The following is a 57,671-nucleotide window of genomic DNA, read 5'->3' as shown; positions in this document are numbered from 1 at the left end:
GAAGCCCCGGGGCGGGTCGCTACTGCGCTACATGCGGCCGTTCTTCTGCACGATGCGCCGCGCGGTGGGTAGGCGTCAGAAGCGGGACCATTTCTGGCTGCTCACGCCGAGGCAGTCCCACAGGTGCAGTTTGCCGCCGTTGTTGGGGTTCTGGTCGCGGACGTCGACGCACCGGTTGGCGCTGAGGTTGACCAGGTCCCCGGCGCCGTTGAGGGTGAACCGTTGGGCCGGGTTGCCGTTGCAGGTGACCAGGTTGACCTCGGTGCCGTTGGCGGTGCCGGCCCAGGCGGGGTCCATGCACTTGCCCATCGCGCGTACGGTGCCGTCGGTGGCGAAGGTCCAGGCCTGCGCGGCGGTGGTGTTGCAGTCCCAGATCTGGAGTTTCGCGCCGTCGACCGGGTTGGCGCTCGGGATGTCGACGCACCGGCCGCTCTGCGCGCCCCGCAGCCGGGTGGTGCCGGGCTGCGGGTTGCCGCCGCCGGGGACGTAGCTGGAGACCCGCACGTAGTCCACGAGCATCTGCTGGGGGAACTGGGTGGAGCCGTCGGGGTAGCCGGGCCAGTTGCCGCCCACCGCCACGTTGAGGATCATGAAGAACGGGTGGTCGTAGACCCAGCGGTTGCCGCCGAGCCGGGACGGGTCGACGCGGTGGTACTCGACGCCGTCGAGGTACCAGACGATGAGGTTCGGCTCCCAGTCCACCCGGTAGGTGTGGAAGGTGTCGGCGAGGGGCTGGCCGATGGTACGGCTGCCGGTGATGCCACCTCCGCCGGAGTAGCCAGGGCCGTGCACGGTGCCGTAGACGGTGTTCGGCTCCCGGCCGATGTTCTCCATGATGTCGATCTCACCGGCGGCGGGCCAGCCGGCGCTGCCCATGTCGTTGCCGAGCATCCAGAACGCCGGCCAGATGCCCTGCCCGCGCGGGATCTTGATGCGGGCCTCGAACCGGCCGTACGCCTGGTTGAAGGTGGCGGCGGTGAGCAGCCGGGCCGAGGTGTACTCACACCGGCCATAGTGGCACTGGTAGTTGGCCGGGTTCTCCTTGCGGGCGGTGATCACCAGGTTGCCCTGTCCGTCGTGGACGGCGTTGCTGGTGCTGTTGGTGTAGTACTGCCGCTCGTTGTTGCCCCAGCCACCGCCGCCGATGTCGAAACGCCATCTGTTCTGGTCGACGGGGGTGCCGGCGGCGGCGTTGAACTCGTCCTGCCAGCTGATGCCGCCGATGGCGGCCGAGGCGGGCTCGGCCTGGGCCGGCAGGACGAGGGCGGCGGCAAGGGTGACCAGGGCGACCGCCGCGCGGGTGAGGGGTCGGGTTGCGAGCACGGGAGGCTCCTCGGGGACGACATCGGGGGCGGGTGGTTTGCGCGCACCGGGGGAGAGCGCTCTCCACGAAGGATGTCGATATGCCGCGCTTCTGTCAAGAATGTTGCCAATTAACTCGGGTGACCACGGGCAGCTCAGGGCACCTTCGTAACGAGAATTTCACTCTCAGTAATCAGCGTTTCCGCGCGGTGGGAACGTCGGGGGCCGACCCGAAGGGGCCCTCAGCCGGGCGCGGATGACTTTCGATCGGGCCCGGGAAACTCCACCGGGGGCCGGATGCGGGCGGGACGCGGTGCGGACCGCCCGCCGACCGGCCCGGCCGATCAGTGATGCAGCCCGCGCCAGGAGGGGTTGCTGCCGCGCCAGGCGTCGGCGAGGATTACCGCCGCCGCCCGGCTCGGGCACTGCTGCACGCGGGAGCGACCCGACGCCCCGCCGATCTGCGCCTGGACCTCCCAGGCCTCCCCGTCGGTACGGATGTACACGTCCCGCCGCCCGCGCGGGCTCGGGTCACCGTTCCACCAGTGCTCCTCGACCATCATTTGCCGACCGTATAGCAAATTGGCCTCAGGACGTGAGTCACGAATTCGTCGAGGTCCCTCACGGAGCCGGCCCGGTCACCCCTGCCGGGGGGTGAGCAGGTAGTCGTCGGCCTCCGCGCTCCAGGCCAGGGCGACCTCGTTCGCGGTGGCGGCGGCCTTGCAGAACTGGAGGAAACTGCGGTAGCCGAGCTTCTTCTCACTGAACTCGGGGCGGGCCCGGCGGAGCTGGTTCTTGAGTCCGGACAACGCCACCGGGCCGCCGGACCCGGCCAGCTCCGCCACCACGCCGCGCAGCAGCGCGAAGGCCAACTCCTGGTCGCCGTGCTCGGGCAGGGACACCTCGGGATCCCCCTTGGCCGGCCCTTCCGCCAACTCGACGACGTTGTGCCCGGCGAGGTGACGCAGCAGCTCGCCGAAGGTGCGGAACCCGTAGTCGGACTCGCTGAAGGTCGGGTCCTTGCGCAGCAGGGTGCGCTTGAGCCGGGAGGCGGTCACCTCGCCGTCGGAGCTGCCCTGGAGGCCGGCCACGGTCTGCGCGACCAGCACGGCGAGCGCGTCCGCGTCGCGTACCGGCTCCTCGGCGGCCGGTGGACGATCCGCCTCGGCCTGCTCCTGCTCCACCGCCTCGACCTGCTGCGGCTCCGCCGCGCGGGCCGGCCGGGCCCGCCGGGCCCGGACGGGCAGGACGTCGACGCCCTCCAGCCGGTCGTAGTAGAGGAACTCGTCGCAGGCCGGCGGGAGCAGCGCCGAGGTGGACTTCTCCACCCCGACCCCGATGACCCGCTTGTTGAGTTCGCGCAGTTTGTGCACCAGCGGGGTGAAGTCACTGTCCCCCGTGCAGATCACGAAGGTGGAGATGTAGCCGCGCTCGAAGGCCAGCTCCACCGCGTCGACCGCCATCTTGATGTCGGCGGCGTTCTTGCGGGACGCACCCATCCGCTGGGGGATCTCGATCAGCTCGACGTGCGAGCGGGTGAGCATCCGGCGGTCCTCGTCGAAGTACGACCAGTCGGCGTACGCCCGCCGCACCACCACCCGACCCCGCTCCGCCAGGGCGTCGGCGATCGGGCGGAAGTCGAAGGCCCGCCCGCCATGGTGGTCCCGCGCGCCCAGCGCGAGGTTCTCGTAGTCGAGAAACAGCGCGATCCGATCCTCTTGATCCACGCCACCACCCTAATCCCGCCCTCTCCCCCACCACGCCCGCCACGTCGCAGCACCCCGCCAACTCCCGGTGATCAAGAGGAAAACGTCACCCGACGAGCGGTTCCTGACGCATTCCTCTTGATCACCGGGACGCTCCGGGCGGGGCGGGAGGTTAGGGGGAGGGAGGGGGGTTAGGGGGTTCGGTTTTCGGCCAGGGCCTTGATGCCGTCGAGGACGGACTCGATGTGGGAGCGGAGTTGGCCGAGGCGGGACTCGACGATCTGCTCCTCGTGCTCGGGGGCCTGGTCGATCACCAGGCTGAGGCCGGACCGGCCCGGACCGACCTGGGCGGTCTGCCGCAGCCGGGTGCCGGCGCCCTCCGGTTCCAGCTCGAAACGCCAGGTGGCCGCCGGGGACGACACGTCGGCCCGGCCGGCGCCGTCCGGGCCGGCGAACGCGCCGTCCACGTCCGTGACGACCCACCCGAAGACCCGCTCCTGGTCCAGCTCGGTGACGTACGACGCGGTCCGCCACTCACCGATGCGTGGATGGCTGTTGTAACCGAGGAAGCTGGCCCCCTTGGCCAGGCCGTTGGTGTCGTCGAGCCACTCCACCCGCTGCAACTCCGGGCTCAGCCGGGCCGGCAGGTGGATGTCGGTCACCAGTTCCCAGACCCGGGACGGAATCGCCTCGACGTAGACCTCGTAGGTCACGCCCGGTCCATCGGCATAACGCAAAACGGCCACCTTCACAATCGAAGATCCGGCACGCCGGATCACCCCACAGTCCGATCGACGATAATGCATGTGAGCAAGGGGTGGCAGGGGTGGCCGACGCTCAGGCGGTCACCGGTGGCAGCGGGCGGCCCCGCTCCGGTCGAGCGGGGCCGCCCCGGCGTCACCGGTCGACACCGGCTGCCGGCGGGGTGGCCATCTTGTGGTTCTGCCCCGGGACGCGGAAGTGGTGGAAGCTGACGGTGGCGCTGACCTCCAGCGCCTGCACCCAGTGCCACCAGCCCACCGGCACGAACAACAGCTGCCCCGGTTCCAGCACCACGTCGAGCACCGTCGCCTCGGCGAACCGCGGATGCCGGGTGAGGTCCGGGTCCGCCGCGTCGACCGCGCTGAACGTGCCGCCGCGCGGATAGACCAGGTGCCGCTCGTACGACGGGACCAGCCGGAGGTACTTGCGGCCGAGCACCTGGCCGAGCAGCACCGAACTGTTGTCCACGTGCAGCGGGGTCACCGTGCCGGCCGGCCCGAGCAGCAGGTGCCCGAGCCCGGACGGGTCCACGATCCCCGCCGGCGCCCGGATGTCGGCGGCGAGCGGGCGCAACGCCCCGGACCAGTTCTCGTTGCGCGGCACCATGTAGTAGTCGTTGGTGCGCCGGCCCGAGCCGAGCAGCGCCAGGTAGTCGCGGAACGGCATGCTGGTGCGGTGCCGGTCGTACTGCCAGGCGTGGTCGGGGTTGGCCTCCCGCCCGGTCATCACCTCGACCTCGGCGTCGCCGCAGGCCGCCGCCAGGCCGGAAAGCGTCCAGCCGAGGGCGGGCCAGTCGGCCATCAGGCCGTCCAGCACGACCGGGCGGTTGCCGAAGTAGTAGCGGGAGAAGAACTCGGCGGGGTCGAGGTCCGCGCGCCGCTCCAGGGTCCGCCCGCCGTCGCTGTCGCGCAGCGTCCGGTACGTGTCGAGCACCGACTCCAGCCAGTCGTAGCGCAGCGCGAGCCGGCGGCACACCGCGAGGTACGGGTGGTCGGCCAGGTCCCGCAGCTCGGCGTCGACGGCGTCGGGGTCGGCGGACCCGGCGACGGCGGCGGCCCGCACCTGCGGCACCGACGCGCCCATGGCGAGGTTCTCGACGAGCCACTCCCGCCAGGCGGGGTCGAGCCGGGGCGGGACGACGGTGGTCATGCCCCGGCCGCCGGGACGAGGGTGAGCCGGGGCGGGCGGACCGCCTCCTGACAGGTCGGGTACGAGTTCTTCACGTGGGCCGGGATGTGGTCCGGCGGCGGGGTGAGCCGCGCTTCGCGGGCGTACTCCTGGCAGTTGACGTACGAGTTCTTCACGTGGGCGGGGATGTGGTCCGGTGGTGGGGTGAGGCGCGCCTCGCGGGCGTACTCCTCGCAGTTGACGTAGGAACCCTTGACGTGGGCGGGGAAGTGGTCCGGAACGTTGGCCATGGGCCCAGTCAACGGGCCGCCACGTCCCGGCCACCAGGGACCGCCGTCCCGGTCGCCCGGGACGTTCCCGCAGGTCATGGGTAGACTCCGGCCGGAAACGATCATCGGAAGGGCCCATGACGAAAAGCTACGAGCTGCCGCTGCTGGTGTTGACCGCGGCGACCGGGGCGGTCGACGGCGTGAGCTACCTCGCGCTGGACCGGGTCTTCACCGGCAACATGACGGGCAACGTGCTCTTCATCGGTTTCGGGCTGGCCGGGGTGTCCGGCCTGCCGGTGCTCAACAACCTGGTGGCGCTGCTGGCGTTCATGCTCGGCGCGGTGCTCGCCGCCCGGTTGACCCGGCGCTCGTCGGGGCCGGCGGCGCTGCCCGCCGCCGGGCTGGCCATCCTGGTCGGCGGCAGTGTGCTGACCCTCGCCCTGGCCGGGCTCTGGCTCGCCACCGGCCCACCGACGCACGGGGTGATGCTGGCCGTCACCGGGCTGCTCGCCCTGGTGCTCGGCGCGCAGGCCGCAGCGGTCAAGCACATCGGTATCCGGGACCTCTCCACGGTCGTGGTGACCATGACCATGGTGAACCTCTCCACCGACAGCCGGGCCGCCGGCGGTCCGGGCACGGCCTGGCTGCGCCGGTTCGGGGCGATCACCACGATGGGGCTGGGCGCGTTCGTCTCCGCGGTGCTGACGTTGCGGGTGAACGGGGCGGTGGCGCTGGTCGTGGCCGGGGCGTTGTTGACCGTCGGCACGGCGCTGATCGCGGTGATCCGCCGCCGCGAGGTGGCCGCGACGGCGACTGCCGACGCCTGACCCCCGCGACCTGCGGCGGGTGCCGCGCCACCACCGGCGCGGGCGGGGAGGACCAAAAACTTTTGTGGGGTTCCTACAACGGTCACCGCTCAGGGTTCGGTGATTACGACATGGCGCTACCGGCCGGCAGCCGGAAGGGTGATCGCTGTCGGGGGTCGATGCCTTGCGGCGCGTACTCGTGGATCTACCGGAGGAGTCGGTCGGGTGTTCAGCCGTGTCGCCATCGTCAACCGGGGTGAGGCCGCGATGCGCCTCATTCACGCGGTCCGAGAGCTGGCCGCGCAGACCGACACGCGGATCGAAACCGTGGCCCTCTATACCGACGTCGACCGCACCGCGACATTCGTCCGCGAGGCCGACGTCGCCTACGACCTCGGTCCCGCCTCCGCCCGGCCGTACCTCGACCTCAAGAAGCTGGAGCACGCCCTGGTCGAGACCGGGGCCGACGCCGCCTGGGTCGGGTGGGGTTTCGTCGCCGAGGACCCGGCCTTCGCGGAGCTGTGCGAGAAGATCGGGGTGACCTTCGTCGGGCCGAGCCCGGACGCGATGCGCAAGCTCGGCGACAAGATCGGCGCGAAGCTGATCGCCGAGGAGGTCGGCGTGCCGGTCGCGCCGTGGAGCCGGGGCGCGGTGGAGACCCTGGAGGCGGCGATCACCGCCGCCGCCGAGATCGGCTATCCGCTGATGCTCAAGGCGACCGCCGGTGGTGGCGGGCGGGGCATCCGCGTCGTCACCAGCGACGCCGAGCTGGCCGACGCCTACCAGCGCACCAGCCAGGAGGCGGCCCGCGCCTTCGGCAGCGGCATCGTCTTCCTGGAGCGCCTGGTCACCGGTGCCCGGCACGTCGAGGTCCAGGTGATCGCGGACGGTCAGGGCACCGCCTGGGCGCTCGGCGTACGCGACTGCTCGGTGCAGCGGCGCAACCAGAAGGTCATCGAGGAGTCCGCCTCCCCGGTGCTCAGCCCGGAGCAGGCCGTCGAGCTCAAGACGTCAGCCGAACGGCTGGCCGTCGCGGTCGGCTACCGGGGAGCGGCGACCGTCGAGTTCCTCTACCACCCGGGTGACCGGTTGTTCGCCTTCCTGGAGGTCAACACCCGGCTCCAGGTGGAGCACCCGATCACCGAACTGACCACCGGTTTCGACCTGGTCAAGGCGCAGCTGCACGTCGCGGCGGGCGGCCGGCTCGACGGGGTGCCGCCGCTGGAGCGCGGGCACGCCATCGAGGCCCGGCTCAACGCCGAGGACCCGGACCGCGACTTCGCGCCCGCCCCCGGCCGGATCGCCCGGCTGGACCTGCCCGCCGGGCCCGGCATCCGGGTGGACACCGGGGTCAGCGAGGGCGACACCATCCCGGCCGACTTCGACTCCATGATCGCGAAGATCATCGCCTACGGGCGGGACCGCGACGAGGCGCTCGGCCGGCTGCGCCGGGCGATGGCCAACACCACCGTGATCATCGAGGGCGGCGCGACCAACAAGAGCTTCGTGCTCGACCTGCTCGACCAGCCCGAGGTGATCGACGCCAGCGCCGACACCGGCTGGATCGACCGGGTACGCGCCGAGGGCCGGCTCGTCTCGCACCGGCACTCCGCCGTCGCGCTCGCCGCCGCCGCGATCGAGGCGTACGAGGAGCAGGAACGCGCCGAGCAGCAGCGGCTGCTGTCGACGGCGTTCGGCGGGCGGCCCCAGGTGCAGCACGCCAGCGGCCGGCCGTTGGACCTCAAACTGCGCGGCGTGGGCTACCGGATGCGGGTGGCCCGGGTCGGCGCGCACCGGTTCCGGGTCGGCATCGAGGCCGGTGGCGACGTGCACACCGCCGACGTCGAGCTGGACCGGTTCGACCGGCACACCGGGCAGATCGCCGTCAACGGTGCCCGGTACCGGCTGCTCACCGGCACCCACGGCGCGATCCACCTGGTCGAGGTGGACGGCGTGACCCACCGGGTCGGCCGCGACGAGGGCGGCGTGGTCCGCTCCCCGATGCCGGCGCTGGTCGTCGCGACGCCGGTGGAGGTGGGTGCCGAGGTCGAGGCGGGCGCACCGGTGCTGGTGCTGGAGGCGATGAAGATGGAGACGGTGCTGCGGGCACCGTTCCGGGCCCGGCTCAGGGAGTGCGGTGTCTCCGTCGGCAGCCAGGTGGAGGCCGGAGCGGCGCTGCTGCGGCTGGAGCCCCTCGCCGACGACTCCGACGACACCCCGGACGCCCCCACCGCCGTTCCGGTCGCCCTGGACCTGCCCGTCGCGCCCGACCAGGCCCCGGCGGTCGAGCGGTCCCGGCGCGGCCAGGAGGACCTCCGTGGTCTGCTGCTGGGCTTCGACGTGGACCCGCACGACGACGGCCGGGTGCTCGACGAGTACCTCGCCGCGCGGCGGGCCGCCATCGAGGACGGCCACCGTCCGCTGGCCGAGGAGATCGACCTCGTCGACGTCTTCGCCGACCTTGCCGAGCTGACCCGTAACCGGCTGACCGGTGAGGACGTCAGCGGGGACAATCACGTCCCCAGCGCCCGCGAGTATTTCCACACCTACCTGCAGAGCCTCGACGTCGAGCGGGCCGGGCTGCCGGCGCCCTTCCAGGCCAAGCTGGCCAAGGCCCTCGGCCACTACGGCGTCACCGAGCTGGACCGTTCCCCCGCCCTCGAAGCCGCCGTGTTCCGCATCTTCCTGGCCCAGCAGCGGGCCTCCGCCGACGCCACGGTCGTCGCGACGCTGCTGCGCTCCTGGCTGCGCGAGCCCCCGCCGGACGCGGTGCTGCGTGAGCCCGCCGGTCTCGCGTTGGAGCGGCTGGTGGCGGCGACGCAGGTGCGTTTCCCGGTCGTCGCCGACCTGGCGCGCGGTGTGGTGTTCGCCTGGTTCGCCCAGCCGCTGCTGCTGCGCAACCGCGCCCGGCTGTACGCCTCGGTCCGCCGCCACCTGCGTCACCTGGACGCGCACCCGGACGCGGCGGACCGCGCCGAGCGGGTCGCGGAGATGGTCCGCAGCACCGAACCCCTGGTCCGGGTGCTCGGCCAGCGGCTCGTCCGGGACCACCTCGACAACGCGGTGATGCTGGAGGTGCTGACCCGGCGGTACTACGGCAACAAGGGTCTCGCCGACGTCCGCACCCGCCAGGTCGCCGACTGCACGTTCGTGGTGGCCGAACGGGCCGACTCCAGCCTGCTCTCCGCCGCCGTACGCTTCGACGCGTTGGGCGACGCGCTGCGTGGGCTCGCCGAGCTGGCCGGGGACGGCTCCGCCGTCGACGCCGACATCTACCTCGGCTGGGAGAACCAGCCGGAGGACTTCGACGCGATGGCCGCCGCGCTGCTGGAGGTCGTCAACGCGCACCCGCTGCCGGCCCAGGTCCGTCGGCTCACCACCACCGTCGCCGGGCGTGGCGGCGCGGTGATGCACCACCACTTCACGTTCCGCCCGTCGAGCACGGGGATGAGCGAGGAGCGGCTGATCCGGGGCCTGCACCCGTACATCGCGCAGCGGATGCAGTTGGAGCGGCTGCGCAAGTTCGACCTGACCCGGCTGCCGTCGTCGGACGAGGAGGTCTACCTCTTCCAGGCCGTCGCCCGGGAGAACCCGTCCGACGAGCGGCTCGTCGCGTTCGCCCAGGTGCGTGACCTGACGGCGCTGCGCGAGCACGACGGTCGGCTGGTCGCCCTGCCCACGGCCGAGGACATCGTCGCCACCTGCCTGGACTCGATCCGTCGGGCGCAGACCCGCCGCCCGTCCAAGACCCGCTTCAACACCAACCGGATCGTCATCTACGTCTGGCCGCCGAGCGACCTGACCCGTGAGGAGATGGAGATGATCGCCGGGCGGGTCCGCCCGACGACTGTCGGCGCGGGGCTGGAGGAGATCCTGTTCATCGCGCGCCAGCGCGACCGCCGCACCGGTGAGCTGACCAAGATCGCGGTACGGATCTCGTTCGACGCCACCGGTGGGGCCGAGCTGAGCATGGGTGAGCCGCCGACCGACCCGGTCGAGCCGCTCGACGACTACCGGCTGAAGGTCCTGCGGGCCAGCAGCCGCAACACGGTCTACCCGTACGAGCTGACCGGGATGCTCGGCCAGTTCGTCGAGCACGACCTCGACGACGACCACGCGCTGATGCCGGTGGACCGGCCCCGGGGGCGCAACACGGCGGCGATCGTCGCGGGGGTGGTCACCACGCCGACCCCGAGGCACCCGCAGGGCGTCACCCGGGTGGTGCTGCTGGGCGACCCGACCAAGTCGCTCGGCGCGCTCTCCGAGGCCGAGTGCCGGCGGGTGATCGCCGCCCTGGATCTGGCGGAGCGGCTCCAGGTGCCGCTGGAGTGGTACGCCCTGTCGGCCGGCGCCCGGATCTCGATGACGTCGGGCACCGAGAACATGGACTGGGTGGCGGCGGCGCTCAAGCGGATCGTCGAGTTCACCCAGGACGGCGGCGAGATCAACATCGTGGTCGCGGGGATCAACGTGGGCGCCCAGCCGTACTGGAACGCCGAGGCGACGATGCTCATGCACACCCGGGGCATCCTGGTGATGACGCCGGAGGCCGCGATGGTGCTCACCGGCAAGCAGTCGCTGGACTTCTCCGGTGGGGTCTCCGCCGAGGACAACTTCGGCATCGGCGGCTACGACCGGGTGATGGGCCCCAACGGGCAGGCGCAGTACTGGGCACCCAACCTGACGGCCGCCCGGGACGTGCTGATGTCGTACTACGACCACACGTACGTCGCGCCCGGGGAGGACGCCCCGCGTCGGGCGACCACCGCCGACCCGGCCGACCGGGACGTCTCCGCCTTCCCGCACACCGTGGCGGGCAGCGACTTCACCACCGTCGGCGAGATCTTCTCCGCCACGGCGAACCCGGACCGCAAGAAGCCGTTCGACATCCGTACGGTGATGCGGGCGCTGTCCGACCAGGACCACCCGGTGCTGGAGCGGTGGGCGGGCATGGCCGACGCGGAGACCGCGGTGGTGCAGGACGTCCACCTCGGTGGCATCCCGGTCTGCCTGCTCGGCATCGAGTCGCGGTCGGTGCCCCGCCGGGGCTTCCCGCCCACCGACGGCCCGGACACCTACACCGCGGGCACCCTGTTCCCGCGCTCGTCCAAGAAGGCCGCGCGGGCGATCAACGCGGCCAGCGGCAACCGGCCGCTGGTGGTGCTGGCGAACCTGTCGGGCTTCGACGGCTCACCCGAGTCGATGCGCAAACTGCAACTGGAGTACGGGGCCGAGATCGGCCGGGCGATCGTCAACTTCCGCGGGCCGATCGTGTTCTGCGTGATCTCCCGCTATCACGGCGGGGCGTTCGTGGTCTTCTCCAAGGCGCTGAACCCGAACATGACGGTGCTGGCACTGGAGGGCTCGTTCGCCTCGGTGCTCGGCGGCGCCCCGGCGGCGGCGGTGGTGTTCTCCGGCGACGTCAATGCCCGTACCGCCGCCGACCTGCGGGTGCGCGACCTGGAGGCGCGGGTCGCGGCGGCCACCGGCACCGAGCGGGCGGCCCTGACCGCGGAACTCGACGAGACCCGCGCGGCGGTCCGCGCGGAGAAGCTCGGCGAGGTGGCGGCGGAGTTCGACCGGGTGCACAACATCCAGCGGGCGGTGGAGGTCGGCTCGGTCGACGCGGTGATCCGGGCCGCCGAACTGCGCCCCCGCATCATCGAGGCGATCGAGTCCCGACTGCGGTGACGTCGGTGGGCGGGGCCCCGTAGGCCCCGCCCACCGAACGACCCGACGGGACGACCACCGGGTCCACCCTTCCGCGCCCCCGTCGCGCCCGGCCGGGAGTGCGGGCCCGGCACCGGTCGTCCAGCCCGCCGGGATGGCGATCGCTGGCCGACCCGCCCACATGGCAATCGATGACCAGGCGGGGAGGCGGGCGCTGGCCGACCTGCCCAGGCGGGCGCTGACCAGGCGGGGAGGCGGGCGCTGGCCGACCTGCCCAGGCGGGCGCTGACCAGGCGGGGAGGCGGGCGCTGGCCGGCCTGCCCAGGCGGCGGGCGCTGGCCGGGCAGGGAGGCGGGCGCTGGCCGGCCTGTCCACGTGGCGATCGCTGACCAGACGGGGAGTCGATCGCCGGTCCGGCGGGTCTACCGACGGTCGACGGCTGCGGCCCGAGCTGCCGGAGCCGCCGGCCTGGCAGTGGTTGTCGTGGACAGCGTTATGCCGCAGCGTCATGAATATGACGCTGCGGCATAACGCTGTCAGCGCATCCTGACGTCAGGAAGGGCCAGCCGCCGGGGTGGGAAGCCGGCAGGCAGCAGAGCAGGCAGGGTGGGAAGCCGGCAGGCAGCAGAGCAGCCGGCCATCGGGGACACCTGGCGGCGGAGGTGGCGGAGGCGGAGGCGACCGGGCTGGCCGCCGAGCGCCGGCCGACACAGCCCGGCGGACCGTCCGAGCGCACCCCGGCTGACCGGCCGAGCGCACCCCGGCGGAGCCAGCCGGAGCACAGCCCGGCGGAGCCAGCCGGAGCACAGCCCGGCGGGCCGACCCGAGCACAGCCGGCCGACGAGCGACCGGTGCGCAGGCGTCAACGCGTGGCGGATGCTCAGGCGTCGGCCAGCAGCCGCTGGCGCATCAGGAACTTGCGGACCTTGCCCGTCGGGCCCATCACCACACCGTCGTCGGGCACGGTGACCACCCGCCGCAGCGTCCCGCCGACCACCGGGCCGAGCGCGGTGCGGACCTGGTCGGCGCGGTCGAGCGCCGGATCGGCGTCGTCGGCGAGCAGCAGCAGCACCTCGGTGACGATGCGGTCGTCGTCCTCCCGGACCGCGATGACCGTGCAGTCGCGCACGTCCGGGCAGTGCTTGAGGATGCGCTCCTCGGACAGCGCCGTGTAGAGCCAGTTGCCGTCGCCCAGGTCGACCGCGTCGCTGGCCCGGTCGACGTGGTGGTAGTTGCCCTCCGGGTCGCGGTACATCAGGTCACCGGTCAGGTAGTAGCCGTTGAGCCGGGTGCGGAAGGTGTTGACCGAGTCGTTCCAGTACCCGATCGCCAGCGTCGGCGACTTGAGCCCGACGTGGCCCACCTCCCCCTCGGCGACCTCCTCGCCCGTCACCACGTCGAGCAGGGCGATCTGTGCGAACGGGTACGGCTTGCCGACGCAACGGTCGTAGCGGTCACTGCCGAGGCGGTGGCTGATCCGGAACGCGCCATGGCCCATCTCGGTGGAGCCGAGCATGTCGACGAACTTCGAACCGGGCACGTCGACCATGCCCTGCCGGGTGTACGCCGGGTGGCTGCCGACGGCGACCAGCCGCCGGATGTGCGACTCGTGGGCGCAGTCGCCGGTGTTGAACCAGTTGCGCACCGAACTCAGGTCACGGGCGGTCAGGTCGTGACGGGCCAGTTCCGACCAGGTCACCGCGAAACCGAAGACGCCGGTCGGCCGCCAGCGTTCGATGGCGTCGAGGATCGTCTCGGCGCTGCGCGCGAACGGGCCACCCTGTGCCGACAGGTAGAGCAGCTGGTAGCCGTTGCAGAGCGCCTGGTTGACGGTGATGATGCCGGCGGTGTGCGCGGCCGGCAGGACGGACAGCTCCCGTACCTCACCGTAGGGGCGGGACTCGGTGAGCCGGACCGCCCGGATGGCGGCGAACAGCCCGTGGTGCGAGTGGACGATCGCGGCCGGCACCCGGGTGGTCCCCGACGAGTGGGTGATGGCGACCGGGTCCTCGGGGTGGTGTCGGTAGTGCGGTGGGGCCTGGTCGGGGTCGCCGGTGCCGGTCTCCGCGGCGTCGCCGAGGATCGGCACCCCGAGGTCGTGCTCACGCAGCGCGGCATGGTCGGCGTCGATGACGACCCCGACGCCGCGTAGCCGCCTGATGAACTCGGCCGCCAGCTCGATCGGCATGTTGCCGTTCATCAGGGCCGGGATCGCACCGAGCCGGTTGAGGGCCAGGTAGTTGAGGAACACGTCGGGCGCGGACGTCACGTAGACCGCGACCGGGTCACGCCGGCCGATGCCGCGCCGTCGGAACCAGTCGGCGCGGGCGGCGACCCGCTCGGTCAGGGTGGCCAGCGACAGCGGCGTCCAGGCGGGGATCCCGTCCACGTCGACGTCGAAGGTCACCCGGGGCAGGTCCGGGTCGGCACCGTGTTCGGCCAGCCGGAGCAGGACGTTTCCGGCCCCCAGCTCCATGTCGGCCGCCAGGGTCGCCCGGAAGTTGTCGGCACCCAACGAGTTGTCTCCTCACCTGACACGCTCACGGTCACCGCACCTCGGCGCGACGGCCGATCTGGGACACGCTCAGGCTAGAGCGCGGACCACCGGCAGACAATGGCCAACATCAATCCTGGTCACACCGGCCCGCGCGCCGCCCGTCGCAGGCCGCAGTCCGCCCGTCGCAGGCCGCGATCCGTCCTGGCAGGCGGCGATCCGCAGGCGTCAGGAGACCTCGCGGTTGAACAGGTGCGACGACCAGACCAGGCTGACCGCCGCCAACCCGATCATGATGAGCGCACCCTGCCAGACCACGGGTTGGCCGATCTGACCGTTGAACAGCGCCCGCATGCCGTTGGTGGCCCACGCGAACGGGTTCCAGACCGCGACCTGCTGGATCCACAGTGGGGCCAGCACCAGCGGGATGAGCACCCCGGCGAGCAGCGAGATCGGCTGGCCGACGGTGTTCACCAGCACACCGAGGCTGTTCTCGTTGCGCACCAGCAGCGCGATGTCGTACGAGATCGAGGTGCTCAGCAGCACCATCACCGACAGCAACGCGTAGGAGATGAGCAGGTTGCCCAGGTGCACCCGCAGCCCGAACGGCAGCGCCACCAGCGTGATGATCACCGCCTGCACCACGTTCAGGCAGACGTGCATCAGGGCCCGGCCCAGCAGCAGCGCCGTGCGGCTGACCGGGGTCACCCGGCACCGGTCGATGATGCCGGCACGCAGGGCACTGAGCAGCCCGTAGCCGGCGAACAGCCCACCGAACAGGCCCATCGCCACGAACAGTCCGGGCACGTAGATGCGGTACGCGTCCGCATACGAGGAGGCGCCCCGGTCGACCATCACCACCTTGAGGAACGGGGCGAACAGCACCAGATAGGTGATCGGCTGGGCCAGGCTGAACGCCACCATCACCGGGTTGCGCACCATCAGGCCGACCTCCTGCTGGAAGATCAGCCAGGTGTCGCGGACCAGTTTCACTGCGGCTCCTCTCGCACCGGTGGTCACTCCTCGAGCGAGCGGCCGGTCTTGGCCAGGAAGACGTCGTCGAGGCTGGGTCGGCGGGCCTCGATCGCCCCGGGCTCGATCCCCCGGCCCAGCAGGGTGCGCATGATCTGCGGAATGGCGGTGGCGGCGCTGTCCACATAGAGCCGCAGGGTGCCGTCGACCACCTCGGACGAGTGCACGTAGGGCTGCTCGGTCAGCAGCTTCGTGGCGACCGGCAGGTCATTGTCGGTGACGTCGTCGACCACACCGGCCCGGTTGAGGTCGACCGCGACCACGTCCCCGGAGATCTCCCGCTTGAGATCCGACGGGGTGCCCTCGGCGACGATCAGGCCGCCGTCGATGATGGACACCCGGTCGCACAGGGTGTCGGCCTCGTCGAGGTAGTGCGTGGTGAGGAAGACGGTCATCCCCTCCGCCCGCAGCCGCCGGACCTCCTGCCACATCCGCACCCGGCTGGGCGGGTCCAGCCCGGCGGTCGGCTCGTCGAGGAAGATGACCTGCGGCGAGTGGATCACCCCGAGCGCCACGTCGAGCCGCCGCCGCTGCCCACCCGAGTAGGTCCTGATCCGGCGGTCGGCGAAGTCGCCGAGCTGGAACGCCCCGATCGCCGCCTCGGCCCGGCGCTGCGCCTCGGCCTTGCCGAAGCCGTACAGCCGGGCCTGGAGCACCAGGTCGCGGCGGGCGGTCGAGTCGTCGTAGGTGCCACTGGCCTGGGCCACGAAGCCGATCTGCCGGCGGACCTGGGCGGGTGCCCGCAGCAGGTCGACCCCCGCGATCGTCGCCCTACCCCCGTCGGGGCGGATCAGGGTGGCCAGCATCCGCATGGTGGTGGACTTGCCCGCACCGTTGGGGCCGAGAAAGCCGACGATCTCGCCGCGGGCCACCGCGAAGTCGACCCCGCGCACCGCCTCGACCGTGCCGGCGCTGCGGCCACGCCCGACCCGGTAGGACTTGCGCAGGCCGGTGGCCTCGATCATCGAGCCTCCTCGGGCGGGACGACGCCGGGCCACGGGAGTGTCGACCATGGACGGCGACACCCGTGCGGGTGCGTCAGGTCAGGCTAGTGTGGGCGTACCCGTAGGACAATGGTCGACGGGTCGACCGGCCAGGGCGGCGAGGTGCCGGGCGGCGGCCGTCGCGCCCCCGGCCGCGGCGAACGACTCACCGACCCGGCGGGCCTGCGCCCGGTAGCCCGGCCCGTCGAGGACGGCGGTGAGCGCGGCGGTGAGCTCCGCCGGGGTGGCCGACCCGAACGACACCTCGATGCCGGCGCCCGCGTCGGTCACCTGCCGGGCCACCATCGGATGGTCGTGCCGGATCGGCGCGACGACCACCGGGACGCCGTGCGCCAGCGCCTCGGTCACCGTGCCCAGCCCACCGTGGGAGACCAGCGCGTCGAGGTGGGGCATCAGCTCCAGCACCGGCACCCGGGGGGCCACCAGCACGTGCGCGGGCGGGTCGGGCAGCAGGTCGGTCGAGGCCGTGAGCACCACCTGCACCCGGTCGGCGAGCGGTGCCGTGGCCGCCAGCATCCGCTGGAAGAAGTCCCGGGCCAGGTGCTCGGCCATCGTCCCGACGGTGACCAGCACGTGCCGGCGGGACCGGTCCCAGGCGTCCCAGTCGAAGGCCGGCGCGTCGGGCCGGTGGCCCAGCGCCGGGCCGGTCAGCACGCACCGCGCCGGCAGCGGCGTCGCGCCCGTCAACGCCGTGCTGGTCAACCCGAGCACCAGGTACGGCGAGAAGCGCAGGTCGATCGTCTCGTCGACCGGCAGGTCGGTCATCGCCCAGACCCGGGTGAGCTGGCCGCGTACCCACTCGTCGAACTCGGGCAGGTCCGGCGGGGTGAGTTCCAGGGTGCCGACGCAGAAGGTGGCCCACGGCACCCCGTGCCGGTAAGCAGCCAGCGCGCCGGCCAGCGCGTACTGGTCGACGACGACGACGTCCGGCCGGTGGTGCGCGACGGCCTGGTCGGCGGCGTCGCGGATGAACCGGTTGACCGGCAACACGTGCCCCTCCCAGAGGCTGCGCACCGAGGCCATGCCGGTCTCGCCGTCGAGGCGGAAGTACCGCTTGCCGGTCGGGTAGAGGGTCGCGTCGGGGCCGATCAGCGGTCGCAGGTCGCTGCGGGGCCCGCACCAGGCCACCTCGTGCCCCGCCGCCTGGAGCGCCTGGCCGATGGCGAGCGGCGCGTTGAGATGGGACGCCACCGGCAGGACGACGAACAGGAAGCGGGCCACGTCGATATTGTGGCACGCGTTGACAGCGGCGGACGCCGCTGATGGGATTCGACGCGTGGCGGTCGACGAGCAACGACACCGGGCGACGTCGTCCACTGTGTTCGGTGACGGGCCGACAATGGTGGCCGGCCGACGCCGGGCACCGGCCGTCGAGCGGCCACGGTCGGCACCGTCGGCATGACGGCCCTCGACGCGGTCGCGGTCCACCTCCCCCAGCGCCGGGTCCCGATCGAGAGCCTGGCCGGCCCGCTGGAGCTGACCGACATGCAGGTCCGGTTGTTCCGCCGGTTCCACGGCCTGGACCAGGTGCGCCGCGACCCCGACCTGTCGCTGCACGACCTGCTACTGCACGCCGCGACCGGGCTCACCGCCCTGCGTGGGCAGGAACACCGGGTCCGGTTCGTCCTGTACGGGCGGGCGTTTCCCGTCGTCACGCCGTACCCGGTCAACCCGCTGCACGACGTCTGCCGCGCGCTGGGGCTCGGCCACGCGGTCGCCTTCACCCTGACCCAGCAGTCGTGTGCCAGCGCGTTGCTCGCGATCGAGATGGCCGGCCGGCTGCTGGCCGCCGAACCACCCGGCCGGCACGGGCCGGGCGACGGCCCGTTGGCGCTGGTCCTCACCGGGGAGAAGGCGTTCACCCGGGACGCCCAGTTCATCCCGGAGACCTCGGTCTTCAGTGAGGGGGCGTCCGCGTGCCTGGTCAGCGCCGACGGGCCCCGGGACCGGCTGCTCGGCTACGCGTGCGCGCAGCGGGGCGAGTTCGACGTCGCCGGTGGCGCGTCCGCGGCCCAGTTCCAGCGCGAGTACCGGCCGGCGTTGGCGGAGGTGATCGGGCGGGCCCTGGCGGTGGCCGGGGTCACCCTGGACGACATCCGGCTGGTGCTGCCGCACAACGTCAACGTCGTGACGTGGCACCGGCTGTGCCGGCTGATCGGGCTCCCCCGCGACCGGGTGCTGCTGGACAACGTCCGGGACACCGGTCACGTCTTCTGCGCGGACGCGTTCGCCAACTACCTGACGGCGCGCGAGCGGGGGCTGCTGGACCCCGGTGACCGCTACCTGGTCGCCGCCGTCGGGGCCGGGGACGGCGCCACCTTCGCCGCCATGGTCTTCGCCCACTGACCGCGCCACAGGGACCGGTCGGGGCGTGCCGACGGGTGCGAAGCCGGTCGGCGCGTGCCGACCGGTGTGAGGAAGGAGAACCGTGCCGGCAGCCCCGCCGACCGACCTGCACCTGATCCGGGCCGCCCGGCGGGCCTTCCCCGGGCCGGCCGCGCTGCTGCACGACCCGGCCCACCGGGAGCAGTCCCGGCGCTACCTGACGGACCTGGCCCGCCAGGACGGGCGGGAGGTGCCGGCCGGCCTGTTCGACACGGCGTCCGGGTCGCTGGGGCAGTCCTACGCGGAGATGGCCGAGGCGTTGATCCGGGCGCTCGTCACGCCGGGCGAACCGGTGGACCTGCTCGTCCTGGCGTTCTCCCGGCACGACATGCTGCCCGGCCGGGCCACCGCCACCTACCTGAGCCACGTCTGCCCGGGGACCCCGCTGTCGTTCGCCGTCTGCGACCAGGGCTCGGCGGCGGCCTTCAGCGCGCTGCGGCTCGCCCGGGCGTACGCGTCGTCGGGCGGGTGCCGACGGGTCCTGCTGATCGTCGTCGAACAGACCGTCGTGCCCTACGACACGTCCGCCCCCGCTCCGGCCCGGCACCAGGGGGTCGCCCTGCTCTACCGCACCAGCGGGCCGGTGCCCGCACCGGGCCCGGTGCCGTCCGCGGCTCCCGCCGCAGCGGAGGAGCCGGTGGCCGCCGGGGTACGAGGTGGACCCGGCACCACCGGCCCGGCGGGCTCCACCGGTGACGTCCTGGACATCACGGCCCGGGTGGACGTCGTACGCCAGCACCCGGACGTGGCCGCCGACGAGGTCGCCGCGCTGGCCGGGTCCGAACTGGCCGCGCTGTCGGCCGGCCGCCCCGACGGCCGGGTGGTGCTGAGCGCCGACCTCGCCACTGCCTGGCCGGCGCACCCCGTCGAGGGGGTGCACGTCACGCCGCCGGGGCAGCCGGTCACCGGCCTGTGGTGGACCCTGCTGGACCGGCTCGCCGACCCGGACCGGTCCCGGCCGGTGGTGGCCGCCGACTACGACCCCGACCTGCGCTACCTCTGCCTGGTCAGCTGGGACGACGCCGACCCGACCGGCGAGGGACGGCCCGACCGGTGACGACTCCGGCCCGACGGGCCGGCGGCGGCCCGGACGGTGGACACGCCGCACCGGCCGGTCAGAGCCCGGCGGCCGGTCAGAGCCCGGCGGCCAGGGCGGTCCGGGCGAACGCGCACAGCCGGTCGTTCGCCTCGTCCGTGCCGACGGTGATCCGCACCCCCGCGCCGGGCAGGGCCATCACCAGGATGCCGGCCTCGCGGGCCCGTTCGGCGAACGGCACCGCCCGCTCCCCCAGCGGCAGCCAGACGAAGTTCGCCTCGCTGGGGGCCACGGTGAGGCCGAGGCCACGCAGACCGTCGATCAGCCGGGTACGCGACGCCGCCAGTTCGGCGCAGCGTCGGGTCAGTTCGGGGGTGACCGCCTCGTCGAGGCTCGCCACCGCCGCGGCCTGGGCCAGGCTGTTCGGGAAGAACACCGCGCCCACCATGCCGGCCAGCGGCGTCACCCGGGGTGGCACCACGGCGTAGCCGATGCGCAGCGCGGCCAGACCGTACGCCTTGGAGAAGGTGCGCAGGACGCAGACGTTGTCGTGGGCGCGGTAGAGGTCCATCCCGTCGGGCACCTGCGGGTCGGTGACGAACTCCCGGTACGCCTCGTCGATGACCACCGGTACGTCGGCCGGGATCCGGGCCAGGAAGTCGTCGATCTCGTCGCGGTGCAGCACCGCCCCGGTCGGGTTGTTGGGGTTGCACAGCAGCACGCACCGGGTCTGGTCGGTCACGGCGGCGGCCATGGCGGGCAGGTCGTGGCGGTAGCCGTCCATCGGCACCGGCACGCCCCGGGCCCCGACGTTGCGGATGATCAGCGGGTAGCCCTCGAAGGACAGTGCCGGGTGGACCACCTCGGGGCGCGGCCCGAGCGCCTGGACGAGGTGTTGGCACAGTCCGGCCGAGCCGGGCCCGACGAGGATCGCCTCCGGTCCCACGCCCAACCGTGCGGCCAGGGTGCCCCGCAGTGCGGCGGCGGTGCGGTCCGGGTACCGCTGGAGGGCGGCGGCCCCGTCCTCGACGATCCGTCGGATGCTCGGCAGTGGCGGGTACGGCGTCTCGTTCATCGACAGGTCGGCCGGCGGCTGGGTGCCGACGGTGGTGGCAGTGGTCATCGTCGCTCACTTCGTTGCGGGGCCGGCGGGACGGGCGGGTGGGCGTGCCGGTCGGTGAGCAGCCCGAGCTGGTAGATCCGGTCGACCAGGGACAGCGGTCGGACGTTCGTGCCGGACAGGTTGCCGGCGGTGAGCCCGAGCAGCCGGGGGTTGGCCGCGGTGCGCCGCATCATCCGCGCCCCGAGCAGCCGGGGCAGCCCCGACACGCTGGTGATCATGCGGGCGGCGTTGTGGCTGACCGTGGCGATGTGGTCGAGCTGGGGTCGGCGGGCCGTGTCGTAGTTCCGCAGTGCCCGGTCCACCCCGGTGGCGTCCGGACGGTCCCCGTCGGCGGTGAGGGTGGCGGCGAGGGTCTCGGCGTCGGCGAGTGAGCTGTTGACGCCCTGCGCCGCCATCGGGTGCACCGCGTGGGCTGCCTCGCCGACGAGGGCGAGGCCGGGCACGGTCAGCTGCGCCGCGCGCAGCCGGTAGACGGCGAGGAGCTGCCGTCGGTGCAGGCTGGCCCGCAGCGCCGACCCCAGCGGCCGGATGGCGGGCACCCCGGCGAGCAGCCGGTCGCACCAGGCGGCCAGGTCGGCGGCGCTGTGGCCGCGGAACTCGCCCGGCGTCACCTGGACGTAGACCCGGCAGCGCCCGCCGGGCAGCGGGTAGACCAGGCACAGCCCCCGGTCGGTGCGGTAGGCCGACACCTCGTCGGCCACCTCCACCCCGGGCACGTCGAAGGCGACCAGGCCGTGCGGGTACTCCCGCCGCTCGACGTCGATGCCGACGGCTTTACGCAGCGGTGAGGACATCCCGTCGGCGGCGACCACCAGCGCCGCCGGGATGTCCTGTTCGCCGTCGCCGCCGGTGACCCGGACCCCGGTGACCCGGCCGTCGGCGGCGCGCAGTGGGCCGGTGACCCGCTGCCCCCAGCGGAGCTCGACGGTGCCGGGCAGCCCGTCGGCTAGTACGCCGCGCAGGTCGCCGTAGTCGGCGCAGAGGATCTGCCGGTGGCTGCCCGGCAGGGTGCCGTAGTCGAGGGCGAGCAGTGCCCGGCCCTGCGGGTCGCGGATGGCCAGCTGGTCGACCGGACGCGCGCCGGTGGCCCGCAGGGCGTCGAGCACGCCCCAGCCGTCGAGGATGCGTACCGTCTCGGGTTGGAGGATCTCGCCCTTGGCGATCGACGCGGGGGTGCGTTGCCGGTCGAGCACGACCACCCGCAGCCCGCGGGCGCCGAGCGCGCGGGCTGCGGCCAGGCCGCCGGCCCCGGCGCCGACCACGACGACGTCGGCGCTCATCGGGCCACCGCGCCGGGGGTGACGCCCGCCCGCCCGGCGACGGTACGCCGGTATTCGCCGAGCGCCCGCAGCGCGACCGCCTGGGTGATCACGGCGTTGGGGTAGCGCAGGTGGTGGCGGATGTAGTTGCAGACCCGGGTGGCCGGCCAGCCGCCGTCGGACCCGGCGGCGGCGAGCAGCCAGCCGACGCCCCGGTCGACCGCGTCGGCGTGCCCGGGGTCGCCGGTGGCCAGCAGCCCCTGGACGGCCCAGCCGGTCTCCTCGACCGACCCGGCGGTGCCGTCGCCCGGCCCCCACGACCCGTCCGGCAGCTGGGTGTCGCGCAGCCAGCCGGCCGCCCGGCGGACCACGTCGTGCCGGGCGTGGCCGACCCGGGACAGCGCCGCCACCACCACCGCCGTGCCGGAGGTGTGGTCGCGGTACCAGAGGTTCTCGTAGCTGCCGTCGGGGCGTCCGGCGGTCAGCAGCCAGGCCGCCCCGGCGGCGACCGCCGGGTGGTCGTCGGGGTGGCCGGCGTCGTGCAGGGCGAGCACGGCCTGGCTGGTGATGGCGGGGCAGGGCCCGTCGTTGGCGAGCTTGGTGTCGCGCACCCACAGGCTCCACGAGCCCCGGGTGTCCTGCCGGCCGATGAGCCAGGTCAGGCCGCTGCGCAGCACCGGGTCGGTGTCGGCGTCGGGGTAGCCGGCGAGCGCCGAGAGGATCTCGGCGGACTCCAGGGTCACCGGCCAGCCGCCCACGTTGGAGTAGCTCCATCCGCCCGGCGGCACGTCGAGCACCGTGAACGCGGTCGGTTTCTGGGTGGCGTGGAAGAAGTCCCGGGTCGGGGCCAACCGGGGGTCGGCGGCGTAGCCGGCGGCGGCCAGCCCGGTCACCGCGTAGCCGGAGCGGGTCAGGTCGAGGTTGGTCACCGCGTCCCAGGCGCCGTCGGGGCGGACCGCGCGACGCAGCCAGCCGACGACGGCCGTGGCGATGTCCGGGGCCTCGCCGGAGCGGGCCAGGCCGAGCAGCACCAGGGCGGCGGGCCACGGGTCCTCGCTCAGCGCGCCGGTCCGGCCCTCGTGGTCGTAGATCGCCCGCAGCAGCCGCAGGGCCGCCGGGCGGGCCCGGCGCAGGGTGGCCCGGCGCAGTCGGCCGGTGGGCAGCAGGTCGGCCTGCATCAGGGCCAGCCCGATGAACGGCGAGGTACGGAACGACAGCCGTTGCCGGCGGACCCGGTCGAACAGCACGATCTCCAACGGCAGCCGGCGCAGCGGGCCCGCCTCGACGGTCATCCCGGCCAGGGTGAGCAGTTGCCGGCAGAGCAGCGAGATGGCCGGGTCGGTGACCGTGTCGACACCGCCCATCGCGGCCAGCCGGGCGCGGCCGGCCGTGATCGCCTCGGCGCTGGCCTGCGGTGCGGTCAGGGCCAGGGCGGCGACCGCGACGGCGGTGGCGACGACCTCGCTGTCGGCCCCCACGACGCCGCCCCAGCCGCCGTCGTCGTGCTGTTGCCGGCGCAGCCACGAGGTGCCGGCGTCGACCAGGTCGGCGCTGCCCACCGGGTCGGCGGCGTGCAGGGCGGCGACCGTACCCGCGGTGCCCAGCACCGAGGCCGGTGGGTCGTCGCCGAAGACCCCGTCGGGGCGCTGCCGGCGCAGCAGCGCCTCCGCGCCGTCGCTGATGGCCCGGTCGAGGGCCTCGGTGGGCACAGCGGTCATGACACGTCCTCCATGGCGGCTCGGCGGGGGGTGGCCAGGGCCAGTGCCGGTCGGCCGGTGCCGAGTTCGTGCCGGGCACGCATCAGGTGCTGGGCCCACCAGGTCAACCCGACCATCGGCAGCACCAGCAGCAGTTGCAGGCCGATACCCAGCCGCAGCCCGACCAGGGCCGAGGCCAGCACCACCCGCTCGACGACCAGCACGGAGTGCGCCCGCAGCGCCACCACGACGGGCATGTCGGCGCGGTGTGCGACCAGCGGGGCGAGGGCGACGACCCCCAGTACCAGGACGACGATCAGCGTGGCCAGGTAGCCGGTCCGACCGTCCGGCCCGGCCAGCAGCCCGGCGGTGAGCGCGGCGATGACGGTCACCGCGTAGAGGGCCAGCACCGTGCGCACCGCGAACGGCGAACCCCGGCGTACCGGCAGCGTGTGGTAGCCGCCGGCCCGGTCACCGTCGATGTCGCGCAACGCACCGACCAGGTTGGACATCGTGTCGTGCGACCAGAACGCGACCATCGCGGCGAGCAGCACCGGAACCGCCGACGGGGGGTCCGGGGAGAGTCCGACGGCCAGCGCCCCGTAGAGCAGCGCGATCGCGCCGAGCGCGCCCCGGACCAGGTTCCCGGCGACGCCGCGCGCCTTGCACCAGCGGCTGTAGGCGACGATGCCGAACGCGGCGAGCACGGCGGCCGAGGTGGTGCCCCAGCCGCCGAGCACCGCCAGCAGCGCGAGGACCGCGAAGCAGACCCCGCCGCACCACAGCGCCGTGCGGGCGGCCAGCCGGCCGGACGGGATCGGCCGGTGCGGCTTGCTGCCAGCGTCGAGGTCCCGGTCGAAGTAGTCGCCGAGGTAGTGGCCGCCCAGCCAGCCGGCGGTCGGGGCGGCCCACGCCGACACCAGCAGCCACGGGTGGTGCGGGCCGTCGGCCAGGGCCGCGCCGGCGAGGCCGACCAGCCCGACATACCACAGGGTGTACGGCCGCCAGGTTTCGATGTGGGCGCGCAGCGCGCGTACGGCACCGGCTGTGCTCACGCCGTCTCGCTCGTCATCCAGTGCGCGATGCCGGTGAGCACGTCGGCGCTGGCGGAGGGGGTGAGCGCGGTCAGCTCCGCCAGGGCCTGCTCGGCGTGCTCCGCCATCTGCCGCCGGGCCGCCTGCACCGCGTCGACCTCGTCGAGCAGGGCGGCGACCCACTCGACGTCCCCCGGGCCGGCGCCCCGCCGGTGCAGCACCGCCATCAGCTCGACCCGGGCGGTGTCGGTGGCCGCGTCGTAGGCGAGCAGCAGCGGCAGGGTCGGTCGGCCGTTGTTGAGGTCGCTGGTGGCCGGTTTGCCGGTCTGTTCGGGAGTGGCCACGTAGGACAGCAGGTCGTCGCGGATCTGGAAGGCGATGCCGAGGTGCTCGCCGTAGCGGGCCAGCCCGGCGGCGAGTTGCGGGTCGGCGCCGCCGAGCAGTGCGCCGACGTGGCAGACCGCGCGGAACAGCGCGCCGGTCTTGAGCCGGATCATCTCCGGGTACCACCGGGCGCCCGCGTCCAGGTCACCGACGAGCTGCGTCTCGAGCATCTGGCCCCGGCACAGGTCCCGGCCCGCCTCGGCCAGGGCCGCGACGGCGGCGGCGACGTGCCCCGGGGGTGCGGTCACCCCTGATTCCACAATGGACTGAAAGGCCGTGAAGATGAGGTGGTCACCCACCACGATGGCGCTGGGAATCCCGAAGGCCACCGGCACCGCCGGGCGACCCCGCCGCAGCGTGTCGGCGTCGATGATGTCGTCGTGCACGAGCGTCGCGACGTGCAGGTACTCCATCCCCAGCGCGGCCGGCAGCACCCGCGACGGCGACCCGCCCACCGCCTCGGCGGCGTGCAACGTCATCATCGGACGCAGCAGCTTGCCCGCCGGCAACAGGGCGTACCGGGCGATCCCCACCAACTGGTCGGTCGTCTCGGGCCACCGACGCTCGAACTCCGCGTGCAGCAGCCGCCCGGATTCACTGCGGGCAAGGTCGTCGATGAAGGGCGGAAAACGCGTAAAGCCAGTAACCGTCATAGCGTGTCGACCCTTTCGCAAAGGCTCGGCCCAGCCGCCACGCGAGACGTTACCTGCCGGTCCCGCCCTGAACAACCATCGGAAAACCGCCCCGGCGATGGAGAAACACGAATGTCACGAACCAATTCACCATCAAATCGGTTGATGCCCAGAGAAATCCGCTGACCTGCTCACCGTGTGTCACACCGATAGACGCAATCAGGTACGACATCGGCTCGCCCGCCGCCGGATCAGGCGTCCGCCGCGAACTCCAACAGGGTCAGTCCGTCGGTGCCACGATAGGTCCCGACCGGTGCCAGACCGGCCGCCGAGGCCAACGCCGTGTGGTCGGCCACGCCCCGCTCCCGGCCACCCACCAACACCAGCATCTGCAGGTCGTACGGGGACCGGTGCGGCACGTACGGGTCGGTCGGCAGCACCTCCACCACCAGTACCCGTCCGGTCTTCCCGGCCGCCTCGGCGCACCGGCGCAGGATCGCCGTGGCGTGCGTGTCGCTCCAGTCGGTCAACGCCCGGGACACCACGTAGACGTCGGCGCCGGCCGGCAACTCGGCGAAGAAGTCCCCGACCACGGTGTCGACCCGCCCGGTCAGCCCGTGCTCGGCGAACGTGCCCGCCGCCGTGGCCACCGGCTCGGCCCGGTCGACCAGGGTGCCCCGCAGGTGCGGGTGGGTCGTCAGCAGCTCCCGCAGCAGCCCGCCGGCACCCCCGGCGACGTCGACGACGTGACCCACCCGCGCCCACGGGTAGAGCGCCGCCACCTGGGGTGCGGTGAACCGCTGCTGACTGAGCATCAACGCGTCGAAGTAGGCCCGGTAGGACGGGTGGGCGTCCAGGTCGGCCCAGAAGTCCCGCCCGTGCACCGCCTGGTAGCCGGGCCCGCCGGTGCGGATCGCCGTCGGCAGCCCGGTGTAGGCGAGGTCCATCCGGGCCCCGAGACCGTCGAGATCCAGGTAGCCGCCGTGTCCGCCGCCGTCACGGTCGCAGAGCAGCTCACCGACGTCGGTCAGCGCGAACTCGTCAGGAGCCGGCTCGACGAAGACGCCCCGGTGGACCAGGTAGCGCAGCAACCGGCCCAGGGCGTCCGGGTCGGCGTCGCACCCGTCAGCCAGCTCGGTGAGGCGGGTGGTGCCGGCCGCGATCCGCTCCGGCACCCGCAGCGTCACCGCCGTACGGACCGCGAACGGGGTCGCCAGGTCGGTCAGCCGGCCCAGCCGGGCCGCCGCGTCGTCATCGGTCGGGGTCTCGATCGTCACCCGGACAGCCTCCTGTCGCGCCACGCGTCCACGATGGCCGTGGCCGTCGTCCGGCGGCCCGAATGTTCCCAAGGGCGGCGTGACGGCGTCAACATCGACGGTGGAGATCCCATTCACCGTCGTGGAACAATGCGCCGACGGGCCCGGGGCCCAGACCGGAGGAAGCACCGATGACCACTTCCCTCGTGCCGCAGGTACGGCTCGTCGCGGGCGCCCTGGGCGCCGAGGTCCACGGCATCGACCTGAACACCCTGACCGACGAGGGCTTCGCCCACCTGCACCGGCTGCTGCTGGCGCACCAGGTGGTCTTCGTCGCCGGGCAGACCGGGTTGACCCCGCAGGCGCACATCGCCTTCGGTCGGCGCTTCGGCGAGGTCGAGCTGCACCCGTACCTGCCCCGGCTCCAGGGGCATCCGGAGATCGTCCTCATCGACTCCGAGCACGGTGGGAAGGTCGACGTCTGGCACACCGACATGACCTTCCACCAGAGCCCACCGATCGCCTCCATCCTGCACCTGGTCGAGCTGCCCGAGACCGGCGGCGACACCATGTGGACCAACCAGTGCAAGGTGTACGAGGCGTTGTCCGCGCCCATGCGCGACCTGCTCGACGGGTTGACCGCCATCCACGTCATCCGGATCGGCACCGAGTTCACCAGCCGGGCCGAGCACCCGGTGGTCCGGGTGCACCCCGAGACCGGCCGCCGCTCGTTGTACGTCAACCGGCTGTTCACCTCGCACATCCCGCAGCTGAGCCGCAACGAGAGCGACGCGCTGCTGGAGTACCTGTTCGCGTTCTCCGAGGGCCCGCAGTTCACCTGCCGGTACCGCTGGCGCGTCGGCGACGTGGCGATCTGGGACAACCGGGTCACCCAGCACTATGCGATCAACGACTACGACGGCCTGCGGCGCGGTCAGCGGATCACGGTGCTCGGTGACCACCCGACCGGTGACGCGCCCCGGTGGGACCACTACGTCGCCGCACCCGGCCAGCGTTACTGGCCGGACCGGGTCAACGCGGTGGACAACTACTGACCGCCGGGCCGCCCCGGCGGCTCACCAGGTGACCGGGAACGACGCGATGCCGCCGTTCATCCGGTCGTGCCGCCACGGGATCTGCTCGATCGGCACCGCCGGCGTCAGCCCCGGCAGCCGCCGCAGCAGCTCGCCGATCGACAGCTCCACCTGCATCCGGCCCAGCGCGGTGCCCAGGCAGAAGTGCGGCCCGAAGCCGAAGGTGAGGTGCGGCGCGGTCGGCACCCGGTCGATGTCGAAGACGTTGGGGTCGGGGAAGACCCGGGGATCGCGGTTGCCCGCCCACGGGATCGCCATCACGCAGTCCCCGGCGCGCATCGCCACCCCGCCGAGGGTCAGGTCCTCCTGCACCACCTGGACCCGGAACATGCTGCTCACCGACGTGTAGCGCAGGATCTCGTCGGTCGCCGAGGACAGCTTGCCCGGGTCGGCCCGCAGCTTCGCCAACTGCTCGGGGTGCTGGAACAGCGCGCGCAGCCCGGCGCTGGTGGAGTTGATCTCCAGCCCGCCGAGCAGCACCCCCATCGCCAGCTCCACCAGCTCGGCGTCGACCAGCTCGTGCGCGTCCCGGCCGAGCACCCAGGCCGAGAGCAGGTCGTCGCCGGGGCTCACCCGCTTGTCGGCCAACTGCCCGGCCAGGTAGTCCCGCAGCTGGGCCTGCGCGGTGGCGGCATCGGCCGAACCGTACGCGGTGACCGAGTTGAGGCCCTCGATCCACCCGTAGAACCGGGGCCGGTCGGCGACCGGCACCCCCAGCACGTCGCAGACCACGTACACGGGCAGCGGCGCCACCAGGGCCGCCACCAGGTCGGCGGGCCGGGGGCCGGCGAGCAGGTCGTCGAGCAGCGCGTCCACCAGCCGACGCACCCGGGGGCGGAAGGTGTCGATGCGGCGGGCGGTGAACGCCCGGCTGGCCACCCGGCGGACCACGGCGTGCGCCGGACCGTCCATGTTCAGCTCGCGCGGGCCGACGCCGTCGGGGGTCGCGGTCGCCCCCGGCGGAAGCCGGGAGAACCGGGGATCGGCCAGGACGGTGCAGCAGTCCTGGTAGCCGAGCACCAGCCAGGCCGGCCGGCCGTCGGGCAGTCGCACCCGGCTGACCGGGTCGGACACCACCATGTCGAGCAGCTCGGCCGGCAGGTCACCGGTGAACGGCTCGAACGGATAGTCCCGCAGCTCGGAGACGACGGTCATGACGAGCTACCCACCTGTCGGTCGGCGGTCCACATCGGGCACCGGTAAGACTCGGCCATCGGTGCGTCGTCGTCAATATCCATTGGGACGACCGACGATCTTCCGGGTACCGACATCCATCGCCTAGCATCTGTGCACCAGGACTGCCCGGTGACGCGCGCGGATGGGTCGGACTTGACTGCGGCTTTGCGGATTCTGATGTCGACGTGGGGCTGGCGGTCGCATTTCTACGGCCTCGTCCCGCTCGGCTGGGCCCTCCAGGCGGCCGGCCACGAGGTGCGGGTGGCCAGCCATCCCGCACTGGTGCCGGCGATCACCGCGGCCGGCCTGGCGGCGGTGCCGCTGGGTGCGGACCTCGACTTCGCCGAGGCGTTCGCGGGCCGGATCGGCGCGGTGGGCGCGCTGGACGGGGCCGCCCGCACCGCCGAGCCGGTCGACGCGGTCGAGCCGGCGATCACCGCCGACGGCGGCGTGGTCCGGTTCGCCGACGCCCTCCTCGACGACCTGGTCACCTTCGGCCGGGACTGGCAGCCCGACCTGATGGTCTGGGAGCCGTTCAACCTCGCCGCCGCGGTGGCCGCCGCCGCGCTCGGCGTGCCCGGTGTGCAGCACCTGTGGGGGCCGGACTCGTCGGTCACCCTCCGGCTCGACCCGGAGGAGGTCCTCGGCCCGCTCGCCGGCCGGTTCGGGCTCGCCGCCGCCGACGTGGACCTCACCGGCGGGCTGACCCTCGACCCGGTGCCACCACCGATGCAGGTGCCGATGACCCGCCCGGGACGACCGGTCCGGTACGTGCCGTACAACGGCCCGGCCGTGCTGCCGTCCTGGCTGCACCGCCCGCCGCGGCGGCCCCGGGTCTGCGTCACGGCGGGCACCATGATGGCCGGTGCCGGGCTCAGCGACCGGCTGGGCCTCCCCCGGGTCATCCGCGCGGTCGCCGGGCTGGACGTCGAGGTCGTCGTGCTTGTCGAACGGGCCCAGCAGGCCGGGTTGGGCCCGATGCCGGGCAACGTCCGGCTGGTCGACGGCCCGCTGGCGCTGCGGCTGGTGCTGCCGACCTGCGCCGCGCTGGTGCAGCAGGGCGGCGCGGGCACCACGATGACGGCGCTCGGCCTCGGGGTGCCGCAACTGATCCTGCCGCAGGTCAGCGACCAGCACTTCAACGGCGAGCGGTTGGCGCTCACCGGCGCCGGGACCTGGTTGTCCCCCGAACGGGCCGACGACGGCACGCTGCGCGACATGGTCGGCCAGCTGATCGGCGACGGCCCCTGGCGCGACGCCGCGGCGTCGATGCGCGACCGGGTCCGCGCGATGCCCACCCCCGCCGAGGTGGTGCCGGCGCTGGTGGCCCTCGCCGCGCACCCCCGCAGCTGAACCCACCGGCCTGTCGGACCACCCTAGGAGTCGTCGATGACGCAAGAGCCCATTCCGTACCCGCTCGCCCCGGCTCCCACCATCTACCACCCGTCACCGGACTACACCCGGCTGCGGGAGACCTGCCCGGTGGCGCCCGTCGCGCTGCCCGACGGGGCGTCGGCCTACCTGGCCACCCGGCACGCGGACGTCCGCCGGGTCTTCACCGACCAGCGGTTCAGCCGGGCCGCCGCGGCCGGGCCCGACCGTCCGACCCGGGAGCTGGGTTCGCTGGCCGAGGACTCGCTGATCGGGATGGACCCGCCCCGGCACACCAAAATGCGCCGGGCGGTGTCGCACGCGTTCACCGTCCGCCGGGTGGAGGCGCTGCGCCCGACGGTGGCCGCGCTGATCGACCGGATGATCGACGCGATGGTGGCGGCGGGACCACCGGCGGACCTGATCCCGCACCTGTCCGCGCCGCTGCCGATCTATGTGATCAGCAAGCTGTTCGGCATCCCCGAGCAGGACCAGGACCGGGTACGCGAGTGGTCCGACGCGCTCGTCGGTGACTGGGACGCCGACCCGGCCGCCCCGCAGGCCGCCCTGGACGCGTTCGGCGAGATGATCGTCGAACGTCGCCGCGAGCCCGGCGACGACCTGATGAGCGCCCTGATCAACGCCTGGGACGAACACGACGACCTCACCGAACGGGAACTCGTCTCGGTGACCGCCGGCATCTTCGTCGGCGGCCACGAGACCACCACCAACCAGCTCAACCTGTTCCTGCTGGTGCTGGCCCGGCACCCCGAGCAGCTCGCCGGCCTGCGCGGTGACGACCCGGTCGCGGTGGCCCGCGCGGTGGAGGAGCTGTCCCGGTTCATCCAGCTCGGGGACAACGGGGTGCTGCTGCCCCGGGTGACCACCGAGGAGGTGGAACTCGGCGGGGTGTGCCTGCCGGCGGGTACCCCGGTGCTCCCGGCGATCGCCTCGGCCAACCGGGACGCCTCGGTGTTCGCCGGGGCCGACACCCTCGACCTGGGCCGGGTCGACAACCCGCACCTGGCGTTCGGGGCCGGCCCGCACCACTGCCTCGGCGCGGCGCTGGCCCGGATGGAGTTGCAGGAGGCCCTCGGCGCGCTGCTGCGCCGGCTGCCCGGCCTGCGGCTGGCCGTGCCCGAGGACGAGTTGCGCTTCAAGCCCGGCCTGGTGGTACGCAGCCTGGAGACGCTGCCGGTGACCTGGGACCGGGTCGACGGGTGACCGTCGACCCGGCGCTCAGCCGGTGATCCGGGTGGGGGCCGTCGGGTCGAACGCCGCCTCGACGGCCACCTCCTCCACCCCGCGCAGCAGCGCCTCGGCCTGGGTCTCGGTGAAACAGCCCAGGTCGAAGATGACCTGGAGGAAGATGGTCTCCGGCTGGTCCTCGACGGTGATGAACGCCTGTTCGGGCAGGTGGTCCAGGGTGCCGTCCCAGACCAGGAACGTCTCGGCCGCCTTCCGCCGGATCTGCTCGGGGGTCACCTCCTCGGTACGCGCGCCGTCGTCCGCCGCCTGCCGGGTCACCACCCGACGGTCGTTGATCCGGCAGGTGACCCGGGCCGGGTACCCGCGTTCGTCGTCGAGCCGGGCGCTGGCCTCGGCGAGCTGCACCGGGTCGTAGTAGGCGTACATCCCGGCGGCGACGGAGGCCTTGCGGGCCCGGGCCACCACCTCGTCCACGGTGGTGTCGGTGGCGTCCACGGTGAGCACGCCGTTCTGGCTCAGCGGGGCGATGGCCTCGGCGAACCCCGGCCGGAACCGGTTGCCGACGATGAGTTTGGCGGTCAGCGGGCTGACCCCGGTGGCCCGGCCGACCGCCACGGCGATCACCGCGAGCAGCACCCGGGAGGTGTCCGTCCTGGTCCGTCGGGCGATGGCCTGCACCGCCAGGTAGGCCGCGGGTGAGCTGAACCGGCCGTGCCAGAACCGCCGGCCGTGTCGCCCGGCCGGGTTGGTGACCGCGCCGAAGGTCGACGGCGCGATGTCGCGCAGGTGCGACTCCCAGTGCCGGACCGCCCGGTCGCTGACCCGGCGCAGTGGCGGTGTGCGCTCCCGCCGGCCGAGGTCGAGCAGCTGCACGGTACGCGGGTCGGGCGCCCGCCGGGCCGTCAGGTCGACCAGCCCGAGATCGGCCATCAGCAGGGCGGTCGCGGTGCCGTCGACCACCAGATGGTCGAGGGTCAGCACCCGGTGCACCAGGACACCCCGGTGCCGGACCACCGCCATCCGCACCGACCAGTCCCGGTAGAGGTCGTAGTGGGCCAGCAGCCGGGCGTGGCCCAGTTCGTAGGCGAACTTCGCCACGTCGGCCGGGTCGGCGTCGTCCGGGACGTCCAGCACGTCGAGGGCGACCTCCCCGGCGGCGGACACCACCTGGCAGGGTGCGCCGTGCTCGTCGGTACCCAGCCGCATCCGCAGCGCCGGATGCCGGCTCATCAGGTCGCCGAGCTGCGCCGCCACCTCCGCCACGGTGACCCCGGCCGGCACCGGGTGCGCGCCACTGACGTTGTGCGTCCACCCGGTCTCCCGCATGTCCTGCATGATCGCGAGCTGACCCCAGGTCAGCGGCGCGGTGCCCGCCCCCGGGCCGGCGAACGGGACGAGCACCTGCGCCTCGGCGGTCTGCGCGAACATCGGTCCATCAGAGCAACGCGAATCGGCACGTGTCAACGTCACAAATCGCCGCCGCCGCGGTGGCGTTAGGGTACGGCCATGCCCGACGCCGTCCGGATCTGGATCGTGTCGGCCCGGGTGTCCCCGGACGAGCTGGCCCGGTACCGGGCGCTGCTCGACGCCGACGAGCGGGCCCGCGCGGCGACGCTCGCCCAGGCGGCCACCCGGGACCGGTTCACCGTGGCGCACGGCGCGCTGCGCGTCCTGGTGGGCCGGGCGGTGGACCTGCCACCCGAGCGGCTCAGCTGGCGGCGGGGCCGGCACGGCAAACCGACGCTGACCCACCCCCGGGGTGGCCCGCAGACGAGCCTGTCCTACTCCGACGAACTCGTCGCGATCGCCGTGGCCGGCGACCGGGCGGTCGGGGTGGACATCCAGCATCCGACGCCGGGGCTGGACCCGGTGGCGCTGGCCGACCGGTTCTTCGCCGCCGAGGAGGCGCGGCTGGTCCGCTCGGGGCCCGACGCCGCCGTCCGGGCCGACCGGTTCGCCCGGCTGTGGGCCCGTAAGGAGGCGGTGGTCAAGGCCGCCGGGGGTCGGCTCTGGCCCCAGCTGGCGCTGCCGGTGCACCGCGACGACGTGGTGCGCTGCGGCGACCCGGTGGGGGTGCACCGGGTCACCGACGTCGCCACCCCGGGCGGGTACCGGGTCGCGGTGGCGCTCGCCGGTGAGCCGCCGTTCGACGTCGCGACGTCGTACGGTCCGACCGGGTGGACGGATCGTCCCGCCGGCACCCCGGCTGAAGATCGTCGCACCCGTTGACACCCGACGATCACGTTTGCTCTGATGGCTCCATGGTGGAGCGTAGGGTCCCGTGACAGAGTCCGACACGGCCACTGCGCCGCAACTGCGTGCGCAGGTCGTCGACAGCATGACCACGCTGCTGACCCGGATGCTCAGGCCGCCGGCCCCGGTCACCGAACGGACCCAGCTGATGGACGAGCTGGGCCTCAGCTCGTCCCTCGCGTTGGAACTGCTGCTCGAGATCGAGGACGAGCTGGAGATCCAGATCGACGTGGAGGATCTGGACGAGGACCAGATGACCACGGTCGCCGACCTGGCCGACTACATCACCGCGCACTGCACCCCCCGCTGACGGCCCGCGACGGGGCCTGGCCGGCGTTTCGCGAAGGAGTCACATGCCGACCATGGACCAGCCCCGGCTGAGCGTGGTGATCCCCGCCCACAACAACGGCACGGCGCTCGACACGACGTTGGCGTCCCTGACCCGGCAGACCCTGCCGCCGCAGGAATTCGAGGTCATCGTCGGTGACGACGGTTCGGCCGAACCGCTCACCGCCCTCGTGGGGAGCTACGCCGACCGGCTGCGGATCGACTGCGTCCGCAGCGAAGCCAACCGGGGCCGCAGTGCCAACCGCAACGCGGCGGCGGCCCGCGCCCACGCCGACACCCTGCTGTTCCTGGACGCCGACACGGTGGCCCACCCGACCCTGCTGGCCCGGCACCGGGCCCACCACGACGCCCTCGACGGCCGGCCCGGGGTGCTGCTGGGTCAGCGGTACGACCTCGACTGGGCCGGTGCGGACGCGCTGCGCCGGGGTGAGCCGATCGGGGCGGAGCTGCTCGACGCGGAGCGTGGCGACCCCCGGCTGGAGGACATCTCCCACCCGCAACGGATCCACGACTTCCCCAGCGCGCCCTGGGTGCTCGGGCTGACCCACAACGCGTCGGTGGACCGGGAGTCGTTCCTGCGGGTGGGTGGCTTCGACGAGACGATCGTCAAGTGGGGGTTCGAGGATCTGGAGTTCTTCTACCGGATCTTCCACCTGCACGGGGCCCGGCCCGACCTGTTCGAGCTGGACGTCGAGGCGACGTCCTACCATCTGCCGCACTTCCGCAAGACGTCCAACGGGCTCGCCTCAATGGACAACATGAAGTACCTGCTGCGCAAGCACCTGCGCTACGACGTCGAGGTGCTGTATTCGATCAACACGTTCGGGCGGCACTTGGGCCGGATCCGGCTCTACGGCCAGGCCATCGACGCGTACCGGCGGGCGGGGTTGGGGCGACCGGCGGTGCTGCCCGCCGCGCTGCGCGCGGAGCTGGCCACCCGCGCGGCCCTGGTCATCGGCAACGGGGTGGCCACCCTGGAGCTGGGCCCCGACTCGCAGACCTTCGACCACGACGCGCCGCCCGGCCCGACCAACGCGCACCTGCTCGGCACCGTGCTCCAGCAGTTCAAGGCCGGTGCGCTCGATCTGATCGTCAACGTCGACCTGTGGCGCTGTCTCCTCCCCGAGGACCTGCCGGCCTTCCTGACCCGGGGGCTGCTCAAGGCCGACCGGATCGAGCTGGTCGCCACCCACGCCGTCCCGGACCAGCGGGCGATGCTGCCGGTGCCCCTCGTGGCGGACCTCGACTACCTGACCGACATGCTGCACCAGCACTTCGACGTCACGGTCGGCGTACACGACACCGCGACGGTGCTCACGATCCGCTGAACCGCCCGGTGCGGCCGGCCGGTGCCCGCTCGGGCGGCCCCGACCGGTCAGCCCCCGGCGGGGCCGAACACCAGGCTGACGTTGTGGCCGCCGAAGCCGAACGAGTTGGACATCACGGTGGTCACCGGGACGGCCCGGGGCTGCTTGCGGATGTGGTCGACCTCGTCGGCCGGATCCGGGTCGTCGAGGTTGTGCGTCGGCGGCAGCAGACCGCGGCGCAGCGCCTCGATGCCGATGGCCGCCTCGACCACCCCGGAGACGCCGAGCAGGTGCCCGGTGACGCCCTTGGTGGAACTCACCGGCGGGGTGGCGGTGCCGTAGACGTCACGCAGGGCGGCGATCTCGGCCGCGTCACCGGCCTTGGTGCTGGTGCCGTGGGCATTGAGGTAGCCGATGTCGTCGGCGTGCAGACCGGCGTCGCGCAGCGCCGCCCGCATGCAGTGCGCGGCTCCGGACCCGTCGGGGCGCGGGGTGGTGGGATGGTAGGCGTCGTTGTTCGCCCCCCACCCGAGCAGGTCGGCGTGCCGGGGGACGCCGCGCGCCACGGCGTGCGCGGTGCGCTCCAGGACGAACACCCCGGCCCCCTCGCCGAGGACGAGACCGTTGCGGCGACGGTCGAACGGACGGCTCGCGGCCGTCGGGTCGGACCAGCCGTGGGCGAGCGCGCGGGCGTTGCCGAACGCGTCGACGAAGGCCGGGAAGAGCGGCGCCTCGCTGGACCCGCAGACCACCATGTCGGCCTCGTCGGCGCGCAGGATCCGCAGCGCCTCGCCGAGGGACTGGGCACCTGACGCGCACGCCGTGCCGATCGACGAGGTGTAGCCCCGGATGCCGAACCGGATGGCGATCCGTGCCGCGCCCATGTTCGGCAGCGTCCCGGGCAGCAGGTACGGGCTGACCCCGAACCGGCCCCGCTCGGCCCGCGCGAGCACCTGGCTCGCCAGGGTCGACAGGCCGCCGACGCCGGAGACGATGACGGCGACGCGGTACGGGTCGACGTCCCGGCCCACCTCGACACCGGCGTCGGCCAACGCGTCCTCGGCGGCCCGCAGGACCATCACGATCGAGCGGTCCACCACCCGGGACTCGGGGCCGGGCAGCACACTGGCCGGGTCGATGTCCGGGCTGAACGCCGCGACGTCGACGACCCCGTCGACCGGGTGCCCCTCGGGTGGTCGGCGTAGGCCGGAGCGGCCCTCGCAGACCGCGTCGAACACCTCGGCGGCGGTGCTGCCGACGGGGCTCACCAGCCCGATCCCGGTGACCGTCACACCCGCACGCACGCGCGTCCCTCCCGCCCGGTCCCGGCGACTCCCCGGCCGCACCGACGACAACCGTGGGCCCGACCGCACCGGGCCCGGTCAGCCGACCGGTCGACGGGCGGCCGGGCGGGTGGCGCGGCGGGCACGGTCAGTGCGCCGAGGCGGGCTGGATGCGCCGGGACACCGCGCCGCAGAACTCGCCGACCGTCATCATCGCCAGGGCCTCGGCCTCGTCGTCGTCGAACGCCACCCCGAACCGGTCCTCCACCCGGACGGCCAGCTCGGCGAGGCCGAGCGAGTCCACGTCGAGGCCGGCCGGACCGAACACCGTGTCGTCGTCGGCGCCCTCGATGTCGTATTTCATCTCGGTCAGCGCGGCGAAGAGGAACGCGCGGATCTCGTCGGTCATGGCCGTTGTTTCCTTTCCGGAGGTCGGCGTCGGCGGGCCCGGCAGCCGGTGGGCGCGGGAGGCGTGACAGGTGGCCGGGGACGCGGCCGGAGACCGGGTACGACGTCGGCGTGACCGTCGCCGTTCTGGTCACCGGAGCAGCCGCTCCGTGTGAATCGACCTTACTCAATCAAGACCGATTCGCAAGGTCCACCCGGACGGTGCCGGCGGACCGATCGGTGTCCGCAGCGACGAGCCGCACCGGGAGCCGGTCGTGACCCCGCAGCATGAGTTGCCGCCGTTCGCCGGGCTCCGCCGCGAGCGCCAGCGCCGGGAACCGGTCCAGCAGCCGGGGCAGGACGAGCCGCCCCTCCGCCCGGCCGAGCGCCGCGCCGACGCAGTAGTGCGGCCCGGCGCTGAAGGCCAGGTGCCGGTTGTCCGGGCGGGACGGGTCGAAGGAGTCCGGGTCGGGGAACCGTCGGGGGTCGCGGTTGGCCGCACCGGTCAGCACCAGCACGGACCGTCCACGGGGGACGGCGACTCCGGCGACGTCGGTGTCCTCGGCGGCGTAGCGCACGGCGAAGTGCACCGGTGGCTCGTACCGCAGGATCTCCTCCACGTAGGCCGGGGCGAGGCTGTGGTCGGCGCGCAACGCGGCCAACGCCGCCGGCCGCGCCAACAGCAGGGTCAGCCCGGTGCCGAAGAGGTTGGCCGTGGTCCGGAACCCCGCGTTGTACATGACGATGAGGTTGGCCAGCAGCTCGGCCTCCGACAGCTGGTCGGGGCGTCCGTCCCGGATCGCCGCCAGCGCCGAGACGAGGTCGTCGCGGGGCTCCGCCCGGCGTACGGCCAGCAGGTCGGTGAAGTAGGCGGTCAGCTCGTCGGCGGCGACGTTGGCGGCCCGGATCTCCCGGAACGAACGCGGTCCGATCTCCAGCACCGCGTCGAACGCCCGCACCCGCGACGGGAACCACCCCCGGTCCCGCTCGGGCACCCCCAGCAGCTCGCCGACGACGGCACTGGGCAGCGGCAACGCGAACGCGGCCATGAAGTCCACCGGTCGGCCGTCCGCGCCCTCCCGGGCGAGCCCGTCGAGCAGCCGGTCGGCGATGCGCAGGATCGCCGGTTCCAACGCGGTGACCCGGCGGGCGGTCAGCGCCTGGCCGAACAACTGGCGTATCCGGGCGTGGTCGTCGGGCGGGGCGTTGAACATGCTGGCCTGCAGGGTCCGGATCACCGCGTGGTCCCGCCAGCGCAGGCCGGCCCGGTCCAGGTGGTCCGCGTCGAGCACCCGGAACACCGGATCACGCAGCACCCGGTGGGCGGCGTCGTACCCGTGGACCACCGCGGCGTACGGGGCCGTCGGGGCGAGCGCGACGGCCTCCCCCAGCTCGTGCAGCCGGGCGTAGTACGGGTACGGGTCGCGGCGTACCTCGTCGCCGAGCAGGTCGTCGAGGGATACCGGGAAACCCATGGCGCTCCTCGGACGACGGGCACGGGCGGTGGATGCGGTGACCATAGACGCATCGACGGCGACGTGTCCACGACCGGCGCCCCCCGACGACGGGTCCGCCAGCCGGCCGCCGACCCGGGTGGACCGGCGCAGCCCGGTCCCTGCCCCACGGTGGCGTCATCCGGCCGGCTGCCGTTGGTCAGGAATCGAGAAGCGGGCGGCGGCACCGGACCATAGCCTTTTCCCAGGTGGCCGGCAGGACGCCGCGCCTCGTCCACCCAGTGAGGGAGACAGCGTGTCCACGAAGAGTTCGACCGCCGCGTCCGGCGGCGGCACCGCCGGAGAGGCCGCCGGGGCCGATGCCGGCGGGTTCAGCGCCGAGGAGCGCGCCGCGATGCAGGAACGCGCCGCCGAGTTGCGTGCCGAGGGGAAGAAGGGCGCCAAGAAGGCCGACGGGATGCAGGCGGTGCTGGACCGGATCGCCCAGATGGCCCCGGCGGACCGGGCGCTGGCCGAGCGGGTGCACCTGACGGTGGTCACGGCGGCTCCGCAGCTGTCCCCGAAGACCTGGTACGGGATGCCCGCGTACGCGAACGAGGACGGCAAGATCGTCGTCTTCTTCCAGGACGCCGGCAAGTTCAACTACCGGTACTCGACCCTGGGTTTCCAGGAGGCGGCGCACCTCGACGACGGTGACCTCTGGCCGGTGTCGTACGCGTTGCGTACCTGGAGCCCTACCGTGGAGAAGCGGGTCCGGGAACTGGTGACGGCAGCGGTCTCCTGACCGGCGGCGGCCGGTTTCCCGGCTGGCGGGCGGTGGTCCGGGGTGTCACCGCCGCTCAGGCGGGTACGCGGCAGGGATGATGCCGACCAGCAGAGCCCTGATCGCCGGTGCGGCCGGCGCGTCCGCCCTCAACGCCGTCACCTACCTCGACATGGTGGTCCGGGCCCGGCCGGCCAGCAGCACCGCCGAGGACAGCGCCGGCCGGTTGGCCGAACTGGCCCACGTCGACCTCGGTGACGCCCGGACCGCCACCAACCGGCGGTCCGGGCTCGGGCCGTTGCTCGGCTACGTCACCTCGGTGGCCGCCGCCGTCGGCTACGTGGCGGCCGGTGGTCGCCGGTTGCCGCTGGGCGTGTCCACCCTCGCGCTGACCGGCCTGGCGATGATCGGTTCCAACGGCCCGCTGACCCTGTTGCGGGTCACCGACCCGCGGACCTGGTCGGCCACCGACTGGGTCGCCGACCTGGTCCCGCACCTGGCGTACGGCGCGGTCACCGCCGTCACCCTCCGCGCGTTGCGCTGACCCCAGGGCGGCGGCGCGGTGCCCGGGCCACCGGTGGGCGGGGGCGGGGGCGGGGGCGGGGGCGGGGGCGGGGGCGGGGGCGGCGGAAACGTACCGGACGGCCCTGTGTGTTTTGCGGTGGGATGCCCGGGTAGGGGAAGAAGACCCGTTCCCCGCTCCGCAAAGAGGTGCCACCCAGATGGAATCCCGCAAGCCGACCGAAGTCGTCAAGGACGTGGTGGACGCCGCAGCCGAGAAGGTGTCCCACCTGATCACCCCCGAGGTGCCCGGCGCACCGGGCAGCGCCCCGCCGACCGTCGAGGAGCCCACCACCCCGCACGGTCCGCTGCCACCCAAGAAGGAACAGGGCGCACCGCAGACCCGTACCCCGACCGGCGCGGCCACCGGCGCACCGGCCGTCGCCAACGGCCAGCAGGGCGAGTTCCTCACCACCGCGCAGGGGGCCCGGCTGCGCGACACCGACCACTCACTCAAGGCCGGCCCGCGCGGGCCGACGCTGCTCCAGGACCACCACCTCCGCGAGAAGATCACCCATTTCGACCACGAACGCATCCCGGAGCGGGTGGTGCACGCCCGGGGCGCGGGCGCGCACGGCGTCTTCACCGGGTACGGCGCCGAGGAGGTCACCCGGGCCGGCTTCCTGCGCAAGGGTAAGGAGACGCCGGTGTTCGTCCGGTTCTCCACCGTCCTGGGGTCCCGGGGCTCGGCCGACACCGTCCGGGACACCCGGGGGTTCGCCACCAAGTTCTACACCGACGAGGGCACCTTCGACCTGGTCGGCAACAACATGCCGGTCTTCTTCATCCAGGACGCGATCAAGTTCCCCGACATCATCCACGCCGGCAAGCCGCACCCGGACCGGGAGATCCCGCAGGCGCAGAGCGCGCACGACACCTTCTGGGACTTCGTCTCGCTGCACACCGAGGCGCAGCACCACACCATGTGGAACATGTCCGACCGGGGCATCCCGCGCTCGTACCGGACCATGGAGGGGTTCGGGGTGCACACCTTCCGGCTGGTCGACGCCGCCGGGGCGACGGTGCTGGCGAAGTTCCACTGGAAGCCGAAGCTGGGCGTGCACTCGCTGGACTGGGAGGAGGCGCAGCTGCTCGCCGGCATGGACCCCGACTTCCACCGGCGTGACCTCTACGACGCCATCGAGGCCGGCGCGTACCCGGAGTGGGAACTCGGCCTCCAGGTGTTCCCGGACACCCCGGAGGAGACCTTCGCCGGCATCGACCTGCTCGACCCCACCAAGATCGTGCCGGAGGAGCTGGCACCGGTGCAGCCGGTCGGGAAGCTGGTGCTCAACCGGACGCCGACGAACTTCTTCGCCGAGACCGAGCAGGTAGCCTTCCACCTCGGCCACCTGGTGCCGGGCATCGACGTCACCAACGACCCGCTGTTGCAGGGCCGGCTCTTCTCGTACGTCGACACCCAGCTCACCCGGCTGGGCGGGCCGAACTTCTCGCAGATTCCGATCAACCGGCCGCACGCGCCGGTCAACGACATGCTCCGCGACGGGTTCCACCAGCACGCCGTGCACGCCGGGGTCGCGCCGTACCGGCCGAACTCGCTCGACGGGGGCAACCCGTTCCCGGCCGGGGACGCCGAGAACGCGTTCGTCGACGTGCCGGTGACCGTGGCCGAGGCCCCGAAGGTCCGGGCCAACCCGGCCTCCTTCGACGACCACTTCAGCCAGGCCCGGCTGTTCTGGCTGAGCATGTCGCCGGTGGAGCGGGAGCACATCGTCCGGGCCTACACCTTCGAGTTGGGCAAGTGCTACCACCAGGCGATCCGGGAACGGCAGTTGCAGTGCCTGGCCAACATCGACCCGGTGCTCTGCGCGCAGGTGGCCACCGGTCTGGGCCTGCCGACGCCGGAGCCGACCGTGCCGCTGGCCGACGTCGCTCCCAGCTCGGCGCTGTCCCAGCTCGGCCGCACCTGGCCGGCCGACGGCCGTACGGTCGGCATCGTGGTCGACGCGGACGCCGGCACCGACGACGTCGAGCAGGTACGCCGGGAGGTGTCCGCCGCCGGCATGGTGCCGCTGGTGATCGCCGCGCACGGCGGCACGGTGGGCGACCTGACGGTGCAGCGGACCTTCGCCACCGGCCGCTCGGTCGAGTTGGACGCGCTGCTGCTGGCCGGGGCCCCCGCGCCGGCCCCCGACGCGCTGCCGGCCCGCGACGCCAAGGCGGGTGCGGCGGACGCCAGCGTCGTCGACCCCCGGGTGCTGCTGCTGGTGCAGGAGTGCTGGCGGCACGCCAAGGTGATCGGCGGCTGGGGCGCGGGCGTGCGGGTGCTGGAGCTGGCCGGGGTGGCCGGCGCGGCGGGCGTGGTGGCCGGTGACTCGCCGAGCGGCGTGCTCGCCGACGCGCAGGCCCTGCTGGCCGCGCACCGGGTCTGGGACCGGTTCCCCGCCTCGATCTCCTGACGGGGGCTGTCGACGGGTGTCCGCCGTGGTGCACGGTGGACACCCGTCGCGACCGGGCCGGCGGGCACCTTGCCGCCGGCCCGTACCGTCGGTGCGGTGGCCGCCGAGAAGGACCTCTCCGACCGGGGTTTCGTCATCGCCATCGTCGGCATCGGCGTGCTGCTCTGCTGTGGCACGCCCATCGCCGGCTTCTACCTGTCCCACAAGGACGCGAGGGAGGAGCCCGGCATCCGCGCCGCCGCCGACGCCTACCTGTCCGCCGTGGTCAGGCATGACGACAACGGCGCGTACGACATGTTGTGTGCGGCCGACCGACGCCGCGAGTCGCGGGCGGACTGGCTGGACCGTCCTGCGGGCGGGTACGGGGTGACCGGGTTCCGGATCACCGACGTGACGGTCGAGCGCCTGAGCGAGGGACCGACCCTGCGGTGGGTAACCGCCGAGGTCACCTATTCGGACCAGGCACCCCGGACGGTGGGGCTGAACGTCGAGCGGCAGGACGGCGACTGGAAGGTGTGCAGCCCGGACGTCCGGTGACCGGACCCCGGACGGCGGGCGGTGCGGCTCGGGCGAGGGCGGCGCAGGCCGGCCCCGGGTACGGCCGACGGGCGCGTATTGACGGCACATGTCAGACGAATTACGTTGGCGAACGTCGATGTATTACGAATCGTGGCCTGCACCCCGGCAAGGAGCGTGCGCATGTTCAGACGACGAGTCGCCCTGCTGTCCCCCGTACTGCTGGCGGCGACCCTGGGCACGGCGGTGGTCACCGGCGCGGCGGTGCTCGGCGGCGCCCCGCCCGCGCAGGCGCTGGAGAACGGCCTGGCCCGCACCCCGCAGATGGGCTGGAACGACTGGAACTCCTTCGGGTGCAACGTCAACGAGACGCTCATCCGGCAGACCGCCGACACGCTGGTCGCAAGCGGCATGGCGGCGGCCGGCTACGAGTACGTCAACATCGACGACTGCTGGTCGACCAGACAGCGCAACGCCAGCGGCGACCTGGTCGCCGACCCGGCGAAGTTCCCCAGCGGTATGAAGGCGCTCGCCGACTACGTCCACGGCAAGGGGCTGAAGCTCGGCATCTACTCCTCGGCCGGGACCACCACCTGCGCCGGCTACCCGGCGAGCATCAACTACGAGCAGCGCGACGCCAACCTCTGGGCGTCCTGGGGCGTCGACTACCTCAAGTACGACAACTGCGGCGACCACCTCGGTCGCAGCGGGCAGCAGCGCTACACGGCGATGCGGGACGCGCTGGCGGCGACCGGCCGGCAGATCCTCTACAGCCTGTGCAACTGGGGCCAGGAGAGCGTCTGGACCTGGGGCGCGTCGGTGGGCAACTCCTGGCGCAACACCGGTGACATCGGTGGCAACTGGAACTCCATCATGGGCATCCTCGACCAGCAGGTCGGCAAGGACTCGTACGCCCGGCCCGGCGCGTGGAACGACCCGGACATGCTGGAGGTCGGCAACGGCCCCACCGAGACCGAGTCGCGGGCCCACTTCAGCCTGTGGGCGCTGCTGAACGCCCCGCTGCTGGCCGGCAACGACCTGCGCACCATGTCGGCGGCGACCCGGACCATCCTGACCAACACCGACGTCATCGCGGTCAACCAGGACTGGGGCGGCCGGCAGGGCTACAAGATCAGTGACAGCGGTGACCTGGAGGTCTGGCGCAAGCCGATGTCCTCCGGCGGGGTGGCCACGGTGCTGCTCAACCGGGGCGGCGGCACGGCCACGGTCACCACCACGGCCAGCGCGCTCGGCCTCGGCAGCGCGTCGTCCTACGCGGTGCGGGACCTGTGGGCGCACAGCAACTCGACGTCGACCGGCACGATCAGCGCCTCGGTGCCGGCGCACGGCGCGGCGATGTTCCTGGTCACCGGCGGCGGCACACCCCCGCCCACCACCCCGCCGCCGACGACGCCACCCCCGACCACTCCCCCACCGACGACGCCCCCGCCGGGCACGACGTCGGCCGTACGCAGCGTCTCCGCCGGCCGGTGCCTCGACGTCAACGGCGCGACGCAGACCAACGGCGCGACCGCCATCGTCTGGGACTGCCACGGCCAGGCCAACCAGTCGTGGACCTCGACCGGCAGCCAGGAGCTGCGGGTCTACGGCACCAAGTGCCTGGACGTCAACAACGCCGGCACCGCCAACGGCACCTCGGTGATCATCTGGGACTGCAACGGCCAGGCCAACCAGAAGTGGCGTTTCAACGCCGACGGCACCGTCACGGCCGTCGGCTCGGGCCGGTGCCTGGACCTGGTGGGCAGCGGCACGGCCAACGGCACCCGTACCCAGATCTGGGACTGCAACGGCGCGACCAGCCAGCGGTGGAGTCGCGGCTGAACCGTCCCACCCCGGCACCGGCCGCCGATGCGCCACCGGCACGCGGGACCGCACCGCGGGTGGTCGCGCCCCGGTACCACGCCGCACCGCGGGTGGTCGGCGCCCCGGTGCCACGCCGCGGTGGCCGGTCGGCTCCGCCGGTCAGCGCTGCGCGGCGGTGAGGACCCGGCGCAGCGTGGCCGCGTACCCCCGGGGGTGGGTGGTGTTGCCGTTGTGGCCGCCGGGGAAGACCACCGGTGCGGTCCCGAGCAGCTCGGCCAGCCGGTCGGCGCACCGGCGGTCGAAGACCTCCGGTGCGGTGCGGGCACCGACCGCCGGGACGATCCGGGTGCCGCAGCCGGGCAGGTCGGCCGGGCGCAGGTCGTCGCCGACGATCGCGGTGAAGTCCCGGCGGATGAACGTGTCGAAGTTGGCGACCCGGCGCGGCGTGAACGGTTGCGGGGTGAGGTCGGGCTCGGCCTCCTGGCAGGTCGGGTCGATGCCGAGCACCCGGGCGATCTCGCGCATGGCCTCGGTCAGCCCACGGGCGGCGTAGAGGCGTTGGACGTCGAGCAGTTCGCGTTCGTGGCGGGTCCGCTCGCCGGTGGGCAGCAGCCGGGGCGAGACCGGTTCGTGGGCGACCAGCGTGTGCAGCCGACCGGGATGGTGGACGGCCAGGCGGAGCCCGATCGAGGCACCGAGGCTGCACCCGAGCATCGCGGCCGGCTCGTCGGTGAGGGCGGCCAGCAGGCGGGCGGCGTCGTCCGCGTGGTCGGCCAGGGTCACCGGCCGGTCGGGGTCGGTGAGCGCGCTGCGGGACAGCCCGCGCCGGTCGTAGGTCACCACGGTGTACGCGTCGGCGAGCTGTGCGACCAGGTCGGCGGTCCGGCGGGCGTCACCCTCACCGCTCTGGCCGATCAGCAGGACCGGGCCGCTGCCCCGGACCTCGTGGTAGAGGCGGGCGCCGGCGACGGCGAGCGTACCGGTCCGGAGGGTGTCGGTTGCGGACATGTGCATCTCCATGCGCTTGACGGACGGGCGGGCCCCGCGCCGATAAAAGCATCGTATCAGATGCATCTCGAATGATGGATCGTTTCTGATGTACTCTGAACGGGTGAACGGCATCGAGTTGTTCCTCCTGGGGCGCACCCTCATGAAGATCGGCGAAGAGGCGATCCCCACCGAGGGGGTAGACCCCCACCCGGCACTGCACCGCTCGGTGCTCATCGTGGCGAGCGACATCCGGGCCCACCCGGGCACCTCGGTCAGCGAGATCGCCGAGCGGACGGGCTTCCCGCAGAGCAAGGTGTCGGTCTGCGCCGCACGCCTGCGCAAGGCCGGTGCCATCGACGCGGTGGCCGACCCCCACGACCGGCGACGGCTGCTGCTGCACACCGCACAGCAGGTCTCCGACCGGGTCGTCCAGATCAGGGCCGCCTCGATCGACGGCGCGCTCGCCACGGCACTCGGCACCGACGACCCGCAGCGGATCGCCGAGATCACCGCCGCCCTGGAGACCCTCGCCCGCAGCCTCACCCCGCAGGCGCTCCTGCGGCTCCGCGGTGGCACCGAGGCGAGCGACGGATGAGCCCGACGGACGGGTGAACGACCCCACGACGGCACGACGCCACGACGGCACGGCGCAGGATCGGCGTTAGGTCCGCAGGGCAGGCTCGGCGTCGGGGTGTCACCTTCCCGGGCACCCCGAGATCGTCGAGGAGAGCAGATGTCGGTCGACACCCTTCGTCTCATCGTGTCCAGCCCCGACCAGCCGGGGATCATCGCCGCCGTGGCCAGGTTCCTGCACCTGAGGGGAGCCAGCATCGTGGAGCTGGACCAGTACACCAGCGAACCCAGCGGCGGTCAGTTCTACCTGCGTACCGAGTTCACCATCGCACCCGAGCGACGGGCGGGCCTGAGCGACCAGTTCGCCACCGCCATCGCCGAGCCGTTCGGCATGCGGTGGCGGTTCAGCGACGCCCGACAGGTCAAGCGGATCGCGATCCTGGCCTCGCGGGCCGACCACTGCCTGGTCGACCTGCTCTGGCGGTGGCGGCGCGGAGAGCTGGCCGCGGACGTCACCCTGGTCGCCTCGAACCACCCCGTCCTGCGCGACACCGTCACCGGATTCGGCGTGCCCTTCCACGAGGTCCCGGTCCGGCCCGACGCCCGGGACGTCGCCGAGGGCACCCTCGCCGACCTGCTGGCCGGACAGTGCGACCTGATCGTGCTGGCCCGCTACATGCAGATCCTCAGCGGCGGGTTCCTGGAGAAGGTCGGCGTCCCGGTGATCAACATCCACCACTCGTTCCTACCGGCGTTCCCCGGCGCCGGCCCGTACGAGCGGGCCCGGCAGCGCGGCGTGAAGCTCATCGGCGCCACCGCGCACTACGTCACCGCCGCGCTGGACGAAGGGCCGATCATCGAGCAGGACGTGATCCGCACCTCGCACCGGGACACCACCGCCACCCTGGTCCGGCTCGGCGCGGACGTGGAACGGACCGTCCTGGCCAGAGCCGTCGAGTGGCACTGCGCCGACCGGCTACTCCAGTACGACAACCGGGTGCTGGTCTTCTGAACCCCGCCCGACCCGAGACGACGTGTCCCCGGCCGCGACTGCGGACCGGGGACACGTCGTCTCGGGTGTCAGCCGTGCTACGTACGGCTTGCCTCGGTCGAGGCCACCGCAGCCGCAGCGGCCGGCGCGGGTGCGGGCACCGCGGTGCCCGGCGGGGTCGGGGCCGGGGGCCGCCGCCGGACGAACGTGGTGAGCACCGCCGCGACCACGACGATGGCGATCGGGAAGAGGAAGTTGGTCTTCAACATGGACAGGAAGGCATGGTCGTACACGTTGGTGAAGACCGTCGCGATCTGGGCCCGGAGCTGGTCCGGCAGGTCGCCCGGCAGGTGACCGAAGATGCCACCGGGACCACCGGCCCCGGCCTGCACCCCGGCGTCGACGAACCGGTCACGCACGTCCGCCGGCAACTGCCCGGCCTGCGCGGTCGCCTCCTCCCGGACCGTGGTGGCGAGCCGGCTCTGGATCAGCGCGCCGACGATCGCCAGACCGAGCACCGAACCGAGCTGCCGCACCGTGTTGTTCAGCCCGGACGCCGCTCCGGCCAGCCGCGGGTTGACCCCGCGCATCGCCTCGGTCGCCATCGGCGCCAGCAACGACCCGGTGCCGGCGCCGGCGACGAGCAGACCGGGCAGGAAGGTGTACCACTTGCTGTCCAACTGGGCCAGGCTGACCAGGATGACCATGCCGATGGCGTACATGGTCAGACCGAAGAGCAGGACGAACTTGCCGCCGATACGGTCCGACAGCCGACCCGCGAACGGGGACACGATGATCGCGACCAGCGGCGAGGGTGCCAGCGTCAGGCCGGCGTGCAACGCGTCCATCCCCAGGACCTGCTGGAGGTAGAGGTTCATCGGCAGGACCAGCCCGAGCATCGCCATCGAGACGACGGCCGCGTTGATGCTCATGATCGTGTAGTTGCGGTCCCGGAACAACGCGAACGGCACCAGCGGTTCGTCGTCCTGCTTGGTGCGCTGGTGGGCGATGAAGACGCCGATCAACACCACCCCGACCGCGAGCAACGCCCAGATCTTCGCGCTCCAGTCGTAACGCTCCCCCTCGTTGAGGGCGAACACCACGCAGAACAGCGCCGCGGTGGCGATCAGCACGCCGACCACGTCGAAGCGGTGCTTGCGGTCCGGCTTCATGTTGGGGATGAGCAGTGGGGTCAGCACCAGCACGGCGATACCCAACGGCACGTTGACGAAGAAGATCGACCGCCAGCCGAAGGTCGACACCAGCAGACCACCGAGGGTCGGACCGGAGATGGTGGCGACACCGGCGACCGCACCCCAGACGCCCATGGCCGTGCCCCGCCGCTGCGGCGGGAAGATACCGATGATCATCGCGAGGGTCTGCGGCACCATCATCGCCGCGCCGATGCCCTGCACGGCCCGCGCCCCGATCAGCTGGCCGGGGCTCTGTGCCGCACCGCAGAAGACGCTCGCCAGGGTGAAGAGCGCCGTACCGGTGAGGAACAGCAGCCGTGGTCCCTTGAGGTCACCGAGCCGCCCGGTCGTGATCAACAGGACGGCGAGGACCAGCGAGTACGCGCTGATCACCCAGAGCACCTGGTTGAACGAGGCGCCCAGGTCGGACATCACGTCCGGGATGGCGATGTTGACGATCGTGAGATCCAACAGGGTCATGAAGAAACCGATCGACAGTGTCGCCAGCACCGCCCACGGGTTTCCGCGCAGCCTATTCAAGATATTTCCCTTCCATGCCTCATGATGCGGTTGCCGGTGCCGACCACACGGTCGCGTGCCGGTCAGGGGAGCCGATCCGGATGCGGACCGCTGAGCTCCCGGTCCAATGTGTGAAACAGGTCGTCGTCGTCGATCGTGTCGAGTTCGTCGGCGCCCCCGGCGGCTTCGTCGCCGCCCTGCCGGCCCTGCCAGTTCCACAGCAGATTCCTCAGTCGCTCACCGATGTCGTCCTCCTCCCCGTCGGGGATGTCGCGGGTGGCCAGCAGAGCGTCCAGCCGGTCCAGCACGGCCAGCACCGCTCCGGCGGGTTCACCGGTCTCCGGCACCAGACGGGTGCCGATCTGCTCCGACAGCGCCACCGCGGTCGGAAAGTCGAAGACGAGCGTGGTCGGCAGCCGCAGTCCCGTGACGGTGTTCAGCCGGTTGCGCAGCTCCACCGCCGTGAGCGAGTCGAAACCCATGTCGCGCAGGCTGCGCTCGTCGTCCACGGCCTCCGCGTCGGTGTAACCCAGGACGCCGCGGATCTCCGTGCGGACCAGGTCCAGCAGCCGCTCGCCACGCTGCTGGGTCGACAGGGCGGCCAGGCTGTCGGTGAGACTGCCCGGGTCGTTCCCGGGGGCGGAGCTCACGGCCGCCGCCCGGCGGGCCGGCACGGGCACCACGGGAGCCAGTGCGGTGAGTACGTCCGGCAGCCCACCGGCCCCGGCCGCCGCGCGTAGTGCCGACGGCGCGAACGCCGCAGCCACCACGACCGGCGGGAGGTACGGGTCGACCCCGGCGAGCGCCTCGTCGAGCAGGCCCAGCGCATCGGCCGCGGCCATCGGGGAGATGCCGATGCGGGCCAGCCGGGCCCGGTCCGCCGCGCCCAGCTCGCCGGCCATACCGCCGGTGCCCCACAGCCCCCAGCCGACGGCCAGGCCGGGAAGTCCCTCGGCGCGACGCTGCCCGGCCAGCGCCTCCAGGAAACCGTTGGCCGCCGCGTAGTTGGCCTGGCCGGCGGTCCCGACGGTGGCGGCCACCGACGAGAACAGCACGAAAGCCGAGAGGCGTCGACCCCGGGTGAGTTCGTGCAGGTTCCACGCGCCCCGGGCCTTGGGGCGCAGCACGGCGGCACAGCGTTGCGCGGTCAGCCCGGTGAGCACCCCGTCGTCGAGCACACCGGCGGCGTGGAAGACCGCACCCGGCTGGTACGCGTCGAGCACCTCGGCCAACCGGTCCCGGTCGGCGACGTCGCAGGCGACGACGGTGGCGGTGGCACCGGCGGCGGTCAGGTCGGCGAGCAGTTCCGCCGCGCCGGGCGCCTGCGGGCCGCGCCGGGCGGTCAACACCAGCCGACGGACACCCTGGGCGACGAGGTGCCGGGCGAGCACGGCCCCCACCGCGCCGGTCGCACCCGTGATCAGCACGGGGCCGTCGGCGTCGAGCCGGTCACCCGTCGTGGCCGTCGGGTCCGGCCGGTCCCCGGCGGTCCGGGCCGGGGCGGGAAGCGGGGCGAGCCGGGGAGCGAGGGCGACGCCGTCACGCAGGGCCAGCCGGGGATCCCGGGCGGCCAGCGCCATCGGCAGGGCGGTGATCGAGGCCGGCGTGCCGTCCACGTCGACCACCGTGATCCGGCCCGGGTGCTCGCTCTGCGCGCTACCGAGCATCGCCCACACCGCGGCCATCGCCGGATCGGGCGTCTCACCCGGGCGCGCGGCGACCGCCAGCTCGGTGAGCACCACCAGACCGACGTCCGCGAGCAGGTCGTCGGCCAGCCACTGCTGCAACAACTCCAGCGTGTCGGCGACGGCCCGCTCGGCGGCCAACGGCGGTGCGAGCGCGGCCATCGCCCGGCTCGTGGCGATCGAGGAGACGGCGTCGACCACGATCACCGACGGCGGCGGGGCCCCGTTCGTCACCGCCTCGTGGACGGCCGTCATGTCGACGAAGAGGGCGGCCGGGCCGAGCAGCTCCGCCGCCGAGTCGGCCAGGACGCGACCGTCGTCGAGCACCGCCCACCGGGGGTGCGGGCTCGGGTCGACGGCCGGCAGCGCCACGGGGTGCCAGTCGAGACGGTAGAGGCCACCCGTCGGCCCGCTGTCCGGCTGGTACGGCCGCAGGGTCAACTCGTCGATGTCGGCGATCGGCGCACCGGCGGGGTCGACCAACGACACGGTGACGGTGCCGGCCCCGGAGCCCGGCGCGAGCCGTACCCGGGCGGTGGTCGCGCCGCCGGCGTGCAGGGCGAAACCGGCGACGGTGAACGGCAGGTGCAGCCGGTCGGTCGGTGGGACGCCGAACGCGACGGCGCGCAGTGCCGCATCGAGCAGCGCCGGGTGCAGGCCGAAACCGGCGGCGTCGGACGACACCTCGTCGGGCAGGGCCACCTCGGCGTAGTGGACGTCACCGGCCCGCCAGAGCGCCCGTACGCCCGCGAAGGCCGGGCCGATCGCCAGGCCGGCGGCCACCAGGTCGGCGTGCAGGGCGTCCGGGTCCACCGGCGACGCCCCGTGTGGCGGCCACGGCGCGTCGCCCTCGGGCCACCCGGCGGGCGTGGCCGCCTCGGTGCCGAGCACTCCGTCGGCGTTGAGCCGCCACGGCGTGGAGCGGTCCTGCGGTTGGGTGTGCACGGTGAAGGCCCGACGCCCCGACCCGTCGGCCGGCCGGACGGTGACCTGGAGCCGGACGGCCTCCTGCGCCGGCAGCACGATCGGCGTCCGGAAGGTGAGCTCGTCGACCCGCCCGCACCCGACCTGGTCGCCAGCCCGGACGGCCAGGTCGGCGATCGCCGCGCCGGGCAGCGTGACCACCCCGCCGACCGCGTGGTCGGCCAGCCACGGCTGGTCGGCCACCGAGAGTCGACCGGTGAGCAGCTCACCCGCCCCGTCGGCCAGCTCGACCACGGCACCGAGCAGGGGGTGACCCGCCGTGTCCTGGCCGGCGGCGCGGGTGTCCCCGACCGGGGCCGGGGCGTCGAGCCAGTGCCGCGTGGCCTGGAACGGGTAGGTGGGCAACGCGACCAGTCGGCCGGCCGGATTGCGCGCGGCCAGCACCGCCACCGGGTCGGGGTGTTCGACGTTGGCCAGTACCGTCGCCACGGCCACCGCGAAGGTGTCCTGCTCCGGCTGGGCGGTCCGCAACGCGGCCACGGTCACCGGTGCCGGCTCCGCACCGCCGATGCTGCCCTGCACCATCGCGGCGAGCACCGGGTCCGGTCCCAGCTCGACGAAGATCCGGACCCCGTCGGCGTGCAGGGTGCGGACCCCGTCGTGGAACCGGACCGTGCCGCGCAGGTGACGGGCCCAGTAGTCGGGTGAGGTCAGTTCCTCGGTGGTGGCCGTGCGACCGGTGACGTTGGAGACGATCGGGATCTCGGGTTCGTGGAAGGTCAACTCGCCGGCGAGGCGGACGAACTCCGCCAGCACACCGTCCATGTGTGCGGAGTGGAAGGCGTGGCTGACGCGCAGCTGCCGGGTGCCGAGGCCGTCGGCCCGGCACCGCTCGGCGACCCGCTGCGCCGCGTCGGCGTCGCCGGAGACGACCACCGACTCCGGGCCGTTGATCCCGGCGATGCTCAACCGGTGCGCGTCCGGCCCGAGCAGGGCGGTCACGGTGGCCTCGTCGGCCCGGATCGAGATCATCGCGCCACCCTCGGGGGCCGACTCCATCAGCCGGCCGCGGGCCGCCACCAGCCGGCACGCGTCGGGCAGGGTGAGCACCCCGGCCACGTGCGCGGCGACGACCTCACCGATCGAGTGGCCGATCAGACGGTCCGCGACGATGCCGGCCCGCTCGACCAGCCGGTAGAGCGCCGTCTGCACGGCGAACAGGGCCGCCTGGGTGTAGCGGGTCCGGTCCAGCAGCGCGGCGTCGGCCGAGTCGGGGGCGGCGAAGACCACTGCGCGCAGGGGACGGTCCAGGTAGGGGTCGAGGTGGGCGCAGACCGCGTCGAAGGCCGCTGCGAAGACGGGTTCGGTGGCGTACAACTCGGCACCCATGCCGGGACGCTGGCTGCCCTGCCCGGTGAACATCAGGGCCAACCCGCCGGGTGTGCCGCGCCCGGTGACGACGCCGCCGGCCACGCCGCCGTCGGCGAGCGCGGACAGGCCGGCGAGCAGGCCGTCGTGGTCCCGGCAGACCAGCACCGCGCGGTGCGCGAACACCGCCCGCCGACCCAGGGTGTACGCCGTGTCCGCGACCAGCGCCCGCCGCCCGTCCCGGTCGTCGGAGCCGGGCGGCAGGTCGGCCAGGGCGGCGGCGAACCGGCGGGCCTGACCGCGCAGTGCCTCGGCGGTACGCGCCGAGAGGGGAACGAGGACCGGGAGGGCCGACGCCCCGGCACCGCCGTCGTCCGTGCCCGGCGCTACCCCGGCCGGCCCCTCCCTCGCGTCGGCGGACGGGCTGTCCGAAACGTCGTCGCCGGGGCGTCCGGCCGGCGCGGGAGCTTCGACGATGACGTGGGCGTTGGTGCCGCTGATGCCGAACGACGAGATGCCCGCCCGGCGGGGACGGTCGGTCACCGCGACCCAGTCCCGGGCCTCGTCGAGCAGGCGGACCGCGCCGGCCGACCAGTCCACGTGCGGCGTCGGCTCCTGCACGTGCAGGGTGCGCGGGAGGGTGCCGTGGCGCATCGCGAGCACCATCTTGATCACACCACCCACCCCGGCGGCGGCCTGCGCGTGGCCGATGTTGGACTTGAGCGAGCCGAGCCACAGCGGCGTCTGCGGGGAGCGTCCGACGCCGTACGTCGCGATGAGGGCCTCGGCTTCGATCGGGTCGCCGAGCCGGGTGCCGGTGCCGTGGGCCTCCACCGCGTCGACGTCGACGCCGGTGAGCCCGGCCGAGGCGAGCGCCTGCCGGATCACCGCACGCTGGGCCGCCCCGTTCGGCGCGGTCATCCCGTTGCTGGCCCCGTCCTGGTTGACGGCGGAGCCGCTCAACACGGCGAGCACCTCGTGCCCGTTGCGTTCGGCGTCGGAGAGCCGTTCGAGCAGCAGCAGACCGACCCCCTCGGCCCATCCGGTGCCCGTCGCCGACGACGAGAAGGCCCGGCACCGGCCGTCGGTGGAGAGCGCGCCCTGCCTGCTGAACTCGATGAACGTCTTGGGGGTGGCCATCACGGTGACACCACCGGCGAGGGCCATCGTGCACTCGCCCCGACGCAGGGCCTGCGCCGCCAGGTGCACCGACACCAGCGACGAGGAGCAGGCCGTGTCGACGGTGACGGCCGGACCCTCCAACCCGAAGGTGTACGCGATGCGTCCCGAGGCGACACTGCCGGCACTGCCGTTGTAGAGGTAGCCCTCGGAGGACCCGGGAGCGGTGGCGAGCCGGGCCCCGTAGTCGCCGTACATCACCCCGACGAACACGCCGGTACGGCTGCCGCGCAGGGTGGCCGACGGCAGGCCGGCCCGTTCGAACGTCTCCCAGGCGGTCTGGAGCAGCAGCCGTTGCTGGGGGTCCATCGCGGCGGCCTCGCGGGGGTTGATGCCGAAGAAGTCGGCGTCGAACCGGTCGGCGTCGTAGAGGAAACCACCCTGGTCGGCGTGGCTGGTGCCGGGCCCGTCCGAGCCGGAGTCGAGCAGACCGGACATGTCCCAGCCCCGGTTGCGGGGGAACCCGCCCACCGCGTCCACGCCGTCGGCGACGAGCCGCCACAGCTGTTCCGGGGACTCGACACCACCCGGGTAGCGGCAGCCCATCGCCACGATCGCGATGGGTTCGTCGGCCGGCCCGACCGTCGGGGCGACCGGCGTCGGGGCGGGACCGGTGCCCCCGGAGACCCGCTGGTCGAGGTGTTCGGCGAGCGCGGCCGGGGTGGGGTGGTCGAAGACCAGGGTGACCGGCAGGGTGATCCCGGTGGCGGCCCCGATCCGGTTGCGCAGCTCGACCGCGCTGAGCGAGTCGAAGCCGAAGTCCTTGAAGGTGCGGTCGGCCTCCATCGTCCCGGCCGGGTCGTGTCCGAGGACGGTGAGCACCGCGCCGCGCAGGAGCTCGGTGACCGCCTCCCGACGCCGGGCCGCGGGGAGCGCCGCCATCCGCCGCTCCCAGGACTGACCGGCGTCGACACCGGCGGTCGCCCGCACCCGGCGTGGGGCGACCCGGACCAGGTCCCCGAACAGGGCGGGCAGCAGCCCGGCGGTGGCCTTCGCGCGGAGCGCGGTCCCGTCCAGCCGGGCGGCGACCACGGTCGCCGGCAACGGGTCCGGGCCGGTCGGGTGGCCCGCCCGGACCGCCTCGAACAGCGCCAGGCCCGCCGCCTCGTCCAACGCGCCGATCCCGTCGCGGCCCAGCCGGTTCAGGTCGGTCCGGCTCAGGTGGGCGGTCATGCCGGAGGCCGTGGCCCACAGGCCCCAGGCGATGCTGGTGGCCGGCAGGCCGTGGGCGCGTCGGTGGGCGGCCAGGCCGTCCAGGAAGCCGTTCGCCGCCGTGTAGTTGGCCTGACCGGCGTTGCCCAGGGTCGCGGTCACCGACGAGAAGAGCACGAACTCGGCCAGGTCGAGGTCGCGGGTCAACTCGTGCAGGTGCCACGCCGCGGTCTTCGGCCGCAGGACGGCGTCGAGCTGCTCGGGGCGCAGGGAGGTGAGCAGTCCGTCGTCCAGCACCCCGGCGGCGTGCACCACGGCGGTGAGCGGGTACGCGGCGGGGATCGCGTCGAGCAGCCGGGCGAGCTGCGTCCGGTCGGTCACGTCGCAGGCCGCCACCTCCACCCGGGCGTCGAGGTCGCCCAGTGCGGCGGTCAACTCGTCCATCCCGGGTGCGGCGGCACCGCGCCGGGCGACGAGCAGCAGCCGCTGGGTGGGATACCGGGTGGCCAGGTGACGGGCGAAGACCCCACCGAGCACCCCGGAGGCACCGGTGATCAGGACGGTGCCGTCGTTGCGCGTCCCGGCGGCGGCCCGCAGGGCGTCGCCGGGTGGGGCGAGCCGGGTGAGCCGGGCCCGGTGCTCGACGCCGCAGCGGATGGCGAGCTGTGGCTCGGTGCCGCACCCGGCGACGGTGACGGCGGCCCGGGAGCGCTCGTCGTCGTCCAGGTCGATCAGCACGATCCGGTCCGGGTGCTCGATCTGGGCGGTACGCAGCAACCCCCACACGGCGGCGGCAGCCGGATCGACGTCCTCGTCGGGCCCGACCGCGACCCCGCCACGGGTCACCACGACCAGCTTCGACGGCTGGGCCCCGCCCGGTGACCCGTCGGTGCCGGCCCCGGTCAGCCAGTGGGTGACCTCGTTGTGGACCTCGTGCACCAGCAACCGGGCGGCCTCGGCGGCGTCGCCGTCGGTGGTGGTGCCGACCCCCCGGTCGGTCAGATCCAGCACCTGCCGGTCGGGTGCGTCCGACGGGTCCGCCGCGGCGGGCTCCCGGTCACCGGAGGGTGACCAGGTGATGGCGTACAGGCCGGCGTCGGTGGCGGGCCCCCGCAGGCCACCGGGGATGGGCCGCATCACGAGCGTGTCCACGGTGGCCAGCGCCGCGCCGGTCGGGTCGGTGACGACCAGGTGCAGGACACCGGGTGCGGTCCGGGTGAGCTGGACCCGGGCCGTGGTCGCCGCCGTGCGGTGCAGCGCGACGCCGGACCAGGCGAAGGGCAGCTCCACCGGCGCGGCGGGTGCCTCCGGGTCGGTCAGGCCGGCGTGCAGGGCCGCGTCGAGCAGCGCCGGGTGGATGGCGAAGGCGGTCACCTCGGCGTGCTGCTCGGCGGCGAGCGCCACCTCCGCGAAGACCTGGTTTCCGCGCCGCCAGGCGGCCTGTACGCCCTGGAAGGCCGGGCCGTAGTGGTAGCCCCGGGTAGCCAGGTCGGAGTAGAGCTCGACGCAGTCGAGGGGTTCCGCGTCGGCCGGCGGCCAGGTGTCGGCCAGGCCCTCGGCCGGGGCCTGGTCGTCACTGTCGGAGAGGACACCGGCGGCGCACGTCGTCCAGTCCGTCTCGCCGGAGCCGCTCCGGGCGAAGATGGACACCGGCCGGCGACCGGCGTCGTCAGCGGCGTCGACCACGGCGCGCAGTTGCACGGAACCGGTGGTCAGGACGAGCGGTTGGTGCAGGGTCAACTCGTCGACGTGGCCACAGCCGACCTCGTCACCGGCGCGCAGTGCCATGTCGAGAAAGGCCGTACCGGGCAGGACGACCGTGTCGCCGACCGCGTGGTCACGCAGCCACGGCTGGTCGGTCAGGGACACCCTGCCGGTCAGTACCACCCCGCCGGAGCCGGGCAACTCCACCGCGGCACCGAGCAGCGCGTGGCCGGTGGCGGTCGTGTCGTCGCCGGTGTTGCGGGGTGCCTCCAACCAGTACCGCTCCCCCTGGAACGCATACGTCGGCACATCCACCAACCGACCCGCACCCACCACCCGACGCCAATCAACCTCCACCCCCGCAACAAACGCCTCACCCAACGACAACAACACCCGACCCACACCACCCTCACCCCGACGCAACGTCGGCACCACCACACCACCCGAA

General features: G+C 73.3%; 41 protein-coding genes. 17 read left to right on the top strand and 24 right to left on the bottom strand.

The window, feature by feature from the left end:
- Positions 1 to 75: 75 nt before the first annotated feature.
- The 6 genes from AB0B63_RS28385 to AB0B63_RS28360 all read right to left on the bottom strand — a co-directional run bounded on the left by AB0B63_RS28385 (position 76) and on the right by AB0B63_RS28360 (position 5,188).
- Complete coding sequence (locus tag AB0B63_RS28385; RefSeq protein WP_307799570.1) at positions 76 to 1,323, bottom strand: glycoside hydrolase family 16 protein; 1,248 nt, start codon at positions 1,321 to 1,323, stop codon at positions 76 to 78.
- Positions 1,324 to 1,646: 323 nt separating this feature from the next.
- Positions 1,647 to 1,865 carry a hypothetical protein gene (locus AB0B63_RS28380; protein WP_091251726.1) on the bottom strand — a complete coding sequence of 73 codons (219 nt, stop codon included), beginning with the start codon at positions 1,863 to 1,865 and terminating at the stop codon, positions 1,647 to 1,649.
- Positions 1,866 to 1,940: 75 nt separating this feature from the next.
- Positions 1,941 to 3,029 (bottom strand): NYN domain-containing protein, encoded by a 1,089-nt coding sequence (locus AB0B63_RS28375; RefSeq protein ID WP_357024197.1) that lies wholly within the window; start codon positions 3,027 to 3,029, stop codon positions 1,941 to 1,943.
- Between the two features lie 170 nt (positions 3,030 to 3,199).
- Positions 3,200 to 3,721, bottom strand: coding sequence for an SRPBCC family protein (locus AB0B63_RS28370; protein WP_219469105.1), 522 nt, complete (start codon positions 3,719 to 3,721; stop codon positions 3,200 to 3,202).
- Positions 3,722 to 3,905: 184 nt separating this feature from the next.
- Complete coding sequence (locus tag AB0B63_RS28365; RefSeq protein WP_357024194.1) at positions 3,906 to 4,919, bottom strand: cupin-like domain-containing protein; 1,014 nt, start codon at positions 4,917 to 4,919, stop codon at positions 3,906 to 3,908.
- Positions 4,916 to 5,188, bottom strand: coding sequence for a hypothetical protein (locus AB0B63_RS28360; protein ID WP_357024191.1), 273 nt, complete (start codon positions 5,186 to 5,188; stop codon positions 4,916 to 4,918). The genes AB0B63_RS28365 and AB0B63_RS28360 overlap by 4 nt, the downstream gene beginning before the upstream one ends.
- Before the next feature lie 116 nt (positions 5,189 to 5,304).
- Between AB0B63_RS28360 and AB0B63_RS28355 the strand changes: the two genes are divergently transcribed.
- Positions 5,305 to 5,994, top strand: coding sequence for a YoaK family protein (locus AB0B63_RS28355; RefSeq protein ID WP_208569119.1), 690 nt, complete (start codon positions 5,305 to 5,307; stop codon positions 5,992 to 5,994).
- 204 nt (positions 5,995 to 6,198) lie between these two features.
- Positions 6,199 to 11,664 (top strand): carboxyl transferase domain-containing protein, encoded by a 5,466-nt coding sequence (locus AB0B63_RS28350; protein WP_357024188.1) that lies wholly within the window; start codon positions 6,199 to 6,201, stop codon positions 11,662 to 11,664.
- A gap of 859 nt (positions 11,665 to 12,523) precedes the next feature.
- Here the strand turns inward: AB0B63_RS28350 and AB0B63_RS28345 are convergent.
- The 4 genes from AB0B63_RS28345 to AB0B63_RS28330 all read right to left on the bottom strand — a co-directional run bounded on the left by AB0B63_RS28345 (position 12,524) and on the right by AB0B63_RS28330 (position 17,394).
- On the bottom strand, positions 12,524 to 14,119 hold the full coding sequence (locus AB0B63_RS28345) for a class I adenylate-forming enzyme family protein (protein ID WP_208569154.1): 1,596 nt from the start codon (positions 14,117 to 14,119) through the stop codon (positions 12,524 to 12,526).
- Positions 14,120 to 14,365: 246 nt separating this feature from the next.
- Entirely contained in the window at positions 14,366 to 15,130 is a 765-nt protein-coding gene (locus AB0B63_RS28340; RefSeq protein WP_208569117.1) for an ABC transporter permease, read from the bottom strand.
- A gap of 23 nt (positions 15,131 to 15,153) precedes the next feature.
- Positions 15,154 to 16,134, bottom strand: coding sequence for an ATP-binding cassette domain-containing protein (locus tag AB0B63_RS28335; protein WP_208569116.1), 981 nt, complete (start codon positions 16,132 to 16,134; stop codon positions 15,154 to 15,156).
- A 78-nt stretch (positions 16,135 to 16,212) separates the two neighbouring features.
- Complete coding sequence (locus AB0B63_RS28330) at positions 16,213 to 17,394, bottom strand: glycosyltransferase (protein ID WP_357024183.1); 1,182 nt, start codon at positions 17,392 to 17,394, stop codon at positions 16,213 to 16,215.
- A gap of 177 nt (positions 17,395 to 17,571) precedes the next feature.
- Here AB0B63_RS28330 and AB0B63_RS28325 point away from each other — a divergent pair, with 177 nt between their 5' ends.
- Both AB0B63_RS28325 and AB0B63_RS28320 read left to right on the top strand, forming a co-directional pair.
- Entirely contained in the window at positions 17,572 to 18,519 is a 948-nt protein-coding gene (locus AB0B63_RS28325) for a 3-oxoacyl-[acyl-carrier-protein] synthase III C-terminal domain-containing protein (RefSeq protein ID WP_357024180.1), read from the top strand.
- 82 nt (positions 18,520 to 18,601) lie between these two features.
- Positions 18,602 to 19,615 (top strand): 2-hydroxy-acid oxidase, encoded by a 1,014-nt coding sequence (locus AB0B63_RS28320; protein ID WP_357024177.1) that lies wholly within the window; start codon positions 18,602 to 18,604, stop codon positions 19,613 to 19,615.
- A gap of 76 nt (positions 19,616 to 19,691) precedes the next feature.
- Here the strand turns inward: AB0B63_RS28320 and AB0B63_RS28315 are convergent, their stop codons facing one another.
- From AB0B63_RS28315 to AB0B63_RS28290, 6 genes are all read right to left on the bottom strand, one after another.
- Complete coding sequence (locus AB0B63_RS28315; protein ID WP_357024174.1) at positions 19,692 to 20,717, bottom strand: histidinol-phosphate transaminase; 1,026 nt, start codon at positions 20,715 to 20,717, stop codon at positions 19,692 to 19,694.
- Positions 20,714 to 21,997 carry an NAD(P)/FAD-dependent oxidoreductase gene (locus AB0B63_RS28310; RefSeq protein ID WP_357024171.1) on the bottom strand — a complete coding sequence of 428 codons (1,284 nt, stop codon included), beginning with the start codon at positions 21,995 to 21,997 and terminating at the stop codon, positions 20,714 to 20,716. The genes AB0B63_RS28315 and AB0B63_RS28310 overlap by 4 nt, the downstream gene beginning before the upstream one ends.
- Entirely contained in the window at positions 21,994 to 23,694 is a 1,701-nt protein-coding gene (locus AB0B63_RS28305) for a prenyltransferase/squalene oxidase repeat-containing protein (protein ID WP_357024167.1), read from the bottom strand. The genes AB0B63_RS28310 and AB0B63_RS28305 overlap by 4 nt, the downstream gene beginning before the upstream one ends.
- Positions 23,691 to 24,728, bottom strand: a complete 1,038-nt coding sequence (locus AB0B63_RS28300; protein WP_357024164.1) for a UbiA family prenyltransferase — start codon at positions 24,726 to 24,728, stop codon at positions 23,691 to 23,693. The genes AB0B63_RS28305 and AB0B63_RS28300 overlap by 4 nt, the downstream gene beginning before the upstream one ends.
- Positions 24,725 to 25,744: a polyprenyl synthetase family protein gene (locus AB0B63_RS28295; protein ID WP_208569110.1), complete on the bottom strand. Its 1,020-nt coding sequence runs from the start codon at positions 25,742 to 25,744 to the stop codon at positions 24,725 to 24,727. Before AB0B63_RS28295 ends, AB0B63_RS28300 begins: the two co-directional genes overlap by 4 nt.
- A 230-nt stretch (positions 25,745 to 25,974) precedes the next feature.
- Positions 25,975 to 27,000, bottom strand: a complete 1,026-nt coding sequence (locus tag AB0B63_RS28290; RefSeq protein ID WP_208569109.1) for a methyltransferase — start codon at positions 26,998 to 27,000, stop codon at positions 25,975 to 25,977.
- A 170-nt stretch (positions 27,001 to 27,170) separates the two neighbouring features.
- Between AB0B63_RS28290 and AB0B63_RS28285 the strand changes: the two genes are divergently transcribed.
- A complete protein-coding gene (locus AB0B63_RS28285; protein WP_219469074.1) occupies positions 27,171 to 28,034 on the top strand; it encodes a TauD/TfdA family dioxygenase in 864 nt (287 codons plus the stop codon).
- Positions 28,035 to 28,055: 21 nt separating this feature from the next.
- Here the strand turns inward: AB0B63_RS28285 and AB0B63_RS28280 are convergent, their stop codons facing one another.
- Positions 28,056 to 29,228 carry a cytochrome P450 gene (locus tag AB0B63_RS28280; RefSeq protein WP_208569107.1) on the bottom strand — a complete coding sequence of 391 codons (1,173 nt, stop codon included), beginning with the start codon at positions 29,226 to 29,228 and terminating at the stop codon, positions 28,056 to 28,058.
- A gap of 198 nt (positions 29,229 to 29,426) precedes the next feature.
- Here AB0B63_RS28280 and AB0B63_RS28275 point away from each other — a divergent pair, with 198 nt between their 5' ends.
- Together AB0B63_RS28275 and AB0B63_RS28270 are read left to right on the top strand one after the other, a co-directional pair.
- Entirely contained in the window at positions 29,427 to 30,602 is a 1,176-nt protein-coding gene (locus AB0B63_RS28275) for a nucleotide disphospho-sugar-binding domain-containing protein (RefSeq protein WP_357024158.1), read from the top strand.
- 36 nt (positions 30,603 to 30,638) lie between these two features.
- A complete protein-coding gene (locus tag AB0B63_RS28270) occupies positions 30,639 to 31,844 on the top strand; it encodes a cytochrome P450 (RefSeq protein ID WP_208569105.1) in 1,206 nt (401 codons plus the stop codon).
- A 15-nt stretch (positions 31,845 to 31,859) separates the two neighbouring features.
- On the opposite strand, the gene AB0B63_RS28265 is transcribed toward AB0B63_RS28270, so the two are convergent.
- The gene (locus tag AB0B63_RS28265; RefSeq protein ID WP_357024155.1) at positions 31,860 to 33,257 is read right to left on the bottom strand and encodes a condensation domain-containing protein; all 1,398 of its coding nucleotides are present in this window, start codon (positions 33,255 to 33,257) and stop codon (positions 31,860 to 31,862) included.
- Between the two features lie 78 nt (positions 33,258 to 33,335).
- On the opposite strand from AB0B63_RS28265, the gene AB0B63_RS28260 reads away from it, so the two are divergent.
- Genes AB0B63_RS28260 through AB0B63_RS28250 form a run of 3 tightly spaced genes read left to right on the top strand, consistent with a single transcriptional unit; the run spans position 33,336 to position 35,758 of the window.
- Positions 33,336 to 34,058 (top strand): 4'-phosphopantetheinyl transferase superfamily protein, encoded by a 723-nt coding sequence (locus AB0B63_RS28260; RefSeq protein WP_357024152.1) that lies wholly within the window; start codon positions 33,336 to 33,338, stop codon positions 34,056 to 34,058.
- Positions 34,059 to 34,110: 52 nt separating this feature from the next.
- Positions 34,111 to 34,392: a phosphopantetheine-binding protein gene (locus tag AB0B63_RS28255; RefSeq protein ID WP_307799566.1), complete on the top strand. Its 282-nt coding sequence runs from the start codon at positions 34,111 to 34,113 to the stop codon at positions 34,390 to 34,392.
- 43 nt (positions 34,393 to 34,435) lie between these two features.
- The gene (locus tag AB0B63_RS28250; RefSeq protein ID WP_357024149.1) at positions 34,436 to 35,758 is read left to right on the top strand and encodes a glycosyltransferase; all 1,323 of its coding nucleotides are present in this window, start codon (positions 34,436 to 34,438) and stop codon (positions 35,756 to 35,758) included.
- Between the two features lie 47 nt (positions 35,759 to 35,805).
- Here the strand turns inward: AB0B63_RS28250 and AB0B63_RS28245 are convergent, their stop codons facing one another.
- From AB0B63_RS28245 to AB0B63_RS28235, 3 genes are all read right to left on the bottom strand, one after another.
- Positions 35,806 to 37,041 (bottom strand): beta-ketoacyl-[acyl-carrier-protein] synthase family protein, encoded by a 1,236-nt coding sequence (locus AB0B63_RS28245; RefSeq protein WP_357024146.1) that lies wholly within the window; start codon positions 37,039 to 37,041, stop codon positions 35,806 to 35,808.
- 127 nt (positions 37,042 to 37,168) lie between these two features.
- On the bottom strand, positions 37,169 to 37,429 hold the full coding sequence (locus AB0B63_RS28240) for an acyl carrier protein (RefSeq protein ID WP_208569101.1): 261 nt from the start codon (positions 37,427 to 37,429) through the stop codon (positions 37,169 to 37,171).
- Positions 37,430 to 37,598: 169 nt separating this feature from the next.
- The gene (locus AB0B63_RS28235; protein WP_357024142.1) at positions 37,599 to 38,882 is read right to left on the bottom strand and encodes a cytochrome P450; all 1,284 of its coding nucleotides are present in this window, start codon (positions 38,880 to 38,882) and stop codon (positions 37,599 to 37,601) included.
- Between the two features lie 274 nt (positions 38,883 to 39,156).
- Between AB0B63_RS28235 and AB0B63_RS28230 the strand changes: the two genes are divergently transcribed.
- The 5 genes from AB0B63_RS28230 (at position 39,157) to AB0B63_RS28210 (ending at position 44,963) form a co-directional block, all read left to right on the top strand.
- The gene (locus AB0B63_RS28230; RefSeq protein WP_307799565.1) at positions 39,157 to 39,645 is read left to right on the top strand and encodes a hypothetical protein; all 489 of its coding nucleotides are present in this window, start codon (positions 39,157 to 39,159) and stop codon (positions 39,643 to 39,645) included.
- 79 nt (positions 39,646 to 39,724) lie between these two features.
- Positions 39,725 to 40,168: a hypothetical protein gene (locus AB0B63_RS28225; protein WP_208569099.1), complete on the top strand. Its 444-nt coding sequence runs from the start codon at positions 39,725 to 39,727 to the stop codon at positions 40,166 to 40,168.
- A gap of 178 nt (positions 40,169 to 40,346) precedes the next feature.
- Positions 40,347 to 42,605 (top strand): catalase, encoded by a 2,259-nt coding sequence (locus tag AB0B63_RS28220; RefSeq protein WP_357024138.1) that lies wholly within the window; start codon positions 40,347 to 40,349, stop codon positions 42,603 to 42,605.
- A gap of 96 nt (positions 42,606 to 42,701) precedes the next feature.
- Complete coding sequence (locus AB0B63_RS28215) at positions 42,702 to 43,142, top strand: hypothetical protein (RefSeq protein ID WP_208569097.1); 441 nt, start codon at positions 42,702 to 42,704, stop codon at positions 43,140 to 43,142.
- A gap of 162 nt (positions 43,143 to 43,304) precedes the next feature.
- Positions 43,305 to 44,963 (top strand): lectin, encoded by a 1,659-nt coding sequence (locus tag AB0B63_RS28210; protein WP_357024135.1) that lies wholly within the window; start codon positions 43,305 to 43,307, stop codon positions 44,961 to 44,963.
- Positions 44,964 to 45,104: 141 nt separating this feature from the next.
- Here the strand turns inward: AB0B63_RS28210 and AB0B63_RS28205 are convergent, their stop codons facing one another.
- On the bottom strand, positions 45,105 to 45,953 hold the full coding sequence (locus tag AB0B63_RS28205) for an alpha/beta hydrolase (RefSeq protein ID WP_208569095.1): 849 nt from the start codon (positions 45,951 to 45,953) through the stop codon (positions 45,105 to 45,107).
- Positions 45,954 to 46,041: 88 nt separating this feature from the next.
- On the opposite strand from AB0B63_RS28205, the gene AB0B63_RS28200 reads away from it, so the two are divergent.
- Together AB0B63_RS28200 and purU are read left to right on the top strand one after the other, a co-directional pair.
- Positions 46,042 to 46,530, top strand: coding sequence for a helix-turn-helix domain-containing protein (locus tag AB0B63_RS28200; RefSeq protein WP_208569094.1), 489 nt, complete (start codon positions 46,042 to 46,044; stop codon positions 46,528 to 46,530).
- A 138-nt stretch (positions 46,531 to 46,668) separates the two neighbouring features.
- The gene (gene purU / locus AB0B63_RS28195; RefSeq protein WP_357024129.1) at positions 46,669 to 47,520 is read left to right on the top strand and encodes a formyltetrahydrofolate deformylase; all 852 of its coding nucleotides are present in this window, start codon (positions 46,669 to 46,671) and stop codon (positions 47,518 to 47,520) included.
- 77 nt (positions 47,521 to 47,597) lie between these two features.
- On the opposite strand, the gene AB0B63_RS28190 is transcribed toward purU, so the two are convergent.
- Positions 47,598 to 49,232 (bottom strand): DHA2 family efflux MFS transporter permease subunit, encoded by a 1,635-nt coding sequence (locus AB0B63_RS28190; RefSeq protein ID WP_357024126.1) that lies wholly within the window; start codon positions 49,230 to 49,232, stop codon positions 47,598 to 47,600.
- A 62-nt stretch (positions 49,233 to 49,294) separates the two neighbouring features.
- Positions 49,295 to 57,655: a type I polyketide synthase gene (locus AB0B63_RS28185; RefSeq protein ID WP_357024123.1), complete on the bottom strand. Its 8,361-nt coding sequence runs from the start codon at positions 57,653 to 57,655 to the stop codon at positions 49,295 to 49,297.
- Positions 57,656 to 57,671 lie beyond the last annotated feature (16 nt).

Source organism: Micromonospora sp. NPDC049081, from assembly GCF_040648835.1.
GTDB lineage: Bacteria > Actinomycetota > Actinomycetes > Mycobacteriales > Micromonosporaceae > Micromonospora > Micromonospora antibiotica.
This window is presented reverse-complemented; position numbering and strand designations above follow the sequence as displayed.

Bases quoted from the DNA above. Each gene is read 5' to 3' on its own strand.
- AB0B63_RS28380 (WP_091251726.1), bottom strand. From the start codon at position 1,865: ATGATGGTCGAGGAGCACTGGTGGAACGGTGACCCGAGCCCGCGCGGG.
- AB0B63_RS28365 (WP_357024194.1), bottom strand. From the start codon at position 4,919: ATGACCACCGTCGTCCCGCCCCGGCTCGACCCCGCCTGGCGGGAGTGG.
- AB0B63_RS28360 (WP_357024191.1), bottom strand. From the start codon at position 5,188: ATGGCCAACGTTCCGGACCACTTCCCCGCCCACGTCAAGGGTTCCTAC.
- AB0B63_RS28355 (WP_208569119.1), top strand. From the start codon at position 5,305: ATGACGAAAAGCTACGAGCTGCCGCTGCTGGTGTTGACCGCGGCGACC.
- AB0B63_RS28345 (WP_208569154.1), bottom strand. From the start codon at position 14,119: ATGGAGCTGGGGGCCGGAAACGTCCTGCTCCGGCTGGCCGAACACGGT.
- AB0B63_RS28335 (WP_208569116.1), bottom strand. From the start codon at position 16,134: ATGATCGAGGCCACCGGCCTGCGCAAGTCCTACCGGGTCGGGCGTGGC.
- AB0B63_RS28325 (WP_357024180.1), top strand. From the start codon at position 17,572: ATGACGGCCCTCGACGCGGTCGCGGTCCACCTCCCCCAGCGCCGGGTC.
- AB0B63_RS28315 (WP_357024174.1), bottom strand. From the start codon at position 20,717: ATGACCACTGCCACCACCGTCGGCACCCAGCCGCCGGCCGACCTGTCG.
- AB0B63_RS28310 (WP_357024171.1), bottom strand. From the start codon at position 21,997: ATGAGCGCCGACGTCGTCGTGGTCGGCGCCGGGGCCGGCGGCCTGGCC.
- AB0B63_RS28305 (WP_357024167.1), bottom strand. From the start codon at position 23,694: ATGACCGCTGTGCCCACCGAGGCCCTCGACCGGGCCATCAGCGACGGC.
- AB0B63_RS28295 (WP_208569110.1), bottom strand. From the start codon at position 25,744: ATGACGGTTACTGGCTTTACGCGTTTTCCGCCCTTCATCGACGACCTT.
- AB0B63_RS28285 (WP_219469074.1), top strand. From the start codon at position 27,171: ATGACCACTTCCCTCGTGCCGCAGGTACGGCTCGTCGCGGGCGCCCTG.
- AB0B63_RS28280 (WP_208569107.1), bottom strand. From the start codon at position 29,228: ATGACCGTCGTCTCCGAGCTGCGGGACTATCCGTTCGAGCCGTTCACC.
- AB0B63_RS28275 (WP_357024158.1), top strand. From the start codon at position 29,427: ATGTCGACGTGGGGCTGGCGGTCGCATTTCTACGGCCTCGTCCCGCTC.
- AB0B63_RS28270 (WP_208569105.1), top strand. From the start codon at position 30,639: ATGACGCAAGAGCCCATTCCGTACCCGCTCGCCCCGGCTCCCACCATC.
- AB0B63_RS28265 (WP_357024155.1), bottom strand. From the start codon at position 33,257: ATGTTCGCGCAGACCGCCGAGGCGCAGGTGCTCGTCCCGTTCGCCGGC.
- AB0B63_RS28260 (WP_357024152.1), top strand. From the start codon at position 33,336: ATGCCCGACGCCGTCCGGATCTGGATCGTGTCGGCCCGGGTGTCCCCG.
- AB0B63_RS28250 (WP_357024149.1), top strand. From the start codon at position 34,436: ATGCCGACCATGGACCAGCCCCGGCTGAGCGTGGTGATCCCCGCCCAC.
- AB0B63_RS28240 (WP_208569101.1), bottom strand. From the start codon at position 37,429: ATGACCGACGAGATCCGCGCGTTCCTCTTCGCCGCGCTGACCGAGATG.
- AB0B63_RS28235 (WP_357024142.1), bottom strand. From the start codon at position 38,882: ATGGGTTTCCCGGTATCCCTCGACGACCTGCTCGGCGACGAGGTACGC.
- AB0B63_RS28225 (WP_208569099.1), top strand. From the start codon at position 39,725: ATGCCGACCAGCAGAGCCCTGATCGCCGGTGCGGCCGGCGCGTCCGCC.
- AB0B63_RS28220 (WP_357024138.1), top strand. From the start codon at position 40,347: ATGGAATCCCGCAAGCCGACCGAAGTCGTCAAGGACGTGGTGGACGCC.
- AB0B63_RS28210 (WP_357024135.1), top strand. From the start codon at position 43,305: ATGTTCAGACGACGAGTCGCCCTGCTGTCCCCCGTACTGCTGGCGGCG.
- AB0B63_RS28205 (WP_208569095.1), bottom strand. From the start codon at position 45,953: ATGTCCGCAACCGACACCCTCCGGACCGGTACGCTCGCCGTCGCCGGC.
- AB0B63_RS28200 (WP_208569094.1), top strand. From the start codon at position 46,042: ATGTACTCTGAACGGGTGAACGGCATCGAGTTGTTCCTCCTGGGGCGC.
- purU (WP_357024129.1), top strand. From the start codon at position 46,669: ATGTCGGTCGACACCCTTCGTCTCATCGTGTCCAGCCCCGACCAGCCG.